General features: G+C 72.0%; 54 protein-coding genes and 1 pseudogene (2 of these 55 cut by a window edge). 26 read left to right on the top strand and 29 right to left on the bottom strand.

The window, feature by feature from the left end:
* Nucleotides 1-430, bottom strand: the start of a protein-coding gene (locus ACZ6K0_RS15410; protein ID WP_376406031.1) for an MFS transporter. Its footprint begins 977 nt before the window's first position; only the first 430 of its 1,407 coding nucleotides appear in the window; the start codon lies at nt 428-430; the stop codon falls past the left edge of the window.
* Between the two features lie 225 nt (nt 431-655).
* Between ACZ6K0_RS15410 and ACZ6K0_RS15415 the strand changes: the two genes are divergently transcribed.
* The 6 genes from ACZ6K0_RS15415 (at nt 656) to era (ending at nt 6,377) form a co-directional block, all read left to right on the top strand.
* On the top strand, nt 656-1,477 hold the full coding sequence (locus ACZ6K0_RS15415) for a helix-turn-helix transcriptional regulator (protein ID WP_469233822.1): 822 nt from the start codon (nt 656-658) through the stop codon (nt 1,475-1,477).
* Between the two features lie 193 nt (nt 1,478-1,670).
* A complete protein-coding gene (locus ACZ6K0_RS15420) occupies nt 1,671-2,033 on the top strand; it encodes a cytidine deaminase (protein ID WP_469233494.1) in 363 nt (120 codons plus the stop codon).
* A gap of 209 nt (nt 2,034-2,242) precedes the next feature.
* Complete coding sequence (locus ACZ6K0_RS15425; protein ID WP_376406035.1) at nt 2,243-2,722, top strand: hypothetical protein; 480 nt, start codon at nt 2,243-2,245, stop codon at nt 2,720-2,722.
* Nucleotides 2,723-2,941: 219 nt separating this feature from the next.
* The gene (locus ACZ6K0_RS15430; RefSeq protein ID WP_376406037.1) at nt 2,942-4,276 is read left to right on the top strand and encodes a beta-xylosidase; all 1,335 of its coding nucleotides are present in this window, start codon (nt 2,942-2,944) and stop codon (nt 4,274-4,276) included.
* A 116-nt stretch (nt 4,277-4,392) separates the two neighbouring features.
* Nucleotides 4,393-5,364, top strand: coding sequence for a DUF916 domain-containing protein (locus ACZ6K0_RS15435; protein WP_469228808.1), 972 nt, complete (start codon nt 4,393-4,395; stop codon nt 5,362-5,364).
* Between the two features lie 62 nt (nt 5,365-5,426).
* Nucleotides 5,427-6,377, top strand: a complete 951-nt coding sequence (era, locus tag ACZ6K0_RS15440) for a GTPase Era (RefSeq protein ID WP_376406041.1) — start codon at nt 5,427-5,429, stop codon at nt 6,375-6,377.
* A 20-nt stretch (nt 6,378-6,397) separates the two neighbouring features.
* On the opposite strand, the gene ACZ6K0_RS15445 is transcribed toward era, so the two are convergent.
* Both ACZ6K0_RS15445 and ACZ6K0_RS15450 read right to left on the bottom strand, forming a co-directional pair.
* Nucleotides 6,398-6,661 (bottom strand): protealysin inhibitor emfourin, encoded by a 264-nt coding sequence (locus tag ACZ6K0_RS15445; RefSeq protein WP_376406043.1) that lies wholly within the window; start codon nt 6,659-6,661, stop codon nt 6,398-6,400.
* Between the two features lie 31 nt (nt 6,662-6,692).
* Nucleotides 6,693-7,757 carry a M4 family metallopeptidase gene (locus ACZ6K0_RS15450; RefSeq protein WP_376406045.1) on the bottom strand — a complete coding sequence of 355 codons (1,065 nt, stop codon included), beginning with the start codon at nt 7,755-7,757 and terminating at the stop codon, nt 6,693-6,695.
* A 295-nt stretch (nt 7,758-8,052) separates the two neighbouring features.
* Between ACZ6K0_RS15450 and leuA the strand changes: the two genes are divergently transcribed.
* The 3 genes from leuA (at nt 8,053) to ACZ6K0_RS15465 (ending at nt 12,289) form a co-directional block, all read left to right on the top strand.
* Complete coding sequence (leuA, locus tag ACZ6K0_RS15455) at nt 8,053-9,816, top strand: 2-isopropylmalate synthase (RefSeq protein WP_469228805.1); 1,764 nt, start codon at nt 8,053-8,055, stop codon at nt 9,814-9,816.
* A 251-nt stretch (nt 9,817-10,067) separates the two neighbouring features.
* Nucleotides 10,068-11,465 (top strand): choice-of-anchor A family protein, encoded by a 1,398-nt coding sequence (locus ACZ6K0_RS15460; RefSeq protein WP_469228803.1) that lies wholly within the window; start codon nt 10,068-10,070, stop codon nt 11,463-11,465.
* 131 nt (nt 11,466-11,596) lie between these two features.
* Nucleotides 11,597-12,289, top strand: coding sequence for a TerB family tellurite resistance protein (locus ACZ6K0_RS15465; RefSeq protein ID WP_376406051.1), 693 nt, complete (start codon nt 11,597-11,599; stop codon nt 12,287-12,289).
* Between the two features lie 21 nt (nt 12,290-12,310).
* Here ACZ6K0_RS15465 and ACZ6K0_RS15470 read toward each other — a convergent pair whose 3' ends face one another.
* From ACZ6K0_RS15470 to ACZ6K0_RS15505, 8 genes are all read right to left on the bottom strand, one after another.
* Nucleotides 12,311-13,684, bottom strand: a complete 1,374-nt coding sequence (locus ACZ6K0_RS15470; protein ID WP_469228800.1) for an FAD-binding oxidoreductase — start codon at nt 13,682-13,684, stop codon at nt 12,311-12,313.
* Between the two features lie 111 nt (nt 13,685-13,795).
* On the bottom strand, nt 13,796-15,601 hold the full coding sequence (locus tag ACZ6K0_RS15475) for a LuxR C-terminal-related transcriptional regulator (protein ID WP_469228798.1): 1,806 nt from the start codon (nt 15,599-15,601) through the stop codon (nt 13,796-13,798).
* 77 nt (nt 15,602-15,678) lie between these two features.
* Nucleotides 15,679-17,049, bottom strand: coding sequence for an FAD-dependent oxidoreductase (locus ACZ6K0_RS15480; protein WP_376406057.1), 1,371 nt, complete (start codon nt 17,047-17,049; stop codon nt 15,679-15,681).
* 149 nt (nt 17,050-17,198) lie between these two features.
* Entirely contained in the window at nt 17,199-18,020 is an 822-nt protein-coding gene (locus ACZ6K0_RS15485) for a hypothetical protein (RefSeq protein ID WP_469228796.1), read from the bottom strand.
* Nucleotides 18,021-18,187: 167 nt separating this feature from the next.
* The gene (locus ACZ6K0_RS15490) at nt 18,188-18,601 is read right to left on the bottom strand and encodes a cytidine deaminase family protein (RefSeq protein ID WP_469228794.1); all 414 of its coding nucleotides are present in this window, start codon (nt 18,599-18,601) and stop codon (nt 18,188-18,190) included.
* 19 nt (nt 18,602-18,620) lie between these two features.
* Nucleotides 18,621-19,073 carry a DUF3592 domain-containing protein gene (locus ACZ6K0_RS15495; protein WP_469228792.1) on the bottom strand — a complete coding sequence of 151 codons (453 nt, stop codon included), beginning with the start codon at nt 19,071-19,073 and terminating at the stop codon, nt 18,621-18,623.
* 170 nt (nt 19,074-19,243) lie between these two features.
* Nucleotides 19,244-19,513 carry a DUF397 domain-containing protein gene (locus ACZ6K0_RS15500; protein ID WP_469228790.1) on the bottom strand — a complete coding sequence of 90 codons (270 nt, stop codon included), beginning with the start codon at nt 19,511-19,513 and terminating at the stop codon, nt 19,244-19,246.
* Nucleotides 19,495-20,328 (bottom strand): helix-turn-helix domain-containing protein, encoded by an 834-nt coding sequence (locus ACZ6K0_RS15505; protein WP_469228788.1) that lies wholly within the window; start codon nt 20,326-20,328, stop codon nt 19,495-19,497. Before ACZ6K0_RS15505 ends, ACZ6K0_RS15500 begins: the two co-directional genes overlap by 19 nt.
* A 132-nt stretch (nt 20,329-20,460) precedes the next feature.
* Here ACZ6K0_RS15505 and ACZ6K0_RS15510 point away from each other — a divergent pair, with 132 nt between their 5' ends.
* Together ACZ6K0_RS15510 and ACZ6K0_RS15515 are read left to right on the top strand one after the other, a co-directional pair.
* On the top strand, nt 20,461-20,682 hold the full coding sequence (locus ACZ6K0_RS15510; protein ID WP_376406069.1) for a hypothetical protein: 222 nt from the start codon (nt 20,461-20,463) through the stop codon (nt 20,680-20,682).
* The gene (locus tag ACZ6K0_RS15515) at nt 20,679-20,894 is read left to right on the top strand and encodes a hypothetical protein (protein ID WP_376406071.1); all 216 of its coding nucleotides are present in this window, start codon (nt 20,679-20,681) and stop codon (nt 20,892-20,894) included. The genes ACZ6K0_RS15510 and ACZ6K0_RS15515 overlap by 4 nt, the downstream gene beginning before the upstream one ends.
* 32 nt (nt 20,895-20,926) lie before the next feature.
* Here the strand turns inward: ACZ6K0_RS15515 and ACZ6K0_RS15520 are convergent, their stop codons facing one another.
* Entirely contained in the window at nt 20,927-21,532 is a 606-nt protein-coding gene (locus ACZ6K0_RS15520) for a maleylpyruvate isomerase family mycothiol-dependent enzyme (RefSeq protein WP_469228786.1), read from the bottom strand.
* A 71-nt stretch (nt 21,533-21,603) separates the two neighbouring features.
* On the opposite strand from ACZ6K0_RS15520, the gene ACZ6K0_RS15525 reads away from it, so the two are divergent.
* The 4 genes from ACZ6K0_RS15525 to ACZ6K0_RS15540 are packed head-to-tail and all read left to right on the top strand — an operon-like array spanning nt 21,604 to nt 24,735.
* The gene (locus ACZ6K0_RS15525) at nt 21,604-22,602 is read left to right on the top strand and encodes a LysR family transcriptional regulator (protein WP_469228784.1); all 999 of its coding nucleotides are present in this window, start codon (nt 21,604-21,606) and stop codon (nt 22,600-22,602) included.
* Nucleotides 22,599-23,348, top strand: coding sequence for a DNA repair protein RecO (gene recO / locus ACZ6K0_RS15530; RefSeq protein WP_376406077.1), 750 nt, complete (start codon nt 22,599-22,601; stop codon nt 23,346-23,348). Before ACZ6K0_RS15525 ends, recO begins: the two co-directional genes overlap by 4 nt.
* A gap of 17 nt (nt 23,349-23,365) precedes the next feature.
* Nucleotides 23,366-24,190, top strand: a complete 825-nt coding sequence (locus ACZ6K0_RS15535) for an isoprenyl transferase (protein ID WP_376406079.1) — start codon at nt 23,366-23,368, stop codon at nt 24,188-24,190.
* Between the two features lie 20 nt (nt 24,191-24,210).
* A complete protein-coding gene (locus tag ACZ6K0_RS15540) occupies nt 24,211-24,735 on the top strand; it encodes a YcxB family protein (protein WP_469228782.1) in 525 nt (174 codons plus the stop codon).
* Between the two features lie 60 nt (nt 24,736-24,795).
* Here the strand turns inward: ACZ6K0_RS15540 and ACZ6K0_RS15545 are convergent, their stop codons facing one another.
* The 4 genes from ACZ6K0_RS15545 to ACZ6K0_RS15560 all read right to left on the bottom strand — a co-directional run bounded on the left by ACZ6K0_RS15545 (nt 24,796) and on the right by ACZ6K0_RS15560 (nt 27,984).
* Nucleotides 24,796-25,206, bottom strand: a complete 411-nt coding sequence (locus ACZ6K0_RS15545; RefSeq protein ID WP_024757359.1) for a Fur family transcriptional regulator — start codon at nt 25,204-25,206, stop codon at nt 24,796-24,798.
* Between the two features lie 72 nt (nt 25,207-25,278).
* Nucleotides 25,279-26,172: a metal ABC transporter permease gene (locus ACZ6K0_RS15550; RefSeq protein ID WP_376406083.1), complete on the bottom strand. Its 894-nt coding sequence runs from the start codon at nt 26,170-26,172 to the stop codon at nt 25,279-25,281.
* 28 nt (nt 26,173-26,200) lie between these two features.
* Nucleotides 26,201-26,974, bottom strand: a complete 774-nt coding sequence (locus ACZ6K0_RS15555) for a metal ABC transporter ATP-binding protein (RefSeq protein ID WP_376406085.1) — start codon at nt 26,972-26,974, stop codon at nt 26,201-26,203.
* A 29-nt stretch (nt 26,975-27,003) separates the two neighbouring features.
* Nucleotides 27,004-27,984: a metal ABC transporter substrate-binding protein gene (locus ACZ6K0_RS15560; protein ID WP_469228777.1), complete on the bottom strand. Its 981-nt coding sequence runs from the start codon at nt 27,982-27,984 to the stop codon at nt 27,004-27,006.
* Between the two features lie 176 nt (nt 27,985-28,160).
* Between ACZ6K0_RS15560 and ACZ6K0_RS15565 the strand changes: the two genes are divergently transcribed.
* Nucleotides 28,161-29,543, top strand: a complete 1,383-nt coding sequence (locus ACZ6K0_RS15565) for a glycine--tRNA ligase (RefSeq protein WP_469228775.1) — start codon at nt 28,161-28,163, stop codon at nt 29,541-29,543.
* A gap of 113 nt (nt 29,544-29,656) precedes the next feature.
* On the opposite strand, the gene ACZ6K0_RS15570 is transcribed toward ACZ6K0_RS15565, so the two are convergent.
* From ACZ6K0_RS15570 to ACZ6K0_RS15580, 3 genes are all read right to left on the bottom strand, one after another.
* Nucleotides 29,657-30,358, bottom strand: a complete 702-nt coding sequence (locus ACZ6K0_RS15570) for a VC0807 family protein (RefSeq protein WP_376406091.1) — start codon at nt 30,356-30,358, stop codon at nt 29,657-29,659.
* A 108-nt stretch (nt 30,359-30,466) separates the two neighbouring features.
* A complete protein-coding gene (locus ACZ6K0_RS15575; protein WP_376406093.1) occupies nt 30,467-31,057 on the bottom strand; it encodes a TetR/AcrR family transcriptional regulator in 591 nt (196 codons plus the stop codon).
* Between the two features lie 43 nt (nt 31,058-31,100).
* On the bottom strand, nt 31,101-32,138 hold the full coding sequence (locus ACZ6K0_RS15580) for an aldo/keto reductase (protein WP_469228773.1): 1,038 nt from the start codon (nt 32,136-32,138) through the stop codon (nt 31,101-31,103).
* 223 nt (nt 32,139-32,361) lie between these two features.
* On the opposite strand from ACZ6K0_RS15580, the gene ACZ6K0_RS15585 reads away from it, so the two are divergent.
* Nucleotides 32,362-32,574 carry a DUF6243 family protein gene (locus tag ACZ6K0_RS15585; RefSeq protein ID WP_469228771.1) on the top strand — a complete coding sequence of 71 codons (213 nt, stop codon included), beginning with the start codon at nt 32,362-32,364 and terminating at the stop codon, nt 32,572-32,574.
* 66 nt (nt 32,575-32,640) lie between these two features.
* On the opposite strand, the gene ACZ6K0_RS15590 is transcribed toward ACZ6K0_RS15585, so the two are convergent.
* Nucleotides 32,641-34,080 carry an MFS transporter gene (locus ACZ6K0_RS15590; RefSeq protein WP_469228769.1) on the bottom strand — a complete coding sequence of 480 codons (1,440 nt, stop codon included), beginning with the start codon at nt 34,078-34,080 and terminating at the stop codon, nt 32,641-32,643.
* 110 nt (nt 34,081-34,190) lie between these two features.
* Here ACZ6K0_RS15590 and ACZ6K0_RS15595 point away from each other — a divergent pair.
* Nucleotides 34,191-35,090: pseudogene (locus ACZ6K0_RS15595) on the top strand (MmyB family transcriptional regulator); the annotation flags it as partial.
* A 140-nt stretch (nt 35,091-35,230) separates the two neighbouring features.
* Here the strand turns inward: ACZ6K0_RS15595 and ACZ6K0_RS15600 are convergent.
* Nucleotides 35,231-36,694 (bottom strand): MFS transporter, encoded by a 1,464-nt coding sequence (locus tag ACZ6K0_RS15600; RefSeq protein WP_469228767.1) that lies wholly within the window; start codon nt 36,692-36,694, stop codon nt 35,231-35,233.
* A 52-nt stretch (nt 36,695-36,746) separates the two neighbouring features.
* On the opposite strand from ACZ6K0_RS15600, the gene dusB reads away from it, so the two are divergent.
* From dusB to ACZ6K0_RS15615, 3 genes are all read left to right on the top strand, one after another.
* Nucleotides 36,747-37,883 carry a tRNA dihydrouridine synthase DusB gene (gene dusB / locus ACZ6K0_RS15605; protein ID WP_376406103.1) on the top strand — a complete coding sequence of 379 codons (1,137 nt, stop codon included), beginning with the start codon at nt 36,747-36,749 and terminating at the stop codon, nt 37,881-37,883.
* A gap of 366 nt (nt 37,884-38,249) precedes the next feature.
* Complete coding sequence (gene ppdK / locus ACZ6K0_RS15610; RefSeq protein WP_376406105.1) at nt 38,250-40,961, top strand: pyruvate, phosphate dikinase; 2,712 nt, start codon at nt 38,250-38,252, stop codon at nt 40,959-40,961.
* 634 nt (nt 40,962-41,595) lie between these two features.
* Complete coding sequence (locus tag ACZ6K0_RS15615) at nt 41,596-42,648, top strand: ArsR/SmtB family transcription factor (RefSeq protein WP_376406107.1); 1,053 nt, start codon at nt 41,596-41,598, stop codon at nt 42,646-42,648.
* Here ACZ6K0_RS15615 and ACZ6K0_RS15620 read toward each other — a convergent pair.
* On the bottom strand, nt 42,618-43,772 hold the full coding sequence (locus ACZ6K0_RS15620; protein ID WP_376406109.1) for an alkaline phosphatase PhoX: 1,155 nt from the start codon (nt 43,770-43,772) through the stop codon (nt 42,618-42,620). The two genes, ACZ6K0_RS15615 and ACZ6K0_RS15620, sit on opposite strands and share 31 nt — an antisense overlap.
* Before the next feature lie 228 nt (nt 43,773-44,000).
* On the opposite strand from ACZ6K0_RS15620, the gene ACZ6K0_RS15625 reads away from it, so the two are divergent.
* Complete coding sequence (locus ACZ6K0_RS15625) at nt 44,001-44,486, top strand: group III truncated hemoglobin (RefSeq protein ID WP_469228765.1); 486 nt, start codon at nt 44,001-44,003, stop codon at nt 44,484-44,486.
* 112 nt (nt 44,487-44,598) lie between these two features.
* Nucleotides 44,599-45,012, top strand: coding sequence for a VOC family protein (locus tag ACZ6K0_RS15630; protein WP_376406113.1), 414 nt, complete (start codon nt 44,599-44,601; stop codon nt 45,010-45,012).
* A 99-nt stretch (nt 45,013-45,111) separates the two neighbouring features.
* On the opposite strand, the gene ACZ6K0_RS15635 is transcribed toward ACZ6K0_RS15630, so the two are convergent.
* From ACZ6K0_RS15635 to ACZ6K0_RS15660, 6 genes are all read right to left on the bottom strand, one after another.
* Nucleotides 45,112-45,882, bottom strand: a complete 771-nt coding sequence (locus ACZ6K0_RS15635; protein ID WP_469228763.1) for an SDR family NAD(P)-dependent oxidoreductase — start codon at nt 45,880-45,882, stop codon at nt 45,112-45,114.
* Between the two features lie 62 nt (nt 45,883-45,944).
* Nucleotides 45,945-47,216, bottom strand: coding sequence for an MFS transporter (locus ACZ6K0_RS15640; RefSeq protein ID WP_469228852.1), 1,272 nt, complete (start codon nt 47,214-47,216; stop codon nt 45,945-45,947).
* A 238-nt stretch (nt 47,217-47,454) separates the two neighbouring features.
* Nucleotides 47,455-48,039 (bottom strand): TetR/AcrR family transcriptional regulator, encoded by a 585-nt coding sequence (locus tag ACZ6K0_RS15645; RefSeq protein ID WP_469228761.1) that lies wholly within the window; start codon nt 48,037-48,039, stop codon nt 47,455-47,457.
* Between the two features lie 51 nt (nt 48,040-48,090).
* Entirely contained in the window at nt 48,091-48,450 is a 360-nt protein-coding gene (gene nirD, locus ACZ6K0_RS15650) for a nitrite reductase small subunit NirD (RefSeq protein ID WP_376406118.1), read from the bottom strand.
* Nucleotides 48,447-50,960 carry a nitrite reductase large subunit NirB gene (nirB, locus tag ACZ6K0_RS15655; protein WP_469228758.1) on the bottom strand — a complete coding sequence of 838 codons (2,514 nt, stop codon included), beginning with the start codon at nt 50,958-50,960 and terminating at the stop codon, nt 48,447-48,449. The genes nirD and nirB overlap by 4 nt, the downstream gene beginning before the upstream one ends.
* Nucleotides 50,957-52,153 carry an NAD(P)/FAD-dependent oxidoreductase gene (locus ACZ6K0_RS15660; protein ID WP_469228757.1) on the bottom strand — a complete coding sequence of 399 codons (1,197 nt, stop codon included), beginning with the start codon at nt 52,151-52,153 and terminating at the stop codon, nt 50,957-50,959. The genes nirB and ACZ6K0_RS15660 overlap by 4 nt, the downstream gene beginning before the upstream one ends.
* A gap of 197 nt (nt 52,154-52,350) precedes the next feature.
* Here ACZ6K0_RS15660 and ACZ6K0_RS15665 point away from each other — a divergent pair, with 197 nt between their 5' ends.
* Genes ACZ6K0_RS15665 through ACZ6K0_RS15675 form a run of 3 tightly spaced genes read left to right on the top strand, consistent with a single transcriptional unit; the run spans nt 52,351 to nt 54,857 of the window.
* The gene (locus ACZ6K0_RS15665; RefSeq protein ID WP_469228755.1) at nt 52,351-53,796 is read left to right on the top strand and encodes a ferredoxin reductase family protein; all 1,446 of its coding nucleotides are present in this window, start codon (nt 52,351-52,353) and stop codon (nt 53,794-53,796) included.
* A 43-nt stretch (nt 53,797-53,839) separates the two neighbouring features.
* On the top strand, nt 53,840-54,034 hold the full coding sequence (locus ACZ6K0_RS15670; RefSeq protein ID WP_376406127.1) for a hypothetical protein: 195 nt from the start codon (nt 53,840-53,842) through the stop codon (nt 54,032-54,034).
* Between the two features lie 37 nt (nt 54,035-54,071).
* The gene (locus ACZ6K0_RS15675) at nt 54,072-54,857 is read left to right on the top strand and encodes a sulfite exporter TauE/SafE family protein (RefSeq protein WP_376406129.1); all 786 of its coding nucleotides are present in this window, start codon (nt 54,072-54,074) and stop codon (nt 54,855-54,857) included.
* Nucleotides 54,858-54,941: 84 nt separating this feature from the next.
* Here ACZ6K0_RS15675 and ACZ6K0_RS15680 read toward each other — a convergent pair whose 3' ends face one another.
* Nucleotides 54,942-55,263: the 3' portion of a class F sortase gene (locus ACZ6K0_RS15680; protein WP_376406131.1), read on the bottom strand. It continues 296 nt past the right edge of the window; only the last 322 of its 618 coding nucleotides appear in the window; its start codon lies off the right edge, out of view — the gene reads right to left on this strand; it ends in the stop codon at nt 54,942-54,944.

Consider the following 55,263-nt stretch of genomic DNA (forward strand, 5'->3'; position numbering starts at 1 on the left):
ACGTGGTCGTCAGGAGCGACATGCCCGTGGGCACGATCGCGGCGGCGCCGATGCCCTGGAGGGCGCGCCCGGTGAGGAAGGCCGTCGGGTTCCAGGCGAACGTGGCGAGCAGCGAGGCCGCGCCGAAGAGCGCGAGCCCGGCGAGGAAGAGCTTCTTGCGCCCGTAGAGGTCGCCGATCCGTCCGAAGAGGAGCAGGAAACCGCCGGAGGGCAGGGCGAAGGCGGTGACGGCCCACTGGAGGGCGGACTGGCTCAGGCCGAGGTCGGCGCCGAGGACGGGAAGGGCGACGTTCAGGACGGAGAAGTCGAGCGCCACCATGAACTGGGCGGCGCACAGGACGAAGAGGATGAGCCGGTTGCGGCCGGTGAGGGAGGCCGGGGCGGCCGGGGGAGCGGTGGGCGGAGCGGGGGGAGTGGTCGTCGTTGCCATGCCGACGACTCTCGGGCCACGGGAACACCGGTGGGGAGCGGGTACTTATCCTGTTGGTCGCACCACCAGGCACCACGCACCACCAGGCACCACGTACCACCAGGCACCACGCACCACGCACCACGAGTCACCACAGGCATCCAGGGGGAGGAAGCACACGTGGCCACCGCTCTTGAGAGCACCACCGCGAAGCAGCACCGCCTCGGCGAACTGCGCGAGTTCCTGATGAGCCGCCGGGCCCGGGTGAGCCCGGCCGAGGCCGGGCTCCCGGACGGCGGGGCGCGCCGGCGCACGCCGGGGCTGCGCCGCGAGGAGGTCGCGGTCCTCGCGGGCGTGGGGGTGTCCTGGTACCAGTGGCTGGAGCAGGGCCGCGACATCACGGTCTCGCCGCAGGTGCTGGACTCGGTGGCGCGCGTGCTGCGGCTGAGCCCGGCGGAGCGGCGCCATCTGTACGTCCTCGCGGCGCTCAACCCGCCGGCCCTGGAGGCCGCCCCGGAGGACCGGGACATGTGCCAGGGGCTGCGGCGGCTCATCGACACGTGGATGCCGTTCCCCGCGCACATCATGGACGCGTACTGGAACACGGTGCTCTACAACGACGCGGCGGCGATCGTGCTCGGGATGCGGCCGGAGACCCCGCAGAACTGCCTCGTCACCTTCTTCACCGACCCGCTGTACCGCTCGCGGTCGGTCCAGTGGGAGGAGCTCGCGCCCCGGGTCGTCGCCCAGTTCCGCTCGGCCTGCTCGGAGTGCCCGGACGACGAGGGGTTCCGGGCGGTCGTCGACGAGCTCAAGGAGCGGAGCCCGGAGTTCGCGGAGCTGTGGAAGCGGCGGGACATCCTGCCGGGCGGCCAGAACCGCAAGGAGCTGGAGCACCCGCTGGTCGGCACGCTCGTCGTCGAGGCCACCCAGCTCAGGGTCCCGGCCCGGCCGGACCTGGTCGTCGTCATGCACACCCCGCTCCCGGAGGCCGACACGGCCGCGAAGCTGGAGTGGCTGGTCTCCCCGGAGGGCCGCCGCGGGGCGATGTACCCGGTCGCGGGCTGAGGCGGTAGGGCCGCGGGCTGAGGCCGTACCGCCGTGGGCTGAGGCCGTAGGGCCGCTGGGTGAGACCGTGCGGCCGGGGGATGAGACGTGGCGGCCGCGGGGCGGGATCCCCCGGGGCCGTGGGGTGAGACCTGGGCGGCCGTGGGGTGAGACGGGGTCCGGGTGTTCCCCGGCCCCGACCTATGCTCGGGCCATGACACTCAGCAGCGTGCACGGCGACCTCGGCGCCGAGGACCTCAAGATCATCACCCTGGCGCGCAGCGCCCGCGCGCGCAACGGCGTGCCCGAGGGGGCGGCCGTACGGGACGAGACCGGGCGGACGTACGTGGCGGGGACCGTGGAGCTGGAGTCGCTCAAGCTGAGCGCGCTGCAGACCGCGGTGGCGATGGCGGTGGCCAGCGGCGCCCAGTCCCTGGAGGCGGCGGCCGTCGTCTCGACCTCCGAGGCGGCCTCGGCGGCGGACCGCGCGGCCGTACGGGATCTCGGCGGCCCGGAGACGCCGGTGCTGCTCGCCGGTCCCGACGGGCAGCTGCGCGAGGCAGTGACCGCCGGCTGAGGGGCCGGAACAGGACATCGAGCGACTTCGAGGGCCCGGCGGGAAGCCGGGCCCTTGCGCGTTTGTGAAGGATCACCGCATCTTCTCTTGCCTTCCCTGGCGGTCTGCGTCTCAATGAGCATCGGTTCGCCCGACGGACCGTCAGGTATTCGCCATTCACGCAGTGTCCGCACCCCTGCGTTCGTCATCGGAAGGGGTTCGAACTCGCCATGAGAAGCAGAAGCACCTTAGGGACGGTCGCGGTACTCACCGGAGCGCTCGCCGCCGCCGGACTCGCCTTCGCCCCCTCGGCCGGAGCCGTCGCGCCGGGATCCGCCACGGCGCAGTACGACTGCGGCAGCTGGGGCGGCGGCACCGCCAACATCACCGCGACCCAGAGCGGCACGTCCGCGACCATGACGATCAGCACGGCCGTCACGACGCCGATCGCCGTCGGTGCCGACCAGATCAACGCCACGCTGACGCTGGCCAAGGCGGGCGGCGGCACCCGGGTCTTCACCGGAAAGAAGAACCCGGCGGTCGGTGCCGGTCAGCCCGTCACCATCGGGCCCCTGAGCGGGACCGTGGCCTCGGGCGACAGCCTCAACTCGTACTTCGCGGGTGTCGCCCTCAAGATGGTGATCTTCGGGGTCACGGTGAACTGTGACGCCGTGACGTCGCAGTCGCCGGGACCGTTCGTCTTCAGCTGAGCCGCCCTGCTCCACCCCTGACCGGTGTCGCCGATGGCGGCACCGGTCTCCGGCGTGTTCAGGGGGGTTTGGCGGTAGGTCTGACCTGCGGATACGCGAGAGCTCGCCGATCTTGACAGAATCTGATGGGTCATCAGTCGGTGGTTTTCGATTCCATTGACTTCTCTCCCCCCGCAGCCGTCAATGGCGCCCTCTCATCCCTCAGGAGGGGGCCCACACATGGCACTCACCCGATCCCGGGCGGCGACCCGAAGACGGCGCTGGACCGCCGTCCTCGGCGCCGGCGCCCTCGCGGTCGCCGCAGGCGGCGCCATCGCCGCTCCGGCCCACGCGATCGCCGTCTCCACCCCGGTGGAATTCCAGACGCGGTGCGTCCCGCCGCCGATCGCCGGCATCCCGCCCATCACGGGCACCACGACCGCCGACATCACGGTCGACAAAACCGCGCCCAAGGTCGGCGACACGGTGACGGTGACCTACACGATCACCAAGCCCGCCGCGTCGAACCCCGTCGACCTCGCGCTCCCGGCCGACATCATGACCCCGAGCGGAAAGGTCGTCCTCGGCGGCGCCCAGACCGGCGCGGTCAGCGTCACGGGACCCAAGAAGAACCCGCCCATCCCGGGCAAGGGCGCCTTCCCGGCCTTCTCCATGACCGGTACGTTCACGGTCACCCAGCCCGGATCGATCACCCTCTCGCCGGGCGACTACAACATCCACACCAGCTACCTCATGGAGCTGGACACCCCCTGTACGGTGCTCGACCCGCCCGCCCCGGTCTCCGAGACGGTCGTCGCGAGCCCCGTCACCAGCCCCAACACCCGGACGCTCCAGCTCGACAGCGCCACCGGTGACCCCGGGGTCCGGGTGACCGTCACCGGCGCCAAGTTCACCCCGCTCACCGAGGTCACCGTCGTCGGCCGGGCCGGCGGGGCGGAGACCGCCGACAAGATGACCGTCACGACCGACAGCGAGGGCGGGTTCGCCGCGCGCCTGAAGGTCAACGACGCGGCGACCACCGGTGTCGTGGCGTACGAGGGCACGGCCTGGGATCCCGAGAAGGGCGCGGGCCCCGTCGCGTACAAGGTCGTCGTGCCGGCCCCGCCGAACAGCCAGACGATCACCGCGGCCGTCACGGCGGGCGAGCTCTCCATGAGTCAGGCGGGGGACGCCGTCGAGCTGACCTCGGTCGACTTCGGGCAGGGCGGCGCGGCCACCGGCGACCTGAAGACGGTGACGGTCAAGGACTTCCGCGGCGGCCCCGCGGGCTGGTCCCTGACCGGCAAGGTCACCGACTTCACCGGCCCCGGCGGCGCCATCGGCGCCGGGAACCTCAGCTGGACCCCTGCCTGCACCGCCAAGGCCGGCAGCCCCAGCACCTGCGCGGCCGGCTCGGCCGGTCCCGTCGGCAGCGGCGGCGCGACCCTCGCCTCCACGCCGAACGGCACCCTCACGGGCGGCGAGTTCACCGTCGACGCCCAGCTCTCCCTCGACGTCCCGGCGTTCACCGCGCCCGGCTCGTACGCGGGCGTGCTGACGCTGACCCTGTCCTGACCACCCGGCGGGGGGGGGGGGGGGGGCCCCCCCCCCCCCCCCCCCCCCCCCCCCCCGCGGCCCCCCCCCCCCCCCCCCCCCCCCCCCCCCCGCTCCGCACCCGGGGGTTCCGCACCGTGCGCAGCAAGCTTTCCGTGCTCCTCCTGAGCGCGCTCCTCGTGCTCCTCGGCGTCGCGCCGCAGGCCGCCGCCGCCGAGAACGGCGAGTGGGCCGTCTACCCGGCCGCCGCCAAACTCGGCAGCCGCCCGTACTTCTACCTCTCCGTCGACCCCGGCACCTCGCTCACCGACCGCGTCACCGTCACCAACAAGACGGCCGCCCCGCTCACCTTCCGGCTGTACGGCGCCGACGCCTACAACACCGACCGGGACGGCGGCTTCGCCGTCCGCACGCAGCGGGAGAAGCAGACCGGGGCCGGTGCCTGGATCAAGCCCGAGCGGACCCGGGTCACCGTCCCGCCGCGCTCCGCCGTCACCGTCCCGTACACGCTGACCGTCCCCGCCGACGCCGATCCCGGAGACCACCCCGGCGCCCTCGTCGCCCTCGACGAGCGGATCAGCCCGAGCGGGCAGGGCTCCGTCGCCATGGGCGTCCAGCGCGCGGTCGGCGCCCGCGTCTACCTCCGGGTCAACGGGCCGACCGTCCCCGCCCTCGCCGTGGAGGACGTCACCCTCGACCAGGACCGGCCGGTCGTCCCCGGCACCGGCGGGAGCAGCACCCTCGTCTCGTACACCCTCCACAACCGGGGCAACGTCACCCTCAACCCCAAGGTCGCCCTCAAGGCCGAGGGCGTCTTCGGCCGCACCCTCCTCGCCCGCGACCTGGCCGGGGTCCCCGCCGAGCTGCTGCCCCGCCAGAGGATCCGGCTCACCGCGCGGTGGAGCGGCTCCCCGCAGTTCGACTGGGGCGACGTGACGCTCACGGCCAGCGCGAAGGGCGTGAAGGAGACCGGGACGGTGTCCTTCCTCGCCCTGCCGTGGCTCGCCGGCGGGATCCTCCTCGTCGCGGCCGTGACGGGTTTCCTCGGCCTCCGGATGCACCGCCGCCGGGCCCTGAGCGAGCCCGGGACGGTCCCGGGCGAGGCCTGAGGACCCACTGAGCGAGGCCTGAGGACGTCCTGAGTGCGTGAGGCGGGCGCTCATCGGGGACAATGGCCCCCATGAGCGCTCGCAACCAAGAAACCGAAGCCGTCCACCGGGCCGGCTTCGCCTGCTTCGTCGGCCGCCCCAACGCGGGCAAGTCCACCCTCACGAACGCTCTGGTCGGCCAGAAGGTGGCCATCACCTCGAACCGGCCGCAGACCACCCGGCACACCGTCCGCGGCATCGTGCACCGCCCGGACGCGCAGCTGATCCTGGTCGACACCCCCGGCCTCCACAAGCCGCGCACCCTCCTCGGCGAGCGGCTCAACGACGTCGTGCGCACCACCTGGGCCGAGGTCGACGTGATCGGCTTCTGCCTGCCCGCCGACCAGAAGCTCGGCCCCGGCGACAAGTTCATCGTCAAGGAACTCGCCGCGATCAAGAAGACCCCCAAGGTCGCGATCATCACCAAGACCGACCTGGTCGACTCCAAGACGCTCGCCGAGCAGCTCATCGCCGTCGACCAGCTCGGCAAGGAGCTGGGCTTCGAGTGGCAGGAGATCATCCCGGTCTCGGCCGTCGGCGACAAGCAGGTCCAGCTCGTCGCGGACCTGCTCGTCCCGCTGCTCCCGGAGTCCCCGCCGCTCTACCCGGAGGGCGACCTCACGGACGAGCCTGAGCAGGTCATGGTCGCGGAGCTGATCCGCGAGGCCGCGCTCGAAGGCGTACGGGACGAGCTGCCGCACTCGATCGCGGTGGTCGTCGAGGAGATGATCCCGCGCGAGAACCGCCCGGCGGACCGGCCGCTGCTCGACATCCACGCCAACGTGTACATCGAGCGCCCCAGCCAGAAGGGCATCATCATCGGCCCCAAGGGCAGCCGCCTCAAGGAGGTCGGCATGAAGTCCCGCAAGCACATCGAGGCGCTCCTCGGCACCCCGGTCTTCCTCGACCTGCACGTGAAGGTCGCGAAGGACTGGCAGCGGGACCCGAAGCAGCTGCGCAAGCTGGGTTTCTAGCCCGTTCCGGGCGCCGGCTTCTAGGCGCCCTCCTTGAGGACCCTCGTGATGAGGGTCCTCTGCGCGTCCGTGAGGCGGGGGTCGCAGCAGCGGATCGTGCGGTCGTCGATCGTGATCTCGTACGCGAAGCCGTCCGGTACGCCCCGGCCCTCGTCGCTGCCCCCGTCGAGGACCTGCCCGGCGAGGGCGTGCAGGTCCCCGGCGTCGGGCCGGCCGGAGGTGTCCACCTCCGCCGACCGCTCGATTCCCGCGAAACCGCCCGTGCGCCGCACTCGAATCCGCATGGGACCTGTGTACCAGGCTCTGCCCGGCGGGTCAGTCGGTCGGCACGCCCACGGCCGCCCAGGCCTTCAGGACGGCCTGGATCTCCTCCCCGTCGCCGTACCGCGCCTTGGCCGCCGCCACCGTGGCCGCCGCGAACTCGGAGAAGCGGGTCTCGGGGGCGAGCGTCCCGCCGGTCATCACGTCGTACCAGATCTGCCCGGGCCGCTCCCAGGCGTTGCCGCCGAGCTCGGTCGCCGCCAGGTAGAAGGCGTGGTTGGGGATGCCCGAGTTGATGTGCACCCCGCCGTTGTCCCGGCTCGTGCGGACGTAGTCGTCCATGTGGCCGGGCTGCGGGTCCTTGCCGAGGACGTCGTCGTCGTACGCCGTGCCCGGGGCCTTCATCGAGCGCAGGGCCGCGCCCTCCACGTTCGGGTGGAAGAGGCCCTCGCCGATGAGCCAGTCGGCCTGGTCGGCCGTCTGGCCGTGCGCGTACTGCTTCACGAGCGAGCCGAAGACGTCCGAGACGGACTCGTTGAGGGCGCCGGACTGGCTGAAGTACTCCAGGTTCGCCGTGTACTGCGTGAAGCCGTGGGCCAGCTCGTGGCCGATGACGTCCACGGGCAGCGTGAAGTCGAGGAAGATCTCGTCGTCGCCGTCGCCGAACACCATCTGCTCGCCGTTCCAGAAGGCGTTGCCGTAGTTCTCGTCGTAGTGGACGGAGGCCAGCAGCGGCAGCCCGGCGCCGTCGATCGAGTCCCGGCCGAAGGCGTTCAGGAAGAGGTCGAAGGTGGCGCCGAGGCCCGCGTACGCCCGGTTGACGGTGGCGTCGGCGGTCGCCGCCTCGCCCTCGGCGCGGACCCGCGCGCCCGGCAGCTCGGTCCCGTGCGCGCAGTCGTACACCGTGCGGTGCGGACGGCCGACGTCGCCGGGGGCGAGCGTGGGCGCGCTGCCGGGCAGCGGCAGCACCCGGCTCGTACGGGCCGAGGCGTCCGCGATGAGGGTGCGGCGGGCGGCGGCGGCGACGGCCGGGTTCGAGGAGCGCGCCAGGTGCTCCAGGAGGTGCGGCGGGACGATCGAGCAGAAGACCGGGACGGAGTGGTGCGTCTGGGGAGTCATCCTCGCAATGTGGCACCGCGTGACGCCCCTGTCACGAGATGCGACGAGGATTGGCGAAATGGAGTGATGCGTCACGGATCAGCCTTGACGCGGGGCCCGTCCCGCATACTGAAACGGGACGTCCGCCTCCGGTGTCCCTCGGCTAAGCTGCGGCCATCATGCGTTTCGGGCTGCTTCTCCTTAGCTGCCGCGGCGAGGGCCTGTAGTCGTAGGCCGACCCCCTCCCCGCGGGACCTGGTGTTGCGTTCGACAGTCGGCCGTCCTTCTTGAAGCTGGACCCGAGGAGCCCAACGCAATGAGCCAGTCCCCCTTCGTCAGCCGCCCCACGCCGATCACCAACGCGACGCAGCTGCAGAAGCCGTCCGGGATGCCGATCCACAAGTACGGCCAGTACGAGGCCGTGCAGATCCCCGACCGCACCTGGCCCGAACAGCGGATCACCAAGGCCCCCCGCTGGCTGTCGACCGACCTGCGCGACGGCAACCAGGCGCTGATCGACCCGATGTCCCCGGCCCGCAAGCGCGAGATGTTCGACCTGCTGGTCCGCATGGGCTACAAGGAGATCGAGGTCGGCTTCCCGTCCTCCGGCGAGACCGACTTCGCGTTCGTGCGCTCCATCATCGAAGAGGGCGCGATCCCGGACGACGTCACCATCTCCGTACTGACCCAGGCCCGCGAGGACCTGATCGAGCGGACCGTGGAGTCCCTGGTCGGCGCCAAGCGCGCCACCGTCCACCTGTACAACGCCACCGCGCCCACCTTCCGCCGGGTCGTCTTCCGCGGCTCGAAGGAGCAGATCAAGCAGATCGCCGTGGACGGCACCCGTCTGGTGATGGAGTACGCGGAGAAGCTGCTCGACGAGCGCACCACCTTCGGCTACCAGTACAGCCCGGAGATCTTCACCGACACCGAGCTGGACTTCGCCCTGGAGGTCTGCGAGGCGGTCTGTGACGTCTGGCAGCCGGGCCCGGGCCGCGAGATCATCCTGAACCTGCCCGCCACCGTGGAGCGTTCGACGCCGTCCACGCACGCGGACCGCTTCGAGTGGATGTCCCGGAACCTGACCCGCCGCAAGTACATCTGCGTGTCGGTCCACCCGCACAACGACCGCGGTACGGCCGTGGCCGCGGCCGAGCTGGCCATCATGGCCGGCGCCGACCGCATCGAGGGCTGCCTGTTCGGCCAGGGCGAGCGCACCGGCAACGTCGACCTGGTCACCCTGGGCATGAACCTGTTCAGCCAGGGCGTCGACCCGCAGATCGACTTCTCGCAGATCGACGAGATCCGCCGCACGAGCGAGTACTGCAACCAGATGGAGGTCCACCCGCGCCACCCCTACGCGGGCGACCTGGTCTACACCGCCTTCTCCGGCTCCCACCAGGACGCCATCAAGAAGGGCTTCGACGCGATGGAGGCCGACGCGGCCGCCAAGGGCGTCACCGTCGACGACATCGAGTGGGCCGTGCCGTACCTGCCGATCGACCCGAAGGACGTCGGCCGCTCCTACGAGGCCGTCATCCGGGTCAACTCGCAGTCCGGCAAGGGCGGCATCGCGTACGTCCTGAAGAACGACCACAAGCTGGACCTGCCCCGCCGGATGCAGATCGAGTTCTCGAAGATCATCCAGCAGAAGACCGACAGCGAGGGCGGCGAGGTCACGCCGGCCGCGATCTGGGCCGTCTTCCAGGACGAGTACCTGCCCAACCCGGACAACGCCTGGGGCCGGATCCAGCTGCGCTCGGGCCAGACCACCTCCGACACGGACGGCACGGACACGCTGACCGTCGAGGCGGTCGTGGACGGCGCCGAGACCGTACTGGCCGGCTCCGGCAACGGCCCGATCTCGGCCTTCTTCGCCGCGCTGCAGTCGATCGGCGTGGACGCCCGCCTGCTGGACTACCAGGAGCACACGATGAGCGAGGGCGCCTCCGCGCAGGCCGCCTCGTACATCGAGTGCGCCATCGACGGCCAGGTCCTGTGGGGCATCGGCATCGACGCCAACACGACCCGCGCCTCGCTGAAGGCGGTCATCTCGGCGGTCAACCGCTCCGCCCGCTGACCCGACGGCGCACTGACCCGCGCTCTCCTGCCGCTGCCCCGCACCCTTCCTCCCGGAGGGTGCGGGGCAGCTCTGCTGTGTGAGCTGCGTCACGGTTTCAGGTTCGCTTAAGGAAGATCATGCCCTCATGTCGGAATCAGCGTCATATCAGGTGAGTTGACGGCACATCGGGGAATGACGGAAGGTCGGCTCGTCCCCTCGGACACTCCCCCCACGCGCCCCCTTCGCACCTCCCTGACCTGGAGTTTCGTATGCGCACGACCGCTGCTGTGGCCGCTGTCCTCGCGGTGACCGGCACGGCCCTCGCCTGGGCCCCCGCCGTCTCCGCCACCCCCGCCACGTCGTGCGCGACGCAGCCCCTCGGCACGGCCGGGCTCTACGCCGAGTTCGTCGAGAAGGACTCCGTCCGCCACTCCGACTCCGAGGGTGCGGTCGCGGTCGGCGGCGACGCCACCTTCGGCGACCCGCAGCGGCCGTCCGGCTTCTCGATCGGCCACAAGCTCACCGGCGCCGACCTCGCAAAGCTGCCCGGCGGCCACAGCCTCGTCGTCGGCGGCACGCTGTACGCGAACCAGGTCGTCCTGGACAACGGCACCGGCATCGCCGGCAAGGTCGTCGACCGCTCCACCCCGGGCCAGGGCTTCGGTGTCGACGGCGACAAGGTCAAGGAGGGCGGCTCGCCGACCTCCCCGATCGACTTCGCCAAGGAGTTCGCGGACCTCCGCGCGCTCTCCACCGGCTGGGCGGGCACCGCCCCCAACGGCACGGTCGCCGGCGACAAGGACTCCCAGGGCCTGTTCCTCACCGGTACGGACGCGAAGCTCAACGTCTTCGCCGTGGACGCCGCCGACCTGGAGAAGGCCCGGGCGATCACCCTCAAGGTCCCGGCCGGCTCCTCCACCCTCGTGAACGTCCTCGGCGCCTCGTACGACATGAACAAGTCCGCCACCTACGGCGTCTACTACCAGGGTGCGGACGGCTCGGCCCCGGTCATCGACGACTACCAGCTGGCGAGCGACGAGTTCCGGCAGATCCGCTCCAAGCTGCTGTGGAACTTCCCGCAGGCCGAGAGCGTGAAGAAGAACTACACCTCCTGGCCGGGCACGATCTTCGCCCCGAACGCCAAGGTCGAGATGGGCGGCGCGAACGTCGGCCCCGGCCACGTCAACGGCTCTGTCATCGCCGAGTCCCTGACGACCGTCCCGGGCGCCGAGACCCACCAGATGAACTTCACCGGCTGCCTCCCGAAGGAGACGACGCCGGGCCCGGTCGTCACCCCGGAGCCGCCGACGCCGACCGAGACGTCCGTCCCCACCCCGCCCGCGACCCCCGAGCCCACCCCGACCGACGACGGCGGGACGCCCACGACCCCGGAGACCCCGGGCGCCTCCGAGACGCCCGGCGCCTCCGCCTCCCCGTCGACCCCGGCAGCCACCCCCGACACCTCGGAGACCCCGGCCACCCCGGGAACCCCCGACGAGTCCACCACCGCCCCGGCCGGGACCCCGGCGCCGTCCGCCACCCCGGAGGGTGATCTCGCGACGACCGGTTCGGCCATCGGGCCCGGCACGATCGGTGCCGCGGCGGCCGCCGTCCTCGTCGGCGGAGGCTTCCTGGCCTTCGCAAAGCGTCGCCGCCGCGCCTCCTGAGGTTTCCCGCCGGATGACGTGTCTCGGCCATCTCCACGGCGATCTGCTGACGGGGTGCTGACGCCACATCAAGGATGTGGCTAACATCACGCCAACGCCGGCAGTGCAGCCGGGCCGTTGAGGAGGTGCGTGTGCGGTCTGCCCGGAATTCACGTGGTGGGAAAGTGGGCGTCTGCGGAATCCGCACCTCCTGGAACACGGTCGGAGACGGCGAGTTCTTCTGCGAGGAGTGCGGCGGCGACCGGAACTACCGGCGGCGCACCGGCCGCCGCAGGTTCGCCGTCCTCGGCGTCCCGGTCCTGCCCCGGGGCTGTACGGGCCCCGTCGTCGAGTGCGCGGCCTGTCACACGCACTTCGGTACGGAGGTCCTCGACCGTCCGACGACGAGCCGCTTCTCGGCGATGCTGCGGGACGGCGTGCACACCGTCGCCCTGGCCGTGCTCGCGGCCGGCGGCACCGACTCCCGCGAGGTCCTCGACCGGGCCGTGAGCGCGGTCCGGTCCGCCGGCTTCGCCGAGTGCACGGCCGTCCAGCTCGTCGACCTGGTCGAGGCCCTGGAGGCCGACACAGGGCGCTTCATGCCCGAGGTGAACCCGGAGGGCAGCCTCCTCGCGATCGAGCTCCACGAGGCGCTGGAGCCGCTCACCCCGCACCTGGCGCCCGCCGGCCGGGAGTCGATCCTGCTCCAGGCCGCCCGGATCGCCCTCGCCGACGGCGTCTACAGCCCTACCGAGATGGAGGTCCTCGGGACCGTCGGGAACGCGCTCGCGCTGGCCCCCGACGACACCGTCCGCCTCCTCACCTCGGCCCGGACAGTGCCGTAGGGCTCCCGTCAGGGCCTGGCGTCACGGCTGGATGTTCTGGTTGAGCCGGAACACGTTGTCGGGGTCGTACCGCCGCTTGACCGTCCGCAGCCGGTCGAAGTTCTGCCGGTAGTTGACCCGCACCCGGTCCTGGTCGTCGGCGTCCATGAAGTTCACGTAGCCGCCCTCCTCGGTGTGCGGGCGCAGCGCCTTGTCGTAGGCGCGGGTCCAGGCGATGTTCGCCTCCGCGTCCGCCGCGCCGGTCGACCAGGTCGCGCCGATGGAGTGCGAGAAGACGGCGTCCCGGTAGGCGAACGCGGTGTCCTCGGGTCCCACCTCGTGGCAGGCCCCGTCGATCGGGAAGATCGCGGTGTCCGACTCCATCGACGGCATCGTCCCGCCGTACGTCATGTGCGCGTCGATCGCGCCGTCCGTCAGCTCGCGACTGAAGTTGCCCTTCCAGTAGTGGAAGAGCCCCGGCGGCAGCTGCTCGTCGAAGACGGTGTTGATCACCGGGTACGGCATCCGCTCCATGAACCGGCCGACGACCGGGCCGAGCCCGTCGAGCCGGGCGAGGACCTTGTCGTCGTCCGCCGCCGCGCCGCTGAAGCAGGTGAACGCGGCGCAGATCGGGCGGCCGTGCCAGCGCTCCGGCAGGAACGGTTCCTCGGGGCCGAGCGCGATCACGAAGATCGTGTTGAGCTCGACCGGCGCGTCCTCGTTCATCCGCTGCCAGGCGCGGGCCACGTCCGGGCCGAGCGGGTAGCAGGTCAGGCCGCCGAAGACGTCCGACACCGGGTGCAGCCGGTACGCCAGCGAGACGGCGACCCCGAAGTTCCCGCCGCCGCCGCGCAGCGCCCAGTACAGGTCAGGGTGCCGCTCGGCGTCGCAGGAGACGAGCGTGCCCTCGGCGGTCACGACGTCCGCCGCGATCAGGTTGTCGCAGCTCAGCCCGCACCGGCGGGCCAGGTGCCCCATGCCGCCGCCGAGCGTCAGGCCGCCGACGCCGGTCGTGGAGATCACCCCGCCGGTGGTGGCGAGCCCGAAGGCGTGGGTGGCGTGGTCGAAGTCGCCCCAGGTGGCGCCGCCCTCGGCCCGGGCCGTACGGGCCTCCGGGTCGACGCGGACGCCCCGCATCCGGGACAGGTCGACCACGAGGCCGTCGTCCACGGTGCCGAACCCGGCGACCGAGTGGGAACCGCCGCGCACGGCCAGCGGGAGGGCGTGCTCCCGGGCGTACAGCACCGCCGCGATGACGTCGCCGGCGTCCACGGCATGGACGACGACGGCCGGGCGGCGGTCGTGCAGGGCGTTGTAGACCCGGCGGGACACGTCGTACGACGGGTCGCCACGGGCCACGACGGCGCCGCGCACGGCACCGCGAAGCGTGTCCAGGGGGTCGGTCGTGGTGGTCATGGTTCCGGTGTAGCCCGGCGGAGAGGGGTGGGGCATCGCCCGAACGGCCCATGTCCGCAGGGAGCGGGGGATGGGCCGTTCGCACCAGGACGGGTCGGAGCGGGTCGGGCGTCAGAGCAGGTCGTGGGCGTACGCGTAGGCCGTCGCGGCCGTGCGGGAGCCGACGCCGAGCTTGGCGAAGATGTTGTTCAGGTGCCGGGAGACCGTGTGCTCGCTGATCACGAGGGCGTGGGCGATGTCCTTGTTCGTCCCGCCCCCGGCGACCAGCCGCAGGACCTCCGCCTCGCGGGCGGTCAGGCCGCCCGGCAGCCGTCGCCGCTTCCCGCCGGAGAGCAGCGCCGCCGCGCGCCGGGCGTCGGGTACGGCCCCGAGCCGCTCGAACACCGTCCGCGCGGCGCCCAGCTCCAGCCGGGCCGCCTCCTCGTCGCCCACCGCCCGGTCCGCCGCCGCGAGCAGCATCCGCACCTGAGCGGCCTCGTACGGGACGCGGAGCTCCAGCCAGCCGGCGAGCGCCTGCCGCAGCAGCCGCAGCGCGGGGCTCGAGCGGGCCTCGGCCAGCGCGACGGCGCCCAGGGCGGTGTCGGCCGTCGCCCGCAGCAGCGGTACGTCCCCGGCCAGCGCGTCCAGCTCCCGCGCGGCCCGTGCGGCGCCCGGCACGTCCCGGACGGCGAGGGCCACCTCCGTACGGGCGGCGAGCAGCCGGGCCCGGCCCAGGAGGTCGTGGTGCGGGTCGCTCTGGCAGGCCAGGGCGAGGTCGACGCCCGCGACGGCCGTGTCGGCCCTGCCCTGGGCGAGGCGCAGCAGCGCGAGCCCGGGCTGCGGGACCCGGCCCAGCTCGTGGGCGTGCGCGTACGACGCTGCGGCCTCGTCGAGGCGGCCCTGCCGCCGCTGGACGTCCCCGGCGGCGTAGAACGCGGCGGCGGCCGACTCCAGGCAGTCCACCGGCACCTCCCGGCAGGCCTGCCGCGCCTCCTCCTCGGCGAGGGCCCAGGTGCCGAGGAGGTCGAGGACCTCGACGCGGTGGGCCCGGCAGACGCCCCGGAAGGGGTTCTCCCCGGAGGTCGGGGCCAGGGTCGGGGCCGGGGCCAGGGCGGGGGCGGCCGCCATGGTCTCCGGCTCCCGCCCCGACCCCGACCCCGGCCCCGACCCGGTCTCCGTATCCGGCCTCCGCTCCGCCGGGCGCCCCGTCCACGCGGGCGCGCACCACTCCATCGCCGCGTTCGTCCACTCCACGGCCCGCCCGAAGTCCGCCGCCTCCATGCACTGGGTGAGGGCCAGGCAGTACAGCCAGCCCGTGAACATGCTGCTCAGCTCGCCGGCGGTGACCGCACACATCGCGTCGTCGAGGAGGGCGAGGGCCTCGCTCCTGCGGCCGTGCGCGAGGAGCACGGAGGACTCGGCCTGGCGGCTGAGCGCGACGAGGTCGGGGCTGCCGGAGCGGACGGCGAGACGGGTCATGCGGCGCGCCGCGGCGAGGGCGGCGGCCCGGTCGCCGTGCTGTTCGGCCTCCTCCGCGTCCGTCCAGGCGAGGAAGCACTGCTCGGGGCAGGGCGGCAGGTCCTCCAGGTGGTGCCGGGCCCGGTGCAGCCAGCCCGCCGCCGCGGCGGGCCGCCCGAGGCTCGCGTACTCGTAGTGCAGCCACCAGGCGGCGAGCCCGGCGCCCCGGTGGTCACCGGCAGCGAGGAAGGCGGCGTGGGCGCGGAGGCGGGCGGTGACGGACTCGTCGATGTGCCCTGACCACCAGGCGGCGTCGGCGAGCACGGACAGGTCGTCGGCGGTCAGCGCGCGGGAGGGGTGCAGGTCGTGGGCGTGGAGCAGCGCGTACGCCTCGGCCCAGGACTCCCGGCCGGCCGCGTCCCGGGCGCGTTCGACCGCGTCGGTCGGATGAGCGGCGGTGTGCAGTGTGGGTGCGGACATGGCCTCGCCCCTTCCCGGTCCTTTCAGGGTAGGACCGGGAAGGGGCGAGGGCGCCCGCGGCTAGGACACGGAGGCGACTACTGGATCGCGCCGCTCGCGCGCAGCATGTCCTCGCGCTCGACGATCTTCACGCGCTCGCGGCCCTGCGGCTCGCCGAGCGCCTTCTCGGCGGCGTCCAGGGCGTACCAGCCCTCCCACGTCGTGTACGTGATGCCCTTCTCCTCCAGGAAGGACACGACCGCGTCCGTCTCCGGGGTGTCGGGCGTCAGCAGACGGCCGTTCGCGAAGTCGGCGAGGAGGTTCGCGACGGTCTCGTTGGCGTCGCCCTTGGTGTGGCCGATGAGGCCGACGGGGCCGCGCCGGATCCAGCCGGTGCAGTACGTGGAGGCCATGTGCTCGCCGGTCTCCTCGATGACCCGGCCGCCCTCGTCCGGGACGGTGCCGCTGGTGGCGTCCCAGGGGATCTTGGGCAGCTCGTCGGAGAGGTAGCCGACGGCGCGGTAGACGGCGGAGACGTCCCAGTCGGTGGTGGCGCCGGTGCCCTTGACGTTGCCGGTGCCGTCGAGCTCGGTGCGCTCGGTGCGGAGGCCGACGACCTTGCCGTCCTCGCCGAGGATCTCGACGGGCGACTCGAAGAAGTGCAGGAAGAGCTTGTGCGGGCGGTCGCCGACGTCGCGGATCGCCCAGTTCTCCAGGGTCTTGGCGACCATGTCGGTCTGCTTGTTCTTGCGCCGCTCGGCGATCGAGCCCTCGTCGTAGTCGATGTCCTCGGGGTTGACGATGACCTCGATGGTGGGGGAGTGGTCCAGCTCGCGCAGCTCCATGGGGCTGAACTTGGCCTGGGCCGGGCCGCGACGGCCGAAGACGTGGATCTCGACGGCCTTGTTGACCTTGAGCCCGTCGTAGACGTTCGCGGGGATCTCGGTCGGCAGCAGCTCGTCGCCGGTCTTGGCGAGGATGCGGGCGATGTCGAGGGCCACGTTGCCGACGCCGAGGACGGCGACCTTCTCGGCCTCCAGCGGCCAGGTGCGCGGGACGTCCGGGTGGCCGTCGTACCAGGAGGCGAAGTCGGCGGCGCCGTACGAGCCGTCCAGCTCGACGCCGGGGATCTTGAGTTCGCGGTCGGCCATGGCGCCGGTCGAGAAGATCACGGCGTCGTAGAAGGCGCGCAGGTCGTCGAGGTGGACGTCCGTGCCGTAGTCGACGTTGCCGAAGAGGCGGACCTGCGGCTTGTCGAGGACCTGGTGGAGGGCGTTGACGATGCCCTTGATCCGGGGGTGGTCGGGGGCGACGCCGTAGCGGATGAGGCCGAAGGGGGCCGGCATCCGCTCGAAGAGATCGATGGACACGCCCGGTTCGGCGGCGGCCTCGGACTTCAGCAGCGCATCGGCGGCGTAGATTCCGGCGGGGCCGGCGCCGACGATCGCGACCCGGAGGGGGCGGGGCATGACGGGTTTCCCTTCGCAAGCGACGTGGCGGCGAGGCCGCCGACACTTAGGTCACCCTAAATAACAACACACTCGGAGCGGTACCCGGGCCCGGTCTATGGACTCATAAGCCGGACTTATGAGTTCCATAAGTGTGACTAAGCGGGATCCTAGAAGTCGAGGGTGCCGAGGAGTACGCCGACGGTCACCGCGATCAGGGCGGCGAAGGTGACGAGCCCGAGGCCGGCGAAGATCAGCCCGGCGCAGAGCTCCGCGCGCCGCGAGAACGCCCGCCTCGGGAGGACCACGTTCCCCGGGTCCCGGGGGTCGTAGCTGACCTTGACGGCGATGCCGCCCGGCCAGGTGAACACGTTGCGGATCATGCCCGCGGGGTCCACGTACAGATACTGCCCCGGCCTCTCCGGAACCTCCGCCGCGAAGGCCGTGATGCCGTGCCGCATCAGGCGCCACTCGCGGTGCCAGTCGGTCAGGGCGATGACGCCGGCGACGGAGGACGCCGCCCCGACGAGGCCCGCGGGCGTGAGGATGAGGATGCCGATCGGCTGTCCGGCGACCGCGACGAGCACGCACAGGAGCACGAGCAGGCCGAGCGTGGCGGCCGCCCACCGCTTCATCAGCCGCGTCTTCCTCTCCCGCCTGCTCACGGGCCGGTCGCGGGTCTCCACGAGCGCGGTCCCGTCGGCCGTCGTGTCCCGTCCGGCCGCCTCGGGCAGGTCGGCGTTCACGGCCGCGGCGAACATGGCGGCGGCCGCCTCGCTCACCCCGTCGATCCGGTGCGCGTACGAGGTCGCTCCGGCCGGCGCCGTCAGCTCGACGGCGAGCGACCGCCCCTCGGCACGGACCTGCGCGATCGCGGCCAGAGGGATGCGCACCTCGTCGTGACGGCGACTCAGGAGAAGGGCGTCGCCCTCGCGTTGGAGGGATGCCTTCGCGCTGCCCTGGACGACGGGTGTGGACGGAGTGATGGACATGGGCGTGATCGTAGGCGCGACCTGACGGTCGGTGAAGCCCAGTCGGAGGATTTACGGGGCGGCCCGGGCGCTCGCGAGGGCGGCCAGGTCCACGTGGCGGACGACGGAGCCCGCGGCACCCCAGGAACCCTCGGGCTGTTCGTGCGGCCTGCGCCGACCGGCGCGGCCTACTCGGCGTCGAGCTGGTGGTCGGCCCAGACGTAGCTTTCGGGCAGCAGGTCGGTGATGCGGACCGTTCGGACGCGGTCGCCGTTGCCGACGATGACCTTGAGGGCGGGGAAGTAGTCGAGGAGGACCTGCCGGCACCGGCCGCACGGCGGGACGACGCCCCGGTCGCGATCGCCCACGGCCACGATCGTGTGCAGCTCGTACGCGCCCTGGGAGGCCGCCGCGCCGATGAGGACCAGCTCGGCGCAGGGGCCTCCGGTGAAGTGGTAGGCGTTCACCGCGGTGACGATCCGGCCGTCCCGGTCACGGGCCGCGGCCGCCATGGTGTGGTTGTCGCCCTGGCAGCGCGTGCGTGCGACGTGGGCCGCGGCCTCGATGAGTTCGTGGTCGACGTCGGGGGTCTGCGTGGTCATCTCTCCGCCTTCGTGATGCTCAGCCCGTCACGGTCGTGACGACGAGCCGGCCGATGCCGTAGAGCGCGCCGCCCCCGATGCCGCAGCCGATGAGGGTCATGACCATCATCATGCAGCGGCTGTACAGGCCCTCCTGGTGGACGGCCGCCTTCGGGTTGCGGGGATCGTAGGACAGCTCGACCGTCTGTCCGCCCACGTTGTTGTCGTAGGTGTGGGAGACGCCGTCGGTGTCCGTGTAGCGGTACACCTTCGTGTTGTTGGTGACGTGCGAGAACTGCGCCACCACCGTGATGCCGTGCTTCGGCAGGTACCACATCCGGTACAGGCCCCGGCTCATGGTGAACACCAGGAAGACGCCGGTGACGGCGACGAGGGCACCCAGCCAGAACATGAGCGCGTACTCGAACCGGCCGGCCACACCGAGGAACACGTCCAGGGCGAGGACCGGGGCGGCGGCGGCCGTCGCGAGCACCGTCCGACGGCTGACGCGGGGCGCCGTTGCCGTCGGGGGCGGTCAGCTCGATCGTGGCGACCCGCCCCTCGGCGCGGACCTGTGCGATCGCCGTCAGGGGTATGTGATGACCCTCGCCCGGGCGGCCGAAGGTTACGGCCCCTTCCTCGAAGCGGACGACGGTGGAGTCGTCATCCGGCGATACCGGCGACGAAAGCGGACCAGGCGGCGGCGGGCACGATCAGGACGGGACCGTCGGTGACCTTGCTGTCCCGGACGGGGACGACACCGGGGACGTGGTCGAGGACCTCGACGCAGTTGCCGCCGTCGCCGTCGCTGTGGCTGCTCTTGCGCCAGGCTGCGCCCGCGAAGTCGTACGCGACCTCGACGCAGTCGCCGCCCGAAGCGTTGCTGTAGGAGCTCTTGAACCAGTTGGCGTTGCTCAGGTCGTACGCGCGCATCGTCTGTAGTCCTCCGCCGCCGACTCGATCAGTGCGAGGGACGCTTCCGGCGACAGTGTGGCGACCCTCAGCAGATCGTAGGTGCGCTGGGCCTGCTTCACCACAGCCGGATCATCGAGGAGGGTGCCCGAAAACTCCGTCTCCGTATAGGCCGTTGGTGGCTGGTCCTCGAACTCCATGAGCTTGAGCGTGCCGGTCATGTGCGCGTGTGCACCGACCTCGCGTGGCACTACGGTCACCAGCAGCCACCGCTTCCGTACGAGCGCCACGATGTGCTCAAGTTGCTCGGCCATGGCCTGGGGGCCGCCGATCGGGGTGCGTACCGCGTTCTCGTGCAGCACAACCCAATACTCCGGCCTTGTAGCGTCCTTGAGGATCGAGGCTCGTTTGAGCCGTGCGGCGATCTGCTCGTCGATGTACTCCTCTGTGGCGAACGGGTGGGTCGCGACCGTCAGCGCCCTCGTGTAGCTCGCCGTCTGGAGCAGGCCCGGCATCACTATCGGCGCGAACTCGCAGATCCTCGTCGCCACCGCCTCCAGCTCCGCCACCGCGTGGAAATAAGACGCGTACGGCGACTTGTTGATGAGCTTGCGCCACGTTCGTTCGAAAATACCGCCGGTTTGTAGGACTTCGTCGATTCTCTTCGCCACATCCAGCTGTGGCTTTCGAATTCCCTGCTCGAAAAGTCCGATGTACCCACCGGACACGAACACCCGTGCGCCCAGTTCGCTCTGTGAGAGCCCCGCCGCCTCGCGGCGGTCCTTCAGGAGCTCGCCGAAGAACTCCCACGCCTCGTCCTGCTTGCCCTTGGCCATGGATTAACTCCCCAACCCTACGCCGCAGTTGTACGGCCTGCGCGTCTGCCGATTCTACGGATCCCGCCCCACCCTGGAGAGGCGAAGCAGGAAATGGATTCAGAAAGGCATACGTTGGTGAAGGAAGACATCATGAAGACGACCGCGGGGGCCATCGAAGCCGCTCAAGAGGCAGTGACGGAATTGCGTGAGGCGCTCGCGAGGGCGGGAATCACTCTCCCCTCGCTCGGGCTCGACGTCGTCACCCTCGCCGCCGACCCTCCGAGGCCGCTCGTCGAATTGGGATGCTGCACGGCGGAAACGGCGCGGCTCATCGCCGCCGCCCTACTGCCGGGGGAGGAGAACGGAACATGACCTTGCCCATCGGGTCGTACGTCGTGGAGATCCGTACCGGACGGGTCGGAAGAGTCATGGGGCACGAGGGGCCCTACGTCCAGATCCGCCCGCTCGGCGGCGGGCGCGAGTGGGACGTGGAGCCCGACGGCGTACGTGAGGCGACGACGTCCGAGCGACTGAGCGCCGCCACGGCGCACGTCAACGCCCGGAGCCGGGGCGAGGTGCCCTGAAACCCTCCGCCCCCGGCCGGTTCGGCGCCCCGTCACTCCGGCCGGGGGAGCGTGCGTCCGTACGCGAGCAGCAGGAGTTCCTGGGCGGGGCGGCTCACCACCCGAGCGCCCGTGCCCGTGCCGTACGACCAGTCCAGGTCCGTGGCCCGCAGGGTGACGTCGTCGAGGTCCGCTCCGAAGAAGCGCAGCGTTCGAGGGGCGACCGTCCCCAGCAGGATCCGCAGGCGCTCCTCCGGGACCTGCCGTCCGAGGCCGAGCGGGACGGTGATGTCCAGGCCGTGGATCACGTCGTGGCCGAGGGCCGCCGCCAGGCCGCCCACCGGTGGCTTCCAGGGGTGATGGGCGTGGTCGCGCAGGGCCGCCGCGAGTTCGCGCGGGGTGAGGGCGGCGGCGTCGCGGCGCGCGAGGCGGTCGGTCATCCGGTGCAGGTTGCCGCCCGCGCGGACGAGTTCCAGGGCCGTCCTGCCGAACGGGTACCGGAAGCCCATGCTCATGTGGCCGGCGACCTCCCGTACGCGCCAGCCGCCGCACAGCGTCGGCGCGTCCCACTGTTCGTCGGTCAGTCCGTCCAGGACGTCCGCCAGTTCGCGCCGCTCGGCCGCGATCTCCGCTCGTGTCTCCGCTGCCGTGGTCTCCATGATCACCAGCGTGCCGAGGTGCCGGCCAGAAGTCCAAGAGCGAGTTCTTCTCCTCGCTAGCATTCCTGGTTATGGAGCTCCGTCAGCTGCACTACTTCCTCGCCGTCGTCGAGGAGGCCAACTTCACCCGCGCCGCCGCCCGCCTCCACCTCGCGCAGCCGGGGGTGAGCGCCCAGATCCGGCAGCTGGAACGGGAGCTCGGGCAGCCGCTGCTCGACCGCTCCGGCCGGACCGTCACCACGACCGCCGTCGGTGAGGCGGTCCTCCCCTTCGCGCGGGCGGCGCTCGCGGCCGTCGAGGGGCTGCGGCGGACCGTGGACGAGTTCACCGGTCTCGTCCGGGGGCAGGTCACGATCGGCCTCGTGTCCGGGGCCGCCGCCGACGAGTTCGACGTCGCCGCCGTCCTGGCCGACTTCCACGACGACCACCCGCAGGTCGAGATCTCCCTCACCGAGGACACGTCGGAGCGGATGCTCGCCGCCCTGCACCGCGGCGAACTCGATCTCGCCGTGATCGGCCTCGCCGAGGAGGAGCCCCCGCAGGGCGTCAGCCTCCAGGTCCTCGTCGACATGCCCCTCGTCGCCGCCATGGCTCCGGGCGACCCGCTCCTCACCGCCCCCGACGGCCGCGCCCGCGCTGCGCTCCCCGTGGCCGGGCTCGCCGGCCGTCCGCTGATCAGCCTTCCGCGCGGCACCGGCCTGCGCGGCGTCCTGGAGCGCGCCGGTACGCGGGCGGGCTTCCGGCCCCACGTGGCCTTCGAGGCCGCCGCACCGCACCTCCTGGCGCGCCTCGCCGCCCGTGGCCTCGGCGTCGCCGTCCTCCCGGAGCTCCCGGCCGAGGCGGCGGACGCGCTGGGACTCCGTACCCTTCCCCTCACCGATCCGCCCCTCCGGGGCCGCGTCGCCCTCGCCTGGCCGGCGGACGGCCCCGCCGCCCCGGCGGCCGGCGCGCTCCTCGCCCGGATGCGGAAAGCGTTCCCCGAGGTCCGGCCCGAGGTCCGGCCCGAGGTCCGGCCCGAGGTCCGGCCCGGGGTCGGGGCGCCCCCGCCGTACGGGAGAATGGGCCCATGAGTCTGTTCCGCGACGACGGCATCGTGCTGCGCACCCAGAAGCTGGGTGAAGCGGACCGCATCATCACGCTCCTCACGCGCGGTCACGGCCGCGTGCGCGCCGTCGCGCGCGGGGTGCGCCGGACGAAGTCGAAGTTCGGGGCGCGGCTCGAACCGTTCTCGCACGTGGACGTGCAGTTCTTCGCCCGGGGGAGTGAGCTGGTCGGACGCGGGCTGCCGCTCTGCACGCAGAGCGAGACGATCGCCGCGTACGGCGGCGGGATCGTCACCGACTACGCCCGGTACACCTCCGGCACGGCCATGCTGGAGACGGCGGAACGGTTCACCGACCACGAGGGCGAGCCCGCCGTCCAGCAGTACCTGCTGCTGGTGGGCGGTCTGCGGACCCTCGCGCGGGGCGAGCACGCGCCCCACCTCATCCTCGACGCCTTCCTCCTCCGCTCGCTCGCCGTCAACGGCTACGCGCCCAGTTTCGACGACTGCGCGAAATGCGGACTTCCCGGTCCCAACCGGTTCTTTTCGGTCGGTGCGGGCGGGGTCATATGCGGCGACTGCCGGGTGCCCGGAAGCGTCGTACCCTCTGCGGAGGCCATCGGCCTGCTCAGCGCGCTGCTCACCGGCGACTGGGCGACGGCGGACGCGTGCGAGCCGCGTCACGTCAGGGAGGGCAGCGGACTCGTGTCCGCCTATCTGCACTGGCACCTGGAGCGCGGCCTGCGCTCACTGCGGTACGTAGAGAAAAGCTAGGTAGGAGAGACCACGTCATGGCCATCGCACGACTGCTCGGTCGCCAGCGCCGGGAGTACAGCACGCCCGAGCCGCACCCCTCCGGCGCCCGCCCGCCGAAGCTCCAGTCGGAGCTGGTCCCGGAGCACGTCGCGATCGTCATGGACGGCAACGGCCGCTGGGCCAAGGAGCGCGGCCTGCCCCGCACCGAGGGGCACAAGGTCGGCGCCGAGCAGGTCCTCGACGTGCTCCAGGGCGCGATCGAGATGGGCGTGGGCTCGATCTCGCTCTACGCCTTCTCCACCGAGAACTGGAAGCGCTCGCCCGAGGAGGTGCGCTTCCTCATGAACTTCAACCGCGACTTCATCCGCAAGTCCCGCGACCAGCTCGACTCGCTCGGCGTGCGGGTGCGCTGGGTCGGCCGGATGCCCAAGCTGTGGAAGTCCGTGGCCAAGGAGCTCCAGGTCGCGCAGGAGCAGACCAAGGACAACACCAAGCTCACGCTGTACTTCTGCATGAACTACGGCGGTCGCGCGGAGCTCACGGACGCGGCGCAGGCGATGGGCGAGGACATCAAGGCGGGCCGGCTCGACCCGTCGAAGATCACCGAGAAGACCATCCAGAAGTACCTCTACTACCCGGACATGCCGGACGTGGACCTGTTCCTGCGGCCCAGCGGCGAGCAGCGCACCTCCAACTACCTGATCTGGCAGAGCGCGTACGCCGAGATGGTCTTCCAGGACGTACTGTGGCCCGACTTCGACCGCCGCGACCTGTGGCGGGCCTGCGTCGAGTTCGCCCAGCGCGACCGCCGCTTCGGCGGCGTCGACCCGGCCGACATGGCCGTCCTCGACAAGGGCTGACCACATCCAGGGGGATGTCCGTGGAAACGAACGAGCGGATCGAGCTGGCCTACCGGCCCGACTTCGTGGACGTGCGCGAGGCCGTACGGGTCCGGCTGCGGGCCACCTTCTGGTGGCGGCTGCTCCGGTGGACGGCGTGGGGCGCCGGCGTGCTGGCCCTCCTGGTCGCGGGCCTGGCCCTGCTGCCGCCCTCGCCCGAGCCGGGAACGACGGCCCTGATGGTGGCGCTCGGCCTGGTGGCCGTGGGCTGCGCGGAGTCGCTGCCCTGGCTGACGGCCCAGAGCCTCTTCCGGCTGATCAGGGCCCAGGGCGAGGCCACGGCCGTCGTCGACGAGGACGGGGGACGGTGGACCTCCCGGGACAGCGAGACGACGATCCGCTGGGCGCTGCTGCCCCGGTACGCGGAGACGCCCCGGCTCTTCGTCCTGCTCACGGCCAAGCAGTCCGGCACCGGCTTCGCGTACCTGCCGAAGCACGGCCTCGCGGACCCCGCCGACGCCGACCGGCTGCGGGCGGTCCTGGACCGGAACATCAGCAAGGCATGAGACGACGAGGGGCCCGCACCGGAAACGTCCGGTGCGGGCCCCTTCGTCTGTCAGGTCAGCTCACTTCTCCGCGCACTCCGCGCACGTGCCGAAGATCTCGACCGTGTGCGCCACGTTCACGAAGCCGTGCTCCGAGGCGATCGTCTCGGCCCACTGCTCCACCATCGGGCCCTCCACCTCCACGGCCTTGCCGCAGACGCGGCAGACCAGATGGTGGTGGTGGTCGCCGGTCGAGCAGCGGCGGTAGACGGTCTCGCCCTCGCTCGTGCGCAGCGCGTCGACCTCGCCCGCGTCCGCCAGGGACTGGAGCGTGCGGTAGACGGTGGTGAGGCCGACCGAGTCGCCGCGGTGCTTGAGCATGTCGTGCAGCTCCTGGGCGCTGCGGAACTCGTCCACCTCGTTCAGCGCCGCCGACACGGCGGCCCGCTGCTTGGTCGAGCGGCCTCGTACGGGGGGTCCTGCCGTCACCACGGGGGCCTCCTTGAATGCTTGTCTGCCCCCGCCATTCTGCCAGTCCCCCATGACCCTGCGGTCAGCCGCGGATCAGACGTTCACGTCGTCCGTCGGACGACGGGTGGCCGGAAGCGGGGCGTCGCAGCTCTCCGCGCCCGCCTCGGCCGCCCGGGCCCGCCGCTTGGCGAGCGGGGTGGCGAGGAGGGTCAGGAGGACGAAGACGCCGATCGCGTACAGGACGATCGTCGCACCGGGCGGGACGTCCTGGTAGTACGAGGTGGCCGTGCCCGCCAGAGTGACCGTGACGCCGGTCGCCACCGCGAGGACGAAGGTCGTGCGGAACGACTTCGACAGCTGCTGCGCCGCCGCCACCGGCACCACCATGAGCGCGCTGACGAGCAGCAGGCCCACGACTCGCATGGCGACCGTGACGGTCACCGCGGCCGTGACCGCGATCAGCAGGTTCAGGGCGCGCACCGGCAGGCCGGTGACCCGGGCGAACTCCTCGTCCTGGCTGACCGCGAAGAGCTGGCGGCGCAGGCCGACCGTGACCAGGATGACGAAGGCGGCGAGGATCGCGATCGCGGTGATGTCCTCGGACGAGACCGTGGACAGCGAGCCGAAGAGGTACGAGCTGAGGTTGGCGTTGGAGCCGGTCGGCGAGAGGTTGATCAGCAGGACGCCGCCGGCCATGCCGCCGTAGAAGAGCAGGGCGAGCGCGAGGTCGCCGCGGGTCTTCCCGTACGCCCGGATCAGCTCCATGGCGACCGAGCCCGCGACGGCGACGATCGTCGCCATCCAGACCGGGCTGGAGTTCAGCAGGAAGCCGAGGCCGACACCGGTCATGGCGACATGGCCGATGCCGTCGCCCATCAGCGCCTGGCGGCGCTGGACGAGGTAGATGCCGACGGCGGGCGCGGTGATGCCGACGAGCACGGCCGCGAGGAGCGCGCGCTGCATGAAGGCGAGATCGAGCATTTCCATGATCAAGTCAGCTTTCCCAGGGTCGGCTTCAGGTCAGCAGACCCGTACGGAGCGGCTCACCGGCCGCGTGCGGATGGACGTGGTCGTGGCCGGGGAGCGCGTGCTGCCCGACGGCCTCGGGCGGCGGGCCGTCGTGGACGACACAGCCGTCGCGGAGGACCACGGCCCGGTCGATCAGCGGCTCCAGCGGGCCCAGCTCGTGCAGGACGAGGAGGACGGACGTGCCGCCCGCGACCTGCTCGCGCAGCGTCGCGGCCAGGATCTCCTGGCTCGCGAGGTCCACGCCGGCCATCGGCTCGTCCATGATCAGCAGCTCGGGCTCGGAGGCGAGCGCGCGGGCGATCAGCACGCGCTGGTGCTGGCCGCCGGAGAGCGCGGAGACGGAGTCCTTGGCGCGGTCGGCGAGCCCGACGAGGTCGATGGCCCGCTCGACGGCCTCCTTGTCGGCCTTCGTCAGCCAGCCGAAGCGGCGACGGGAGAGCCGGCCGGAGGAGACGACCTCGCGGATCGTGGCGGGGACGCCGCTCGCCGCGGTCGTGCGCTGCGGTACGTAGCCGACGCGGGCCCAGTCGCGGAACCGCTTCTGCTCCGTGCCGAACAGCTCGATCCGGCCGCCGGTCAGCGGCACCTGGCCGATGACGGAGCGGACGGCGGTGGACTTGCCGGAACCGTTGGCGCCGAGCAGGGCGACGACCTCGCCGCGGCGGACGGTGAGGTCGACGCCCCGGAGGACGGGCCGCGCGCCGAGGGCCGCCGTGGCTCCGCGGACGGAAATGACGGGTTCCTGCGCCGGCGCTGCCATGGCTCGTTCCTCCTGCTGTGTCGCTGCGATCACTTCGCGCCGAGGGCCTTCTTCAGCGCGGCGAGGTTGGACTGCATGACCTCGATGTAGTCATCGCCCTGGGACTTGTCCGTGATTCCCTCCAGCGGGTCGAGCACGTCGGTCTTCAGACCGGTGTCGCCCGCCAGGGTCTTGGCGGTCTTGTCGCTCGCGAGGGTCTCGAAGAAGACGGTGGAGACCTTGTCCTTCTCCGCGATGTCCTGGAGTTCCTTGATGCGGGCGGGGCTCGGCTCGGACTCGGGGTCGATGCCGGTGATGCCCTCCTGCTCCAGGCCGTACCGCTCGGCGAGGTAGCCGAAGGCGGAGTGGGTGGTGATGAAGGTCTTCGTGGTGGTGTTCTTCAGGCCCGTCTCGAACTCGGTGTTCAGGGCGCCGAGCTTCGTCACCAGGGCGTCGGTGTTCTTCTGGTAGTCGGCGGCGTTCGCCGGGTCGGCCTTCTCCAGGGCGGTGCCGACACCCTTGGCGACCTCGGCGTACTTCACGGGGTCGAGCCAGATGTGCGGGTCGGTGCCGGCCTCGGAGCCGTGGTCGTGGCCCTCTTCCTCGGCGGAGTGCTCTTCGGTCCCGTGCTCGTGGCCGACCTCGGTGCCGTGCGCTTCGAGCTTCGTGAGGGTGGCGGCGTCGACGGTGTTCTTGACGCCGGCCTGGGCGATGGCGTCGTCGACGGCGGGCTGGATGCCCTTGAGGTAGAGGATGACGTCGGCCTCGCCGAGCTCGCCGATCTGCTTCGGCTTGAGCTCAAGGTCGTGGGGTTCGACGCCGGGCTTGGTGAGCGTGTTGACGGCGACGTGGCCGCCGCCTATCTGCTCGGCCAGGTACTGCATGGGGTAGAACGACGCGACGACGTCCAGCTTGCCGCTGCTCCCCTTGTCGGCGGCGTCGGAGGTTCCGGCGCAGGCGGACAGGGAGACGACGCCGAGCGCGACGGCTCCGGCGAGGGCGGTGGTGGGTATCAGGCGACGTACGTTCATGACACTCATTTTCAACAAAACTGGAAACGATTGTCAATTGTCGTCCGTGTGGCCCCGCCCACGCGCCCTCTCGGGAGCCCCCGCGCGCCCCTGGCACCGAACCGATTTGATGCAGGGGGTACGGGCGCCGGTAACCTGTGGCATTCGCACTTCGTCGTCGTAATGAAGAGAGCACCGTGGCCGCCGACAAGATCGACACCATCGTCAGCCTGAGCAAGCGCCGTGGCTTCGTCTACCCGTGCAGTGAGATCTACGGCGGCCAGCGCGCCGCCTGGGACTACGGACCGCTGGGTGTCGAACTCAAGGAGAACCTGAAGCGTCAGTGGTGGCGTTACATGGTCACCGCGCGCGAGGACGTCGTCGGTATCGACTCGTCGGTGATCCTGGCCACCGAGGTCTGGGAGGCGTCCGGTCACGTCGCCACCTTCACGGACCCGCTGACCGAGTGCACCTCCTGCCACAAGCGCTTCCGCGCGGACCACCTGGAGGAGGCGTACGAGGCGAAGCACGGCCGTCTCCCCGAGAACGGCTTCGCCGACCTCAACTGCCCCAACTGCGGCAACAAGGGCACCTTCACGGAGCCCAAGCAGTTCTCCGGCCTGCTCTCCACGCACCTCGGCCCGACCCAGGACACCGGCTCCGTCGCGTACCTGCGTCCCGAGACCGCCCAGGGCATCTTCACCAACTTCGGTCAGGTGCAGCAGACCTCGCGCAAGAAGCCGCCGTTCGGCATCGCGCAGATGGGCAAGTCCTTCCGGAACGAGATCACTCCGGGCAACTTCATCTTCCGCACGCGCGAGTTCGAGCAGATGGAGATGGAGTTCTTCGTCAAGCCGGGCGAGGACGAGCAGTGGCAGGAGTACTGGATGCAGCAGCGCTGGAACTGGTACACCGGCCTGGGTCTCCGTGAGGAGAACATGCGCTGGTTCGAGCACCCGCAGGAGAAGCTCTCCCACTACTCGAAGCGCACCGCCGACATCGAGTACCGCTTCTCCTTCGGCGGCAGCGAGTGGGGCGAGCTGGAAGGCGTCGCCAACCGCACCGACTACGACCTGAACGCGCACTCGAAGGCCTCCGGCGCCAACCTCACGTACCTGGACCAGGAGTCCGGCGAGCGCTACACGCCGTTCGTCATCGAGCCCGCCGCCGGTGTCGGCCGCGCGATGCTGGCCTTCCTCCTCGACGCGTACAACGAGGACGAGGCCCCCAACGCCAAGGGCGTCATGGAGAAGCGCGTCGTCCTGCGCCTCGACCCGCGCCTGGCCCCGGTCAAGGTCGCGGTCCTGCCGCTGTCGCGCAACCCGCAGCTCTCCCCGAAGGCCAAGGGCCTCGCGGCGGACCTGCGCCAGAACTGGAACATCGAGTTCGACGACGCCGGCGCCATCGGCCGCCGCTACCGTCGCCAGGACGAGATCGGCACCCCGTTCTGCGTGACCGTCGACTTCGACACCCTCGACGACAACGCGGTGACCGTGCGCGAGCGCGACACCATGAAGCAGGAGCGCGTCTCCCTCGACCAGATCCAGGGCTACCTGGGCAGCCGCCTGCTCGGCTGCTGAACTCCCTGATCGCGTCTACCGCGTAGATCGCGTACGGCGAAGCCCCCGGTTCCGACTTCGGAACCGGGGGCTTTCCCGTGCGTGCGTGCGGTCAGGCGTCAGGCGTCAGGCGGTCAGGCGGTCGCCGTCGCGGCTGCCGCCGCCTCGGCCTCCGCCTGGCGTCGCGCGCCCTCGGCCGCCCGGCGCTTGCCGAACCAGGCCGTCCACACGCCCAGGGCGCCCAGGACCGCGTAGATCATGAGCGGGCTGAGCGTGACCATGGTCTTCGTCGGCAGCGCGTACGCGAGGGCGATACGGACCAGCGCCTCGGCGACGTACGCCACGCCCCACACCAGCGTCATCGTGCGCATGGTGGAGCGGAAGCCCTCGTACTGCCACATCCCGTTCCACCAGGCCGTGCTCTCCGGGGTGCCGTCGGTCGCGAACTTCCGGCCGAAGTAGAACATCAGCGGGCGCGGGGCGAGCAGCGTGACCAGACAGAGCAGGCCGAACAGGCCCGTCACGCCCGAGTCCTTGATCAGGAGCGCCCGGGCGGTGTGCGCGCCGATCAGCGAGACGAGCGCCGTGATCACCAGGAAGACCAGGGTGACGACGGCGAACTCGTCGACCTTGCGCCGCCAGGCGACCATGATCGCGCTGTCCAGGACGGGCCAGACGCTCCCGGCGAGCAGTGCGGTGAACTCGGACCAGCCGTGGTCCTCGGTCAGGATGTTGTACGTGAGGATCGGCGCGACCACGTTGAGGCCGATGGTCAGGATCCAGCCGATCGCCGAGGAGGCTCCTGAGCGGGCCGGTGGCTTGGCGGGTGCGGACATGGTTCCCCCTGGGTGCTCTTACGGTCGCGGTGCGGGAGAACGCTAATGATGTACTGGACAGGGAAGGGGAAACTCCAAGCCAAATGATCTTCAAAAAGGGGCTGTTTCTCAGGCGCGCAGCGCACGCTGCGCCAGGGAGATGACCGCCGCGAACGCGTCCTCGATGTCCGTGGTCGCCCAGTCGGCGGCGTGCGCCGGGTCGTGGAAGCGGTCGGTGGCGTCGAAGACCGCGCGGGCCGTCGTCGCGTAGTCCCGCTCCGGTGCGGCGAACACCCCCTCGCGGTGGCCGTCCTCCACGATGCGGGCGATCTGCTCCACCAGGTGGTCCTCGTGCCGGTGGACCACCGCGCTGTTCTCGCCGATCAGCACCTGGAAGGTCGCCATCAGCTCCGGATCGCCGCCGGCCTTGCGGCGCTTCAGGGCGAAGAGGGCCGTGAGCCAGTCGGTCAGGCGCTCGTCCGCGGGCTTCCCGCCCTCGACGTACGGCCGCAGCGCGACGATCGTCCGCTCCAGCCACCGCTCGGTCACCGCCTCGCGCAGCGCCGCCTTCGTACGGAAGTGGCGGTAGACGCTGCCGTGGCTGACGCCCAGCACCCGGGCCACGTCGACGACGGTCGCCTTCGCGGGCCCGTAGCGCCGGAGCACCTCCTCCGTGGCTTCGAGGATGCGCTCGGCGGTCAGGGTCTCGGTGGCGGCCATGGAATGACAGTACCCGTCAGCTGAAAGGTCCCGCCGGTGCCGGTCAGTGCTCGCTGTCCAGGTGGGCCATCTGGGCCGCCGGGTAGCGCTCGCCGGCCGCGGCGCCCGCCGGGACGGCCTCCTCGATCGCCGCCAGGTCGGCGGCGTCCAGCGTGACGTCCAGGGCGCCGAGCGCCTCCGCGAGCCGGTCCCTGCGCCGGGCGCCGACCAGCGGGACGATGTCCGCGCCCTGCCGCTCGCCCTGTGCGAGGACCCAGGCGATCGCGGTCTGCGCGACCGTCACGCCCTTCGCCTCGGCGATCGCGCGCAGCCGGTCCACCAGGTCCAGGTTCCGGTGGAGGTTGTCGCCCTGGAAGCGGGGGGACATCCCGCGGAAGTCGCCGGCGCCGAGCTCCCGGTCCCGGGTGAAGTGGCCGCTGATCAGGCCGCGCGACAGCACGCCGTACGCCGTGATCCCGATGCCCAGCTCGCGCGCGGCCGGCAGGATCTTCTCCTCGATGGAGCGGGAGATCAGCGAGTACTCGATCTGGAGGTCCGCGATCGGGGCCACCGCCGCCGCTCTGCGCAGCGTGTCCGCGCCGACCTCGGAGAGGCCGATGTGCCGGACGTGCCCCGCCTCGACCAGCTCGGCGATGGCGCCGACGGTCTCCTCGATCGGCACGTCCGGGTCGACGCGGGCGATCCGGTAGATGTCGATGTGGTCGGTACCGAGGCGCTGGAGCGAGTACGCCGCGAAGTTCTTCACCGCGGCCGGCCGGCCGTCGTAGCCGGTGAAGCCGCCCTCGACCGTGCGCAGCGCGCCGAACTTCACGCTGGTCAGCGCCTGCTCGCGGGCGGCGGCGGGGGCGCTCCGCAGGGCTTCGGCGATCAGCAGTTCGTTGTGCCCCATCCCGTAGAAGTCGCCCGTGTCGAGCAGGGTCACCCCGGCGTCCAGGGCGGCGTGGATGGTCGCGATCGACTCGGCGCGGTCGTTCTCCCCGTACAGCGCGGACATGCCCATGCAGCCGAGGCCGAGGGCGGAGACCGCCGGGCCGGTGGCGCCGAGCCGGCGGGTGGGGACGGGGTGTCGGGTGGTGGTCATGACGGTCTCCAAGGGGAGGGGGAGGTGCGATGAGACAACCATGACATGACCGATGACAGATTTCAATATCTGTCATTCGTTCGGGTGGGGGTGGGGAAAAACGAGTGCTGCCCTGCGGGTGCCGGGGTAGCGTCCTCGGCATGTCTCTGTTCTTCCAGATCTACGAGTGAGCGCGCCGCACAGGCCGACCGACCACCGCCCACCTCACTGACGGGAGAACCCCATGGCCAAGAGCCGCAACAACCTCCTCGGCGTCGGCGGACAGCGAAGGAAGCTGTCCCGCGCCGACCAGTACGGCACCGTCCAGTCCCGCGGCACCGCCCCGCGCACGGCCGACGAGCAGAAGCAGGAGCTCCTGCGGAAGATGCGCGAGCGCGCGCAGGGACAGGGAGCCGAGAGCACCGACGCCGCCACCGAGGCCACCGGCCAGGAGTAGTCGCCACCGCACGACGGAGGGCCCGGAGCGTTCCACGCCCGGGCCCTTCGCCGTACCCCCCGCCGCCTACCCCACCGTCCTCGGCAGCCGTACCGCGAGCCCCGCCGTCAGGAGCGCCATCGCGAGCTGGAGGAGGAGCGTCACCGTCAGCGCCGTGCCCGTCGAACCCGAGGCGGAGAGGCTCAGGAACAGCGTCCCCAGGGTCGCCACGCCCAGGGTCAGCGCCGTCTGCTGGGCCGTCACCATGACTCCGCTGCCCACGCCCGCCCGTTCCTGCGGCACCTCGGAGAGCACCACCCGGAAGAGCACCGGCAGCTGGAGGCCCTGGCCGAGCCCCGCGAGCGCCATGCCGGGAAGCAGGCTCCCCACCGACAGGTCCGGCCAGGAGCGCCAGGCCGTCAGGGCGAGCAGCCCGAGGCCGAGGGCCTGGAACAGGGCGCCCACCGGAACCACCCGGGTGCCCCAGCGCCGTACGAGCCGGGGCCCCGCGAGGGAGGCCCCGAAGAAGGCCACCGCCATCGGGACGAGCGCCAGGCCCGAGGCCACCGCCCCCAGGCCCAGACCCTGCTGGAGAGCCACCGCGATCACGAACATGAAGCCGCCGAAGCCGCCCGACAGCGGCAGGACGAGGAGCAGTCCGCGCCGCAGCGAGACCAGGTCGAGGAGGCCCGGCGGGACCAGGGGCGTCTCGCCCCGGCGCTCCGCTCGCCGCTCCACCCGCCAGAAGGCGACCGCCGCGAACGGGAACACCGCGAGCGAGAGCCAGGTCCACAGCGGCCAGCCGGCCGACCGGCCCTCCGTCAGCGGGGCGAGCAGGGTGAGCAGCGCGACCGCGAGGAGCAGGGTCCCCGGCACGTCCACCGGGGCCGGCCGGTCCGAGCGGGTCTCCGGCACGGTCCGCAGGGCGAGCAGCAGGCCCGCGACCGCCACCGGCACGTTCACCAGGAAGACCGCGCGCCAGCCCGTGCCCGCGAGGTCGGCGGCGACGAGGACGCCGCCCAGGATCTGGCCGGTCACCATCGACAGGCCGGCGGTCGCCCCGTACAGGCTCAGCGCCTTCGCCCGGCGCGCTCCCGTCGTCGAGGCGTGGATGGTCGCGAGCACCTGCGGCAGCATCAGGGCCGCCGCGGCGCCCTGCGCCACCCGGGCCCCGACGAGGGTCCAGGCGTCCGGCGCGAGCCCGCAGGCCAGCGAGGTCAGGCCGAAGGCGGTCATCCCGGCGAGGAAGAGGCGACGGCGCCCGAAGAGGTCGCCGAGGCGTCCGCCGAGGACGAGGAGGACGGCGTACGACAGGCCGTACCCGGCCACGATCAGTTCGAGGAGGGACGGGCCGGCCGCCAGGTCCCGGCCGATGGACGGCAGGGCGACGTTGACGATGAAGAAGTCGATCAGCGGCAGCGCGGCCCCGAGGAGGACGGTGAACAGGCCCAGGGAGCCGAGCGCCGCGGGGCGGTGGCCGACGGCCGGTGCGCCGGCCCGGGGAGATGTCGTGGAAGTCGAGGTCACGCGTTCGACGATCCGCCCGCGCTCAGCCTGGTACCAGAGTCTTCTTATCCTGGTACAACCACTACCTGGCAACGGGCCGGGCGCCCCGGCACCCTGGGGGAGTGACGACCATGACGACGACGGGCACGATCGCGGCCACCACGACGATCGCGACCACGGCGGCGGTGACGGCGGCGGCGTCGCCCGGAACCCGGCGGGGCGAGCTCGCGGCCTTCCTGCGCAGCCGCCGCGAGCGCATCACCCCCGAACAGGTCGGCCTCCCGCGCGGCCGGCGCCGCCGCACCCCCGGCCTGCGCCGCGAGGAGGTCGCCCACCTCTCCGCCGTCGGCGTCACCTGGTACACCTGGCTGGAACAGGCCCGCGACATCCAGGTCTCCCCGCAGGTCCTCGACGCCCTCGCCGACGCGCTGCTCCTCGACCCGACCGAGCGGAGCCACCTCTTCGCCCTCGCCGGACAGTCCGACCCGCGCCCGGGGGCGCCCTCTCCGGCCGTCACGCCCGCGCTGCGGCAGATGCTCGACCAGCTGGAGCCGCTGCCCGCCGCCGTCCAGAACAGCAGGTTCGACTTCCTCGCCCACAACCGGACCTTCGGGCGGCTCTTCTGCGACCTGGACGCCCTGCCCCGCGAGGACCGCAACTCCCTCTGGCTCGCCTTCACCAACGAGGACTTCCAGGCCGCCGCCACCGACCTGCCGGACCTCCTCCCCATCCTCGCCGGGAAGCTCCGCGCCGCCATGGCCGAGCACCTGGCCGAGCCCGCCTGGAAGGCGCTCGTCCAGCGGCTCGAAGGGGCCTCGCGCGAGTTCCGGGAGATCTGGGCCCGGCACGACGTGGTCGCCCCGGGCGGCCGCACCAAGGTCATCCACAACGCCCGCGTCGGTGTGCTCCGGTTCGAGCACACCAACCTGTGGCTCGGCCCGACCTCCGGGCCGTGCCTCGTGACGTACGTCCCCGTGGACGAGAAGACCCGGGAGGGCGTCGAGCGGCTCCTCGCGCTGGTGATCGCGGAGGAAGAGGAAGAGGAAGAGGCGAGACGGGCCACGGTTCAGGCTCAGAGCGGCCCCGCGGCTCCTGCCCCCGCGGCTCAGGGCGGCCCCGCGACTCCCGGCGGCCCCGCGGCTCATGCCCCTGCGGCTCATGCCCCCGCGGCTCAGGGCGCCCCCGCGACTCCCGGCGCCCCCGCCTTCACCGCCGCCTGAGCGTCCTCCTCCGGCGCCAGTGACCGGGCCGTCCGCTCCGCCGTGCGCCGCGCCCACGCCCCGCTCGTCAGCGCGCCCACCACGAGGACGGCGACGCCGCAGCCCGTGACGATCCAGTAGCCCGGGCGGGCCGCCGCCACGAACGCCTCCGGGGCCGCGCCCGCGCCCACCCCCGCCGCGAGGACCGCGCCGACCACCGCCACCCCGAGGGTCTGCCCGACCTGGCGGCTCGTCGAGGCCACCGCCGCCGCCACCCCGGCCTGCGCCCGGGGCATCCCGGAGACGGCGGTGTTCGTGATCGGCGCGTTCATCAGACCGAAGCCGATGCCGAAGACGACGTACCCCGCGAAGAGCAGCGGATCGCTGGTCTCGGCCTCGAAGGCGGCGAAGAGCAGCGCCCCGGCCGCCATCGCCGCGCCCGCGAGCAGCAGCGAGGGGCGCGGCCCGCGCGCCCCCGTCAGCCGCCCCGACAGGGGTGCGAAGACGAAGGTCATGCCGGCCATCGGCAGCATGTAGAGCCCCGCCTCCAGCGGGGCGAGGCCGCGCACCTCCTGGAGGTACAGCGTGTTCAGGAAGAGGAAGCCGCCGAGCGCCGCGAAGGCGCAGACCGCGATGACGGTGGCCCCGCCGAACGGCGCGCTGCGGAAGAACCGCAGGTCGATCAGGGGCTCGCGGCGCCTCGGCTCGTAGAGGACCAGCCCGGCGAGCGCGGCGGCCGCGATCCCCGCGAAGAGCGGGTCGGTCTCGATGATCGCGTACGTGAGCGAGCCGAGGAGCGCCGCGACCAGGAGCTGTCCCACGGGGTCGGGGCGGCGGGGCCGGGGGGCGCGGGACTCGGGGACGTACCGCAGGGTGAGGAGCAGGGCGACGAGGGCGACCGGGAGGTTCAGCCAGAAGATCGCCCGCCAGCCGACCGACTCGACGAGCAGACCGCCCACCAGCGGCCCGGCGGCCATGGAGACGCCGATGACCGCGCCCCAGACGCCGATGGCCCGCGCGCGTGCGGCGGGCTCGGTGAAGGTGTTCGTGATGATCGACATGGCGACCGGGTTCAGCATGGAGCCGCCGACGGCCTGGACCGCCCGGAAGGCGATCAGGGCCTCCAGGCTGGGCGCGAGGGAGCAGAGCAGCGAGCCGAGCGCGAAGACGACCAGCCCGGTGGCGAAGACCTTGCGGCGGCCGATCCGGTCGGCGGTGGAGCCCGCGAGCATGAGCAGCGAGGCCAGGACGAGGGTGTACGCGTCGATCGTCCACTGCAGTCCGGAGACGGAGGCGCCCAGGTCGCGCCGGATGGAGGGCAGGGCGACGTTGAGCGCGGTGTTGTCCAGGCTGACGATGAGCAGGCTCATGGAGCAGATGGCCAGGACCATGAGTTCCCGGCCCCTGGAGAGCCTCCCGCGTGTGAGCTCCGGCATGTGCGGATAGTACGGCTGACTAATGACCGCCGCAGTGCGCGACAATGGCTCAATGACCGCGTTCACCCCCCTCGCCATCGGGCCGCACATCGTGCAGCCGCCGGTGGTGCTCGCCCCGATGGCCGGCATCACCAACGCCCCCTTCCGTACCCTCTGCCGCGAGTACAGCGGCGGCAAGGGGCTGTTCGTGAGCGAGATGATCACGACGCGCGCCCTGGTCGAGCGCAACGAGAAGACGATGCAGCTCATCCGGTTCGACGAGACCGAGAAGCCGCGCTCGATCCAGCTGTACGGGGTGGACCCCGTGACCGTCGGCAAGGCCGTGCGGATGATCGTCGACGAGGACCTCGCCGACCACATCGACCTGAACTTCGGCTGCCCGGTCCCCAAGGTGACCCGGAAGGGCGGCGGCTCGGCCCTGCCCTACAAGCGGCCGCTGCTGCGCGCGATCCTGCACGAGGCCGTGACCAACGCGGGCGACCTGCCGGTCACGATGAAGATGCGCAAGGGCATCGACGACGACCACATCACCTTCCTCGACGCGGGCCGGATCGCGGTCGAGGAGGGCGTCACGGCGATCGCCCTGCACGGGCGGACGGCGGCCCAGCACTACGGCGGCACGGCGGACTGGGACGCGATCGCGCGCCTCAAGGAGCACGTGCCGGAGATTCCGGTGCTCGGGAACGGCGACATCTGGTCGGCCGACGACGCCCTGCGGATGATGCGGGAGACGGGCTGCGACGGCGTGGTCGTCGGGCGCGGCTGCCTGGGCCGGCCGTGGCTCTTCGGCGATCTGGTGGCGGGCTTCGAGGGGACGGGGTCCTATGCCCAGCCCGGTCTGCGGGAGGTCGCGGACGCGATGGTGCGGCACGCGCGGCTGCTCGGCGAGTGGCTCGGCGACGAGGCACGCGGTGTCATCGACTTCCGCAAGCATGTGGCCTGGTACCTGAAGGGCTTCGCGGTCGGCTCCGAGATGCGCAAGAAGCTCGCCATCACCTCCTCCCTGGACGAGCTCCGCGCTCAGTTGAGCGAGCTCGACCTGGAGCAGCCGTGGCCCGTGGGTGCGGACGGTCCTCGGGGTCGTACGTCCGGAAACAACCGAGTCGTCCTGCCGGATGGCTGGTTGAAGGACCCTTACGACTGCGCGGGAGTGAGTGAGGACGCCGAGCTGGACACGTCCGGCGGGTGAGATCCGTGCGGGAATCGGCCTTTCCTGGGGAGTGATCCTCGCCACCCCTGAGGGGGGTGGCGCTCACATGAGCATATTACGGATGGCTGTACTGCCTGAAGGGTGGCACTGGGTGCCACCCTTTTTGCGTTCAAGAAGTGAACGCAAGTGCTCGGATGGGCGCTCACGTGAGCGCTAAACCTCTAGTTTGGGTCATCTGAGCTTCGGGGCCTGAAAGCGGAAGCTACCTCTCAGTTACTTTCGAAGTGCTGGCGGACGGGTGGTTAAGACCATGTGACCGGCAGGCGTACCTCCACAGACGCCTTCGATCTGGGTATGTTCCTCGCCGTCAGGGCAGCCAACCGAGTCATCGAGGAGTCGGGACCCGTGTCGGAAAACAATGATCAGAAGTTCGTCTACGACTTCACCGAGGGCAACAGGGACCTGAAGGACCTGCTCGGTGGCAAGGGCGCGAACCTCGCCGAGATGACCAACCTCGGCCTGCCGGTTCCCCCCGGCTTCACGATCACCACCGAAGCGTGCAAGGTCTACCTCGAGAGCGGCTCGGAGCCCGTCGCGCTCCGCGACGAGGTGAGTGCACACCTCGACGCGCTCGAGCAGCAGATGGGCAAGAAGCTCGGCCAGGCCGACGACCCGCTGCTCGTCTCCGTCCGGTCCGGAGCCAAGTTCTCCATGCCGGGCATGATGGACACCGTCCTCAACATCGGCCTCTCCGACGAGTCCGTCGTCGGCCTCGCCCGCCAGGCGGACAACGAGCGCTTCGCGTGGGACTCGTACCGCCGGCTCATCCAGATGTTCGGCAAGACCGTCCTGGGCGTCGACGGGGAGCTCTTCGAGGAGGCCCTCGACGAGGCCAAGGCCGCGAAGAAGGTCGCCAGCGACACCGACCTGGACGCCGCCGACCTCAAGAAGCTCGTCAAGCACTTCAAGAAGATCGTGAAGGCCGACACCGGCCGCGACTTCCCCCAGGACCCGCGTGAGCAGATGGACCTCGCCATCGAGGCCGTCTTCAACTCCTGGAACACCGACCGCGCGAAGCTGTACCGCCGCCAGGAGCGCATCCCGGGCGACCTCGGCACCGCCGTCAACGTCTGCTCGATGGTCTTCGGCAACCTCGGCCCGGACTCCGGCACCGGCGTCGCCTTCACCCGCGACCCCGCCTCCGGCCACGCCGGCGTCTACGGCGACTACCTGCAGAACGCGCAGGGCGAGGACGTCGTCGCCGGTATCCGCAACACCGTGCCGCTCGCCGACCTCGAGTCGATCGACAAGGCCTCGTACGACCAGCTCATGCACATCATGAGCACCCTGGAGACCCACTACAAGGATCTCTGCGACATCGAGTTCACCATCGAGCGCGGCCAGCTCTGGATGCTCCAGACCCGTGTCGGCAAGCGCACCGCCGGTGCCGCCTTCCGCATCGCCACGCAGCTCGTGGACCAGGGCCTGATCGACGAGGCCGAGGCGCTCCAGCGCGTCACCGGCGCGCAGCTCGCCCAGCTCATGTTCCCGAAGTTCGACGAGGACGCCAAGGTCGAGCAGATCGGGCGCGGCATCGCCGCCTCCCCGGGCGCGGCCGTCGGCAAGGCCGTCTTCGACTCGTACACCGCGGTCAAGTGGTCCCGCTCCGGCGAGAAGGTCATCCTGATCCGCCGCGAGACCAACCCGGACGACCTGGACGGCATGATCGCCGCCGAGGGCATCCTCACCTCCCGCGGCGGCAAGACCTCGCACGCCGCCGTCGTCGCCCGCGGCATGGGCAAGACCTGTGTCTGCGGCGCCGAGGAGCTCGAGGTCGACACCAAGCGCCGCCGGATGACCACGGCCGACGGCCAGGTCGTCGAGGAGGGCGACGTCGTCTCCATCGACGGCTCCACCGGCAAGGTCTACCTCGGTGAGGTACCCGTCGTACCGTCCCCGGTCGTCGAGTACTTCGAGGGCCGCATGCACGCCGGCGCCGACGACGCCGACGAGCTCGTCGCCGCCGTGCACCGGATCATGGCCTACGCGGACCGCGTCCGCCGGCTGCGCGTCCGCGCCAACGCCGACAACGCCGAGGACGCGCTGCGCGCCCGCCGCTTCGGCGCCCAGGGCATCGGCCTCTGCCGCACCGAGCACATGTTCCTCGGCGAGCGCCGCCAGTTCGTCGAGCGGCTGATCCTGGCCGACACGGACGTCGAGCGCGAGCAGGCCCTGGAGGCCCTGCTGCCGCTGCAGAAGACGGACTTCGTCGAGCTGTTCGAGGCCATGGACGGGCTGCCCGTCACGGTCCGCCTGCTCGACCCGCCGCTGCACGAGTTCCTGCCCGACATCACCGAGCTGTCGGTGCGCGTCGCCCTCGCCGAGTCCCGCAAGGAGCCGCACGAGAACGACCTGCGCCTGCTCCAGGCCGTGCACCGGCTGCACGAGCAGAACCCGATGCTGGGTCTGCGCGGTGTCCGCCTCGGCCTGGTCATCCCCGGCCTGTTCACCATGCAGGTCCGGGCGATCGCCGAGGCCGCGGCCCAGCGCGTCGACGCCAAGGGCGACCCGCGCGTCGAGATCATGATCCCGCTCGTCGGCACCGTCCAGGAGCTGGAGATCGTCCGCGAGGAGGCCGAGCAGGTCATCGCGGAGGTCGTCGCCCGCACCGGCGTCGAGCTGAAGCTCGCGCTCGGCACCATGATCGAACTGCCGCGCGCCGCCGTGACCGCCGGTCAGATCGCCGAGGCCGCGGAGTTCTTCTCCTTCGGCACGAACGACCTGACGCAGACGGTCTGGGGCTTCTCCCGCGACGACGTGGAGGCCTCGTTCTTCACCGCGTACCTGGAGAAGGGCATCTTCGGCGTCAGCCCCTTCGAGACCATCGACAAGGACGGTGTCGGCGCGCTCGTGCGCAGCGCCGTCCAGGCCGGCCGCGCCACCCGCCCCGACATCAAGCTCGGTGTCTGCGGCGAGCACGGCGGCGACCCGGAGTCGGTGCACTTCTTCCACGAGGTCGGTCTCGACTACGTCTCCTGCTCGCCCTTCCGGATCCCGGTGGCGCGCCTGGAGGCCGGCCGTGCCGCGGCCGAGTCCAAGGGCAGCGACAGCCGCTGAGTCCTGCTGAACCGGGGGTCAGGAGCGGCGGTCGGGCCCTCCTGAACCCCGGTTCAGCAGCGGTGCCGGCCCCTCCTGAACCCCGGTTCAGCAGCGGGATTCCACCGGAACCACCCGAACCACCGGGGCCGCCGCCGGTCACTTTCGACCCTCACCGACGGGCGGCGGCCCCGGGCACCAAAGAGAGACGGGGCGGACACCTTTGTGCGGAGGTGTCCGCCCCGTCGCATTTCACCCCGAACGCGGCCGCTCATTTTGCTTGATCGTCGATCAGATGTGAGTTCGTGTTCAATTTCGGCCGATTGAATTATTGGCCATTGAACTTTTCTGTTTCCTCGCCGCAAAGAACAGGTCGGGCGCGACCCCCGGATCCCCACCCGGAGGCCGCGCCCTTTACCGTTGTCGGGCAGGTGAGCCGCAACCTCGCCGACCGCCGCCGGACGTGCAAAGCCCCCCACGGTCTTCGCCACGTCACCTCGGTCCTGAAGGTTTCCTGTCCGACCCGCACAGCTTTTCGTTTCTCCCCCGATTGCCGCGATGCTTTTCAACTGTGGCTGAAACACCCTGGTAACGTGCTGTGATGCTGTGCATACTCGTCGTCGGGGGTGGTTGCGAGTGCACAGGTGGGGACGTCATGCTGCGGATTCATTTCACCGGAAACGACTTGGCGGGGGTGCGGACGGCCGCCCGGCCGGATGTTCTGTGGGAAACCATTCTCAGCTTTCACCGCTTAAGGGACCGGCGCGGATCCGTCGTCTACCGGGAATGGCGCTCGGACGCCCGGATGCGGCTCGGCGGTGAGACCCGTCTCCTCGCCGCGCTCGTTCCCAGCCGCGGCTATTTTCCCGACTTCCTGACGCCCGCCGAGGGCGTCCACGGCCTCGACGAGGGCCTCGGGGCGATCCGCGCGACCGACTCCGGCCGGCTCCGGAGCGAGCTCTCGCTGCTCGCCGCCGCCCGCTCCGGCGGGCGGACCGTGCCCCACTCGCTGCGCGCCCTCGCCGACGGCGGCGCGGAGCCCTTCGACCGGCTCGTGGGGGCCCTGCGCAGCTACCACCGGGCCGCGATCGAGCCGTACTGGCCGCACATCCGGGCCCGCGTCGAGGCCGACCGGGCGCGCCGCGGCCGGGCCCTCCTCGACGGCGGCGCCGACGAACTGCTCGCCTCGCTGCCGCCGATGCTGCGCTGGCGCGCGCCCGTCCTGGAGGCCGACTACCCGGTCGACCGGGACGTCCACCTCGACGGGCGGGGGCTGCTGCTCCAGCCCTCGTACTTCTGCCGGGGGACCCCGGTGGTGCTGCGCGACCCCGTGCTGCCGCCGGTCCTCGTCTACCCCGTCACCCACGGCGAGGCGCCGACCGTCCGCGCGCCGGGCGGCTCCTCGCTCGCCAAGCTGGTCGGCCAGACCCGCTCGGCGGTCCTGCACGCCATCGGGGACGGCGGGACGACGAGCGAGCTCGCGCGCCGCGCCGGGGTCTCGCTCGCCTCCGCGAGCCAGCACGCGGGCGTGCTCAGGGAGGCCGGGCTCATCGCGACCCTGCGCCACGGCAACGCGGTCCTGCACACGCTGACGCCGTTGGGCGCCGCCCTGCTCGGCGGCGCCCAGCGGACCGTGGACCTACGGACGGTGGAACTCCGATCGGTGGAACTGCGCCGTTACGCGCGGAACGGGCCGGTCACCTCGTAGGTGATGCCGCCCGAGGAGCTGCCCGTCGTGCCGCGCTGGCTGGAGAAGTACAGCCGCTTGCCGTCGGGGGAGAAGGCCGGTCCGGTGATCTCGGAGGAGGACTGGCCGGTGACCCGGAGGAACGGCGCCACGATGTCGTCGGGGGTGATGACGCAGATCTCCAGGTTGCCGCCGTCCTCCGCGACGAACAGGTCGCCGGAGGTCGTGCCGGTGATGTTGTCGACGCCGGTCAGCGGAGCGGTGCCGGAGACGAGCGAGTCGTCGTAGGCCAGCTCGTAGGTGCCGGCGACGAGGTCGACCTGCCAGACCCGGTTGTCGCCCTTGGACGTGAACCAGACGGTGTCGTTCGCGTAGTAGCAGCCCTCGCCGCCGTTGAACTTCTTCGCACCGGACACCTGGGTGCGGGTCGTGGTCGGCGAACCGTCCGGGTCCGGGACGTTCTGCCAGGTGAAGGAGCCGGAGCTGGCGGTTCCGGCGACCAGGACCTGGAGGGTGCCGGCGGAGAGGTTGCCCCAGGTGGTGGGGATGAAGCGGTAGAAGCAGCCGTTCGTCTCGTCCTCGGTCAGGTAGATCACCTTGCGGACCGGGTCGGCGGCGGCGGCCTCGTGCTTGAAGCGGCCCATCGCGTCGCGGCGGTAGGCGGTGCCGCCCCACGGGTTCGACTCGTAGACGTAGCCGAGGGACACCTCCTCGCAGGAGAGCCAGGTGTTCCACGGGGTGGCGCCGCCCGCGCAGTTCTGCCGGGTGCCGGAGAGGATCCGGTACGCGCCGGTGATCGTGCCCGCCGAGTCGAACCTGACGGCGCTCGCGCCGCCGCTCGGGTTGATCTCCGAGTTCGACACGTAGATCCAGCCCGTGCCGTCGACGAAGCAGGCGCCGCCGTCGGGGGCGCTGTGCCAGGCGTACGAGGTGCCGGTCACGGTCTGACCGGACCTGGCGATCACCCGGCTGGTGAACCCGGCCGGCAGCTGGATGCCGTTGGCGTCCGCCGCGCCGAGCGCCCCGTACGGGCCCGCGCCGGGCTGGGCGGGCGCGGCGAAGGCCGCCCCGTGCCAGAGGCTGCCACCGAAGGCGGCGGCCGAGGTGCCGATGACCGCTCCACGCAGGAAACTGCGTCGCTCCACGTCTCACTCCTGAAGAGGGTGATGAACCGCCCCGCCATGCCGGTCGGCGACGGGGTCGCGCGCTTCCGGAACCTAGGAGTACGGAGTTGACGGTGCATCAACAAGCGATGAAGGGGAAGAGGCGGGTGCGGGGCGGGGGACCGCACCCGCCGGCCGCAACGGGGGAATGTCCCGCTCCCGGGACGTTCGGCACTGGGGGAGCGGGGCCCGGGCGGGGACACTGGGGGTATGCGCGCCACCCGGGACATCAGCGATCGTGACGACCTCGACGTGCTGCTGCGGCGCTTCTACGGCGCCGCCTTCGCCGATCCGCTGATCGGGCCCTTCTTCACCGAGATCGCCGGCACGGACCTGGAGGTCCATCTGCCGCGGATCACCGACTTCTGGGAGCGCGCCCTCTTCCGCACCGCCGAGTACGGGCGGGACGCCTTCGGGCCGCACGCCGCCCTCCACTCCGCGCGGCCCCTCACCGCCGCCCACTTCGGGCGCTGGGTGCAGCTCTGGCACGCCACCGTCGACGGCCTCCACCGGGGGCCGAGGGCCGAGCGGGCCAAGGACCAGGGCGAGCGGATCGCCGTCGCGATGCTGCGCAGGCTCGCCGGGGCGGAGGCCGCGACCGGGGCCGGCGGCAGTGGCGGGACCGGGGACGCGACCGGTGGCGGTGGCCGGGGATTCGTACCGTTGGCGGCCCTCAGGCTGCGCTCCGCGGCCTGAGCGAAAAAGATCCTCGGGAGAGCGATGAGTTCCGGGCGGTCCGCCCGTCTTACCTCTTGAAAGCGCCGGAACGCACCGAGCACCCCGGCCGCCCGACGGAAGAGAGCACGCCATGGCCCCGCAGATGATCTTCGTGAACCTGCCCGTGAAGGACCTCGACGCCAGCAAGGCCTTCTACGAGAAGCTCGGCTACTCCATCAACCCGCAGTTCAGCGACGAGACCGCCGCCTGTGTGGTCATCAGCGACACGATCTTCGCGATGCTGCTCACCGAGGAGAAGTTCAAGAGCTTCACCGCCCCGGGCAAGGAGATCTCCGACGCCACGAAGGCCACCGAGGTGCTCATCACGCTGAGCGCCGAGAGCCGTGCGAAGGCCGACGAGCTGGCCGACGCCGCCCTCGCCGCCGGCGGCAGCCCGGCGAAGGAGCCGATGGACATGGGCTTCATGTACGGCCGTTCCTTCGCCGACCTGGACGGCCACCACTGGGAGGTCTTCTGGATGGACCCGGCGGCCGCCCAGGGCTGAGCCGGGCCCCACGGGCCCCGGGCCCGGCGTAGGCCCGGGTAGGCCCTGCACAGGCCCCGCGCAGGCCCCGCGCAGGCCCCCGCGCAGGCCCCGCGTACGTCAGGCGGAGACCCCGCCGTCGATCACCAGGTCGGTGCCGACGGCGGAGCCCGCCGCGTCCGAGGCGAGGTACAGGACGGCCGCCGCGATCTCGGCGGCCGACGAGATCCGGCCCAGCGGCGACTCCTCCTTCATCCGGACCGCCCGCTCCGCCTCGGTCTCGCCGGGCCGCAGGGACATCGAGGACTCCGAGGCGCCCGGGCTGACCGCGTTGATGCGGACCCCGTCGGCGATGTGGTCCAGGGCCGCCGCCCGGGTGAGGGCCGAGACGGCCGCCTTCGAGACCTGGTAGCCGAAGACTCCGGGGATCCGGACGTGCGGGCCCAGGTTGGACGAGATGTTCACGATCGCCCCGCCGCCGTGCGCCCGCATGTGCGCCACCTCGGCCTGGAGGGCGTGCAGCACCCCCGTCACGTTGATGTCGAGCAGCGTCTGCCAGTCCTCCAGCGGGAAGTCGGCCGCGCTGTGGCCGCCCCGGAAGACCCCGGCGTTGTTCACGGCCACGTCGAGACCCCCGAAGAGCTCGACCGTGCGCCGGACCAGCTCCCGCGTGGACTCGGCGCCGGACACGTCGGCCGTGACCGCGGCCGCGGTGCCCCCGGCGGCCTCGATCAGGGCGACCGTCGCGTCGAGCGGCTCGGCGGTACGGCCGGCGACGACGACCTTCGCGCCCTCGGCGGCGAAGGCGAGCGCGATGGCCCGGCCGAGCCCGGAGCCGGCGCCGGTGACGAGGACGGTGCGGTCGGCGAAGCGTGCGGATGATGCGGACATGTGTGTCGACTCCCGTGTGAGTGCTGTGAGTGCTGTGAGTGCTGTGGAGTTGTGGAGTTGTGCTACTTCGTGCGGATCGTGGTGGCCGCCAGGGCGGTGAACAGGACGGCCGCGGCCGCCAGCGACACCGCGTCGCCGCCGAGGGTGAGCAGGGCGGCGAAGAGCACGGTCGGGCCGAGCTCCATCGCCGTGTTCAGGACGCCGCCGGCGAGCCCCGCGCGGTGCGCCGGGACGCCCTCGGTGGCGAGGACGGCGGCGCCCGCGAAGGACAGGGCGCCACCGGCCGGCAGGAGCAGGAGGCCGGGCAGCAGCCCGTACGCGTACGGCACCGAGCCGTCGAAGCCGGTCGCCGCGAGCAGCCCCAGCCCGACGGCGGCCGTGCCGAGCCCGGCTCCGGTCACCCGGCCGGGGCCGTACCGCCCGATCAGCGGCCCCGCGAGCCGGCCCGAGCCGAGCAGGGCGACCGCGAAGGGCACGAAGGCGGCGGAGGTGAGCAGCGCCGACCAGCCGCGCCCCTCCTGGAGGGCGAGGGACAGCAGGACGAAGACCGTGGCCGTCCCGGCCGCCGTGAGTCCGATCGCCGCGAGGCCCAGGCCCCGGCGGCCGTCGCGCAGGAAGTCCGGCGGCAGGAGCGGGTCGGCCGTCCGTCGCTCCACGGCCGCGAAGCCGGCGAGCAGCGCCAGCCCGGTGAGCAGCGGGACGAGGACCGGGGCCGAGCCCCAGGGGTGGGCGTCGGTGAGGACGAGCCCGAAGCTGGCGAGCGTGATCCCGGCGGTCGCGAGCAGCGCGCCCGGCAGGTCCAGGGCCCGGTCCGTACCGGGCGGGGTCGCGGGCAGCAGCCGGGGCGCGAGGAGCAGCGCGGCGAGGGTCACGGCGACCGGTACGGCGAAGGTGCCGCGCCAGGAGGCGGCGGCCGCGATCACTCCGGAGAGCAGGTTCCCGGCGGTCGCGCCGAGCACGGAGAGCCCGCCCCAGGTGGCCATCGCCCTGCCGTACGCGGCCGGTGCGGGGAACAGCGCCCGGAGCACGGCCATCGCGGCCGGGGCGACGAGCGCGGCGCCGACGCCCTGCCCGAAGCGGGCGGCGAGCAGCGCCTCGTACCCGGGGGCGAGCGGCGCGAGGGCGGAGGCGGTGCCGAAGACAAGGAGCCCGGCGGTGAGGGTCCGGCGTCCGCCGAACCGGTCCGCGAGCCGGCCGCCGAGCAGGAGCAGCCCGGCGAAGGTCAGCCCGTACGCGGCGCTCAGCAGGATCAGGTCGGCGCGGTCGAGCCGGAACTCGGCGCCGATGCGGGGGAGGGGGACGGCGAGGGCGGCGAGCGTGAAGATGAGCGTCATCTGGACGCCGCCGAGGAGGACGAAGCCGCCGCGGGTGCGGGGCCGGGTCCGGGTCGGGCGAGACCGGGACCGCGACCGGGCCCCGGGCCGGTCGTGGCCCGTCGTGCCGTCATGCCCCCGTGCTCTCGTCGCTTCCATGGCGCGTCCCCCGAGTCGTCAGCTGTTTCGTCGTGCTGTACTTGACCGTTCATTCCAAAATGAGCGCCGAAGAAAGGGCGCCCCTGCGGGCGCCCGCTCCTCAGTCCAGCAGTCCCAGTGCCTGCTCCGCTGCGTCCAGGACCCTGCCCGGATCCGTCGAGGCCTTGCCGACCACCCTGATGCCCTGGAGCAGGACGAGCAGCATCCTGGCCAGGGCGCGCGGATCCCGGTCCGCCGGGAGCTCGCCCCCGGCCCGGGCCCGGGTGAGCGCCCCGTACAGGAGGGTCTCGATCTGCTCCCAGCTGAGCTCGACCCGGCGGGCGACGGCCGTGTCGTGCGGGGCCAGCTCCGCCGCCGAGTTGGTGACGAAGCAGCCGTTCAGGCGTTGGCCCTCCGTCGCCGCCTGGGCGGCGAAGCGGCGGACGAGCGCGCGCACGGCCGGCAAGGCCGGGCCCGGCGCGGACAGCTCCTCGACGATCTCCGGTTCCCGGGTCTCCAGGTAGCGGTCCATCGCCTTCATGTACAGGTCGTGCTTGTTCCCGAAGGTCGCGTAGATGCTGGCGCGGCCGATCCCGAGGTGCTCCACGAGGTCCGACATCGTCGTCGCCTCGTAGCCGCGCGCCCAGAACAGGTCGAGAGCGGCCTGGAGCGCGGCGTCGGGATCGAATTCCTTGGTCCTGGCCACAGAGAGACCGTATGTCTTTCTGGAACGATCGGTCAAGCCAAAGGTGGTGGGCTACACGGTCCGGACGGGGTACACCGCGACCGTGACCCCGTCGTCGTCCAGGCAGCGGCCCGTCTCCAGGTCGAAGCGCTGCTTCAGGAGCGGCGAGGCCACGAACGGCCGCCCGTCCGCCGAACCGATCAGCCCCCGGGACAGCACCTGCGCCCCCGTGAACGGATCGCGGTTGTCGATCGCGTACGTCCGTCCCGACCGGTCCCGGAAGACCGCCGCCTGCCGGCCGTCCGGCAGCAGCGCCGCCACTCCCCGGCCCGGGGTCAGCCGGGACTCCTCGCAGACCGTCATCCAGGAGTCGGGGGAGGGGGAGAGTTCGAGCATCGTCGAAGTGAGCGTCGGCGAGGTGAGCGTCGTCATCGGGAGGTGACCCCTTCCAGGGTGAGGAACGTGAGATCCGGCTTGATCTGGTCGCGCTCCGGCGTGAACCGGACCGACGGGTCCGGCGCCTCCGGCGCGTTCACGAAGGAGACGAAGCGCCGCAGCCGGTCCGGGTCGTCCAGCGTCTGCGCCCACTCGTCCTGGTAGTCCGCGACGTGCGCCGCCATCAGCGCCTCCAGCTCGTCGCACAGCCCGAGCGAGTCGTGCACCACCACGTCCTTGAGGTGGTCGAGCCCGCCCTCCAGGCGCTCCAGCCAGGTCGACGTCCGCTCCAGGCGGTCCGCCGTCCGGATGTAGAACATCAGGAACCGGTCGATCAGGCGGACGAGTTCGGCGTCCGAGAGGTCCTGGGCGAGCAGGTCCGCGTGGCGCGGGGTCGCGCCGCCGTTCCCGCCGACGTACAGGTTCCAGCCGTTCGCCGTCGCGATGATCCCGAAGTCCTTCGACTGGGCCTCCGCGCACTCGCGGGCGCAGCCCGAGACCGCCGACTTGAGCTTGTGCGGGGCGCGCAGGCCCCGGTAGCGCAGCTCCAGCTGGATCGCCATCCTCACCGAGTCCTGCACGCCGTACCGGCACCAGGTCTGCCCGACGCAGGACTTCACGGTGCGCAGCGCCTTGCCGTACGCGTGCCCCGACTCGAAGCCCGCGTCGACCAGGCGCGTCCAGATCGAGGGGAGCTGGTCCACCCGGGCGCCGAACAGGTCGATCCGCTGACCGCCCGTGATCTTCGTGTAGAGGCCGAAGTCCCGGGCCACCTCGCCGATCACGATCAGCTTGTCCGGGGTGATCTCGCCGCCGGGGATGCGCGGGACGACCGAATACGAGCCGTTGCGCTGCATGTTGGCGAGGAAGTGGTCGTTGGTGTCCTGGAGGGAGGCCTGCTCGCCGTCGAGGATGTACCCGTTGTTGAGGCTCGCGAGGATCGAGCCGACCGTCGGCTTGCAGACCTCGCAGCCCTCCCCGCCCTTCGCCTCGTCCCGGCCGTGCGAGTCGAGCAGCGCGGCGAAGGAGGTGATCCGGAGCGCGCGGGCGATCTCGTACAGCTCGCTGCGGCTGTACGGGAAGCAGCGGCACAGTCCCTTGTCGGCGGCGGCCGGCAGCAGCTTCTCGATCGTCTTCACGCAACTGCCGCAGCCCGTACCGGCCTTGGTGCACTTCTTCACCTCGGCCAGCGAGGAGCACTGGCCGATCGCGTGCTTCGTGACGTTGTGGCAGGAGCAGATCACCGCGTCGTCCGGCAGCGCCGAGGGGCCGAGCGCGACCGGCGCGCCCGCGCCCGCCGGGAGCACCAACTGCTCGGGGGAGACGGGCGGTACGGAACCGGTGAGCGGGCGAAGGAGTCCGTACTGCTCGGCGTCGCCGACCAGGACGCCGCCGAGCAGCACCCCGTCGCCGGAGATCACCAGCTTCTTGTAGACGCCCGAACGGGAGTCGGAGTAGACGACGTCGAGGCAGCCCTCGGCCGTGCCGTGCGCGTCGCCGAAGGAGGCCACGTCCACGCCGAGCAGCTTCAGCTTCGTCGACATGTCGGCGCCGGTGAAACCGTCCCCGGCCCCCGCCTCGTCGGCGATCGCCGACGCCGCCGTCTGCGCCATCTCGTAGCCCGGCGCCACCAGGCCGTACACCCGGCCGTCCGAGGCCAGCGCGCACTCGCCGATCGCGAAGACCGCCGGGTCGGACGTCCGGCACAGCTCGTCGACCGCGATGCCGCCGCGCTCGCCGACGTCCAGGCCGCAGTCGCGGGCCAGCTGGTCCCGGGGGCGTACGCCCGCCGAGAACACCACCATGTCCGTGGCCAGTTCGGAGCCGTCCGAGAGCCTCATCCCCGTCACGGCGCCGTCCGCCGTCACGACCTCCTGCGTGCCCGTCCCCGTGTGGACGCTCAGGCCCATCCGCTCGATCGTGCGCAGCAGCGCGGCGCCGCCGCCCTCGTCGACCTGCACCGGCATCAGGCGCGGCGCGAACTCCACGACGTGCGTGTCGAGTCCGAGCCCCTTCAGCGCGCCCGCGGCCTCCAGGCCGAGCAGGCCGCCGCCGACGACCGCGCCCGTCGTGGCGGTCTTCGCGTACTCCTCGATCGCGAGCAGGTCCTCGATCGTGCGGTAGACGAAACAGCCGCGGGCGTCCTTGCCGGGGACGGGGGGCACGAAGGGGTACGAGCCGGTGGCGAGGACGAGCGAGTCGTACGCGAAGACCCGGCCGGAACGGGCGGTGACCGTACGGGCCTCGCGGTCCACCGACTCCGCCGGGTCGCCGACGTACAGCTCGATGGAGTGCTTCTCCAGGAAGCCTGCCTCGACCATCGACAGGTCGTCGGGCGTCTTTCCGGAGAAGTACGAGGTCAGCTGTACGCGGTCGTAGGCCGGGCGCGGCTCCTCGCAGAGGACCACGATCCGGGCCCGCTCGGTGACGCCACGGTCGGCGAGCGCCTCAAGGAACCGCTGGCCGACCATTCCGTGGCCGACCAGGACGATGGTGGGGGTGGTCATGAGGAGCCTCCGTCGTGGGTGAGCAGGTGCAGCAGGGGGGCCTCGTCGGGGAGGGCTTCGTCGCCCTCCCAGGCCCGGGCGAGCGCGCCGACCGCGGCCAGGTCGCCGAGGAGGACGCCCCCGACGAGCCGGTCACCGCGGACGACGACCTTGCGGTAGGCACTGCGTGTGGCATCGGTGAGCTGGACGACGTCGTCGCCCGGCCGCGCGGTGGCGTCGCCGAACGCGGCGAGATCGAGCGCCTGCGCCCCACCACCGAGGGTGAGCCGCGTGAGGGCCCGGGTGCCGGTGTAGCGGGGCCCGGCGTCCGTCTGGAGCAGGTTCGCCAGGATGTCGGCCTGGTCCAGGGACGGGGCGGCCAGGCCGTAGACGTGGCCGGCGTGTTCCGCGCAGTCGCCGATCGCGTGGATGTGCGGGTCCGACGTGCGGAGTTCGTCGTCGATCACGATGCCGGTGCGGACGTCGAGACCCGCCTCGCGGGCCAGCGCCGTCCGGGGGCGGACCCCGCAGGCCAGGACCACGACCTGCGCGTCGAGGACGAAGCCGTCGGCGAGTTCGACCGCCGTCACCGCCCCGTCCCGCTGCCGCAGGCCGCTCACCCGGCACTCCGTGTGCACCTCGACGCCGAGGGACTCCACGTGATCGCGCAGCAAGGACGAGGCGTGGGCGTCGAGTTGGCGTTCCATCAGCCGCTCGCCCTGCTGGGCCAGGACGACCTCCGCGCCCAGCGCCGCGAGCGCCCGCGCCGCCGAGACGCCGAGGAGCCCGCCGCCGATGACCACCGCCCGTACGCCGGGCCGGACGAGCGCGCGCAGCGCCAGACAGTCGTCGAGCGTACGGAACGGGTGGACGCCCTCCGGCAGTTCCGCCCCGCGCAGTCCGCGCAGCGGCGGCAGCACCGGGTTGGAGCCCGTGGCCAGGACCAGCCGGTCGTAGCCGACGAGCGAGCCGTCCGCGCACTCCACGGTCCGCGCCGCCCGGTCGATCCGCACCGCCCGCACCCCGAGCCGTACCGGCTCACGGGTCTCGGGCAGGGCGATCACCTCGGGGGCGTACCGCCCGGCGAGGACGTCCGCGAGCAGCACCCTGTTGTACGGGGCGTGCGGCTCCTCGCCGAGGAGGGTGACGGGCAGGCGCTGGGCGAGCCGGGCGCCCGCCGTTCCGCCCCCGACCACCACGATCCGTGTACTCATACCGGGAAGCGTGCGCGGCCGGTGTTACCCGGCGGGATCCCGGCTGTTTCCCGTACGGAACGCTGATCTCCGTCCCCGCTCCCCGGCGCTGTGAGGCCCGGCGCGGGTTAACCCGCCGTGAGGCTCGGCTCAAGCCCGGCTTAAGGATCCGGCGGACGGGGCCGAGCCGCGGATTCCCGTATACGGGCGGACCTAGGGTGCCGGATGTGACCACCGAGGCCAGTCGGCATCCCCTCTATGTGCAGCTCCTCAGCGAGTCGCCGCCTGTCGCCGTGCCGGTGCCGGTGCCGGTGCCGGTGCCGGTGCCCGCGCCTGGGCCCGTGCCCGTACCCGCGCTTCGGCTCGCCCCCGCTCGGCTGCGGACCGCGATCGTCGCCGGCGCCGGCGCGGTCGCCCTCCTCTGGGGGCTCCAGGCCCGGCCGTCCGCCCGCCTCGACGCCGTCTTCGCGACCGGCGCCCACCTCACCGGCCTCCTCGCCGGGTACGGCGTCCTCGTCCTGCTCCTGCTCATGGCCCGCCTCCCCGCCGTCGAGCACGGCGTCGGCGCCGACCGGCTCGCCCGCTGGCACTCCCTCGGCGGCCGGTACGTCCTCGGCCTCATCGGCGCCCACGCCGTCCTCGCGCTCTGCGGGTACGCCGTGCACACCCGTACCGACCTCGTCACCGCCACCGGGGACCTCCTTTCCTACGGGGCGATCGCCGCCGCCACCGCCGGCACCGCCCTCCTCGTCGCCGTCGGCGTCACCTCCGCCCGCGCCGTCCGGCGCCGCGTCCGGCACGAGACCTGGCGGGCCGTCCACCTGAGCGGGCTCCTCGCCGCCGCGCTCGGCTTCGTCCACCAGCTCGCCGGCCCCGACCTCGCCGGGAGCGTCCTCACCGTCTGGCTCTGGTCGATGGCCCACGCGACCGTCGGCGTCCTCCTCGTCTGGTACCGGATCGTCGTCCCCGTCCGCGCCGCCCTCCGGCACGAGCTGCGCGTCGCCGAGGTCCGCGACGAGGGCCCCGGCGTCGTCTCCGTCCTCGTCCAGGGCAGGGGAGTGGCCCGGCTGCACGCCGAACCCGGCCAGTTCTTCCGCTGGCGCTTCCTCCGGCGCGGGCTCTGGGCGACCGCCCTGCCGTTCTCCCTCTCCGCGCCCGTACGCGACGACACCCTGCGGATCACCGTCAAGGCGCTCGGCGACCACACCCGCCGCATCCGCCGCCTCCGCCCCGGGGTCCGGGTCCTCGCCTCCGGACCGTTCGGCGCGCTCACCGCCCACCGCCGCACCCGCCGCAAGGTCCTGCTGCTCGCGGGCGGCGTCGGCATCACCCCGCTGCGCGCCCTCTTCGAGACCCTGCCCGGAGGGCCCGGCGACCTCACCCTCCTCTACCGGGCCTCCGACGCGGGCGGCCTCGTCCTGCGCGAGGAGCTGGAGGCCATCGCCCGCGAGCGGCGAGCCGCCCTGCACTTCCTGCTCGGCCCCTCGGACGGCGCCTTCGACCCGCTCGCCCCCCGCGCGCTGCGCGACCTCGTGCCGGACCTCGCCGCCCACGACGTGTACCTGTGCGGCCCGCCCGCGATGGCCCGTGCCGCGACCGAGTCCCTGCTCCGGGCCGGGGTGCCCGCCTCCCGTATCCACAGCGAGGACTTCGACCATGCCTAGACACGGCGCCCCGCGCGTTCGCCGCGTTCCCCGAGTGTCCCGAGTGTCCCGCGTTCCCCGGGTCCCCACGGTCCGGCAGGCCCGCCGCCGTCTCGCCGCCGCGCTCCTCGGCACCGGCGCCCTCGCCGCGACCCTGCTCACGGCCGCCGTCGCCCCGGCCGCCCCGCCCGCACCCGACCGCGAACCCGGTCCCGCGACCGCCGCAACCTCAGACGTAGCTCAACGATCACGGGATTGATGGACGGGGCAACGATCGTCTCCCTAGGCTCTCGGCCATGCCCGAGATCACGCTGACCACCCTTGTCCTGCTCTGCCTCGCCGCGCTCGTGGCGGGGTGGATCGACGCCGTGGTCGGCGGCGGGGGACTGCTGCTGCTCCCGGCGCTCCTGCTCGGACTGCCCCACGTCTCGGGCGCCCACATCCTCGGCACCAACAAGGCCGTCGCGATCGTGGGCACCACCGGGGCCGCCGTCACCTACGTCCGCAAGGCCCCCGTCCAGGTCTGGACGGCGGTACGGATCGGGCTCGCCGCCCTCGTGGGCTCCATGGCCGGCGCGTTCTTCGCGGCCGGGATCAGCAACGACGTCCTGCGCCCGGTGATCATGGTGGTGCTCGTGGCCGTGGCGGCCTTCGTGATGCTGCGGCCCTCCTTCGGCGCGAAGGCCGAGGGGGAGGACCGGGCGCCGCTGACCCGGGCCCGGATCGTCACCGCGATCGTGGTCGTCGGCGGCGGCATAGGTTTCTACGACGGCCTGTTCGGGCCGGGCACGGGCACCTTCCTGGTCCTCGCGCTGACCGCGGTCCTCCACCTGGACCTGGTGACCGCCTCCGCCACCGCGAAGATCGTCAACGTCTGCACCAACGCGGGCGCGCTCGCCATGTTCGCCTACCAGGGCAGCGTGTACTGGCAACTGGCCGCCGTCATGGCCGTCTTCAACCTCGCGGGCGGCATGATCGGGGCCAGGATGGCCCTGAGCAAGGGCGCCGAGTTCGTCCGCGGGGTCCTGCTCGTCGTGGTCTTCTCACTGGTCGCGAAGCTCGCCTTCGACCAGTGGGCGTGAAGGCGGCCTACCGCGTCTGGCCTTCGGCCAGCGGCGTGACACCGGCCTACCGCGTCTCGTCCTCGGCCAGTGGCGTGACGCGGCCTACCGCACGCCGATGAGGTGGCCGAAGGCGACCACGTTCCCCTGGTAGCCGTTCTTCTTCGAGAAGCCGCCGCCGCAGGTGATCACCCGGATCTCCGCGCGGTCCGTCTCCCCGTACACCTTCTTGTCCGGGAACTCCTCGTTCGCGTACACCTCGACCGCGTCGACCGTGAAGACGGCGGTACGCCCGTCCTGCCGGTCCACCTCGATCCGGTGGCCCTTCTTCAGGGCGCCCAGCGTGTAGAAGACGGCCGGCCCCTGGGCGTTGTCGACGTGGCCCGCGACGACCGCCGTGCCCTTGGCCCCGGGCGTGATGCCGTCC

It is taken from the genome of Streptomyces sp. NPDC042346 (assembly GCF_055581845.1).

Coding starts and splice junctions, on each gene's coding strand:
- ACZ6K0_RS15445 (WP_376406043.1), bottom strand. CDS start 6,661: ATGCGGATTCGAGTGCGGCGCACGGGCGGTTTCGCGGGAATCGAGCGG.
- ACZ6K0_RS15580 (WP_469228773.1), bottom strand. CDS start 32,138: ATGACCACCACCCGACACCCCGTCCCCACCCGCCGGCTCGGCGCCACC.
- ACZ6K0_RS15415 (WP_469233822.1), top strand. CDS start 656: ATGAGCCGCCGGGCCCGGGTGAGCCCGGCCGAGGCCGGGCTCCCGGAC.
- ACZ6K0_RS15475 (WP_469228798.1), bottom strand. CDS start 15,601: ATGTCCGCACCCACACTGCACACCGCCGCTCATCCGACCGACGCGGTC.
- ACZ6K0_RS15425 (WP_376406035.1), top strand. CDS start 2,243: ATGAGAAGCAGAAGCACCTTAGGGACGGTCGCGGTACTCACCGGAGCG.
- ACZ6K0_RS15600 (WP_469228767.1), bottom strand. CDS start 36,694: ATGCCGGAGCTCACACGCGGGAGGCTCTCCAGGGGCCGGGAACTCATG.
- ACZ6K0_RS15625 (WP_469228765.1), top strand. CDS start 44,001: ATGCGCGCCACCCGGGACATCAGCGATCGTGACGACCTCGACGTGCTG.
- ACZ6K0_RS15615 (WP_376406107.1), top strand. CDS start 41,596: ATGCTGCGGATTCATTTCACCGGAAACGACTTGGCGGGGGTGCGGACG.
- ACZ6K0_RS15450 (WP_376406045.1), bottom strand. CDS start 7,757: ATGACTCCCCAGACGCACCACTCCGTCCCGGTCTTCTGCTCGATCGTC.
- ACZ6K0_RS15585 (WP_469228771.1), top strand. CDS start 32,362: ATGGCCAAGAGCCGCAACAACCTCCTCGGCGTCGGCGGACAGCGAAGG.
- ACZ6K0_RS15500 (WP_469228790.1), bottom strand. CDS start 19,513: ATGCGCGCGTACGACCTGAGCAACGCCAACTGGTTCAAGAGCTCCTAC.
- ACZ6K0_RS15570 (WP_376406091.1), bottom strand. CDS start 30,358: ATGTCCGCACCCGCCAAGCCACCGGCCCGCTCAGGAGCCTCCTCGGCG.
- ACZ6K0_RS15525 (WP_469228784.1), top strand. CDS start 21,604: ATGGAGCTCCGTCAGCTGCACTACTTCCTCGCCGTCGTCGAGGAGGCC.
- ACZ6K0_RS15485 (WP_469228796.1), bottom strand. CDS start 18,020: ATGTCCATCACTCCGTCCACACCCGTCGTCCAGGGCAGCGCGAAGGCA.
- leuA (WP_469228805.1), top strand. CDS start 8,053: ATGAGCCAGTCCCCCTTCGTCAGCCGCCCCACGCCGATCACCAACGCG.
- nirB (WP_469228758.1), bottom strand. CDS start 50,960: ATGACCACCCCCACCATCGTCCTGGTCGGCCACGGAATGGTCGGCCAG.
- ACZ6K0_RS15515 (WP_376406071.1), top strand. CDS start 20,679: ATGACCTTGCCCATCGGGTCGTACGTCGTGGAGATCCGTACCGGACGG.
- ACZ6K0_RS15490 (WP_469228794.1), bottom strand. CDS start 18,601: ATGACCACGCAGACCCCCGACGTCGACCACGAACTCATCGAGGCCGCG.
- ACZ6K0_RS15675 (WP_376406129.1), top strand. CDS start 54,072: ATGCCCGAGATCACGCTGACCACCCTTGTCCTGCTCTGCCTCGCCGCG.
- ACZ6K0_RS15660 (WP_469228757.1), bottom strand. CDS start 52,153: ATGAGTACACGGATCGTGGTGGTCGGGGGCGGAACGGCGGGCGCCCGG.
- ACZ6K0_RS15640 (WP_469228852.1), bottom strand. CDS start 47,216: ATGACGCTCATCTTCACGCTCGCCGCCCTCGCCGTCCCCCTCCCCCGC.
- dusB (WP_376406103.1), top strand. CDS start 36,747: ATGACCGCGTTCACCCCCCTCGCCATCGGGCCGCACATCGTGCAGCCG.
- ACZ6K0_RS15630 (WP_376406113.1), top strand. CDS start 44,599: ATGGCCCCGCAGATGATCTTCGTGAACCTGCCCGTGAAGGACCTCGAC.
- ACZ6K0_RS15635 (WP_469228763.1), bottom strand. CDS start 45,882: ATGTCCGCATCATCCGCACGCTTCGCCGACCGCACCGTCCTCGTCACC.
- ACZ6K0_RS15535 (WP_376406079.1), top strand. CDS start 23,366: ATGGCCATCGCACGACTGCTCGGTCGCCAGCGCCGGGAGTACAGCACG.
- era (WP_376406041.1), top strand. CDS start 5,427: ATGGCCCCCATGAGCGCTCGCAACCAAGAAACCGAAGCCGTCCACCGG.
- recO (WP_376406077.1), top strand. CDS start 22,599: ATGAGTCTGTTCCGCGACGACGGCATCGTGCTGCGCACCCAGAAGCTG.
- ACZ6K0_RS15480 (WP_376406057.1), bottom strand. CDS start 17,049: ATGCCCCGCCCCCTCCGGGTCGCGATCGTCGGCGCCGGCCCCGCCGGA.
- ACZ6K0_RS15520 (WP_469228786.1), bottom strand. CDS start 21,532: ATGGAGACCACGGCAGCGGAGACACGAGCGGAGATCGCGGCCGAGCGG.
- ACZ6K0_RS15505 (WP_469228788.1), bottom strand. CDS start 20,328: ATGGCCAAGGGCAAGCAGGACGAGGCGTGGGAGTTCTTCGGCGAGCTC.
- ACZ6K0_RS15460 (WP_469228803.1), top strand. CDS start 10,068: ATGCGCACGACCGCTGCTGTGGCCGCTGTCCTCGCGGTGACCGGCACG.
- ACZ6K0_RS15555 (WP_376406085.1), bottom strand. CDS start 26,974: ATGGCAGCGCCGGCGCAGGAACCCGTCATTTCCGTCCGCGGAGCCACG.
- ACZ6K0_RS15470 (WP_469228800.1), bottom strand. CDS start 13,684: ATGACCACCACGACCGACCCCCTGGACACGCTTCGCGGTGCCGTGCGC.
- ACZ6K0_RS15420 (WP_469233494.1), top strand. CDS start 1,671: ATGACACTCAGCAGCGTGCACGGCGACCTCGGCGCCGAGGACCTCAAG.
- ACZ6K0_RS15510 (WP_376406069.1), top strand. CDS start 20,461: ATGAAGACGACCGCGGGGGCCATCGAAGCCGCTCAAGAGGCAGTGACG.
- ACZ6K0_RS15575 (WP_376406093.1), bottom strand. CDS start 31,057: ATGGCCGCCACCGAGACCCTGACCGCCGAGCGCATCCTCGAAGCCACG.
- ACZ6K0_RS15560 (WP_469228777.1), bottom strand. CDS start 27,984: ATGAACGTACGTCGCCTGATACCCACCACCGCCCTCGCCGGAGCCGTC.
- nirD (WP_376406118.1), bottom strand. CDS start 48,450: ATGACGACGCTCACCTCGCCGACGCTCACTTCGACGATGCTCGAACTC.
- ACZ6K0_RS15550 (WP_376406083.1), bottom strand. CDS start 26,172: ATGGAAATGCTCGATCTCGCCTTCATGCAGCGCGCGCTCCTCGCGGCC.
- ACZ6K0_RS15430 (WP_376406037.1), top strand. CDS start 2,942: ATGGCACTCACCCGATCCCGGGCGGCGACCCGAAGACGGCGCTGGACC.